Below are 56,998 nucleotides of genomic sequence, written 5' to 3' on the forward strand. Positions count from 1 at the left end.
CTGAAAGACAATAACGTCATCTCGACGTGGCGGCTCTGAATCGCAATATCGGTGGCTCTCAAAGAGTCAAATATTCATCGGCTCAGAGCTATCTCAGCGGACTAAAAAGAATATCCACGCGCTACTATCGAGCGCATTCGATACCGCAGTCCATGACGGCAAGATGACAAAGAACGTCGCAAAGGGCGTAGGCGACCTGGACAAGGGCGAAGCACGCGAAGCGGTGTATCTGTCGAAGGCAGACCTCGTTATCATCTAGGATGCGATGCCAGAGCGCTACAAGCTATTTATTCGCGTGCTTTCAAAGACCGGTCTTCGCTACAACGAGGCAACGGCGTTGCGTAAGCGTGATATTCGGATCGAAGGCAAGCGATGCATCATCATGATCAGCCGTGCCTGGAAGGCAACGGACGAAGGCGAAAAGATCGGCCCGCCAAAAACCGAAATGGCGAAACGAAACGTCACTTGCACCTTGGAACTATCCGCGGACTTGATAGAGCACATGAAGGACATGCGGCCGGGGCAATTCTTATTCACCCGGCCGGACGGTGAGTTTCTTCGAAATAGCCATTTCCACAAATACACTTGGCAGCCCGTGATCAATGAATTGGTCAAGAGTGGTGATCTGGACGAAAAACCGTGGATTCATGAAATCCGCAAGGCGCACACGACGCACCTTTTGCAAGCGGGTGTTGCGGTCAATGTGGTGCAAGCCCGCCTCGGCCACGAAGACCCGCAAACCACTTTGAAGATTTACGCCCGGCTAGCGACCGACGATGATCAGAAGGCGGCTGATGCCCTCGGCTAAAAGGTGCATGTCGGGCTAAGTTTATCGACATGGTTTCTTGTCGCTGAATCGTTATCTCTGTTTATTGCATGCACTGGATTATTCTGCGTAGACTTCTGTATGTTTGCATAAAATAACCTGCGCATTACCCGTGCGCCATTGACATAGGAGATTCTTTGACCTCTCAAGCCTTGCCCAAGACCAGTAGCGGCATGGGCGTTGCCTCGCTTGTACTTGGCATCGTCGCAGTAGTGTTCGCTCTAATCCCGTTCATCGGTATCGCAGCGTTCTTCATTGGTGGAATTGGCCTAATTCTGGGCGTCATCGTGCTATTCCAGAAGGCGCGCAAAAAGGGAACCGCAATTGCCGGTGTAATCCTTGCTGTTGCTTCGTTCATCATTGCCGGTGCTATCACAGGCGGCACAGCGGTTGCTGTCGATGAAGCACTGAAGGACGCGGAGGCTTCTATGGAAAGCTCCGCGCCAGCGGACTCGGCAGGTGAAGAACCCGCGTCGAGCAGCGGGGGCGAAGACAAAGCCGATTCGGATGCAAAGTCCGATGATATTCCCACCGAGCATAAGTCGGCTTTGAAGAGCGCAGAAAACTACGACAGCACGATGCACATGTCTAAGGACGCACTCTTTGATCAACTGACCAGTGAATTTGATCAGTTCACTAAGGAGGCCGCACAGTACGCGGTAGACAACGTGGACGCAGACTGGAATGCGAATGCGTTAGAATCGGCCAAAAATTACCAGGAGACAATGAGTATGTCGCCTGAGGCAATTCGCACTCAATTGACCAGTGAATTTGATCAGTTCACGAAGGAGCAAGCGGATTACGCGGTTTCGAACTTGAACTAACTCCTCAGAAGACCCTCATTCCCCGAATCTTACATTCTGAATTTGTCTCCGAAAGTTGGACTAGGTAATTAAAGTCTAGACGGGTCAAGTTGCCAGGGTATGGCACCGATATTCAATCGGTGCCATACCCTGCAGTCGTTCTTGGCCCCGGACGTTGTCGTACCAGTTCAATATACTCATTGATTTCCCTGGTCAGATCTGCAACGGTGGAGAAGTATTCACCGTGATACATATCCGATTTCAGGTGGTCAAAGAAATTTTCCATCACTGAGTTATCGAAACAATTGACCTTGCGAGACATTGATTGAACCGCACCGTGGTTCGTGAGCAGGCTGCGCCACGACGAATGCTGATTATGGATCCTTTGGTGCGTGTGCACCAGCAATCCAGATGCCGGCTTCTGCGATTCGAAGGCCTCGGTCAGGCTTGCACTGGTAAACGCCGTTGTCGGCGAAGTCGAGATCGTATGGCTGATGATGCAGTGATCAAACAAATCCATGATCGGTGACAGATACAGTTTTCTGCCAGCCACCCGGAACTCGGTCACGTCGCTGACCCACTTGGTGTTCGCCGTATTGGTTTGGAACTGGCGTTTGAGTAGGTTCTCCGCGGTATGGCTGGTTTTCCCCTTATAGGAGGAGTACTTGCGTCGTATCCGGACCTCGGATTTCAGGACCAGCTGATCCATCAGCTTCCAACCCAGCTTCTTAGCCACCTTCAGCAGCTCGACTCGCGCACGGTGGTACCCAAACCGACGTTTGCTTTCGGTGAAGATTGTTTGGATGTCTTCTTTGAGCTTTTGGTGCTGGTCAGGTTCGGTGAGTCGTTGCGCTTGGTAGAAATACGTTGATCTGGCCAGCCCTGCTGCTTTGAGCAGGTCAGCTAGATCGTGGTCGGACTTGATGGTTGCGATCGCCAGCGCTTTCAGGCGTGCCCCTGGTTCCTCAAGTCCCGCAATTTTTTTAGGTATGCGTTTTCCGCTTGAACACGCTTGAGTTCGCGACGTAGCTTGTCTTCTTCACTCAAGGCCGCTGGTTTTTCGGAGCCTTTGGGTCTGCCCTTAGGTTTCAGCATCAGCGCTTCATCGCCGCCCTCACAATGTTGCTTAGTCCATTTCCCAACTAGGTTGCGTGAGCTGAGATTAAACTCTTTAGCAAGATCCATCATCGTTTCTCCGGTCGCATGCCGGTCAACGATTTCCTTCTTGATCTCAAATGAATAGACGGCTTTCGTGCGTTTTTCCATAAGACATAGCCTGCCGTGAAGCTGCCAGCTTCGATGAAGAGTGCGAACAGGTTCTCGCTTCACTCGTAGTCCAGATGAGGCTGCCATATCGTGTGCCCCTTGCTCGAAGAGGTCGACTAGTTGCTCGCGTTGATACTCGGATAGTGTGCTTCGTGCACGCATGAAAATGCTCCCTCAAAAATGTCGACTTTTTACAGTCCAACTTTCGGGGAGCAGTCCATTTCTCAGTCCAACTTCTGAGGAGCAGTTCAATCCTAGTGATCCCGGGGCTTCTTTTTGCTCGACGCCCAAATCGGCTTGACCATTGGCCGCGCGACCATGGCTCAACACGATACGCGGCCGCTCGTTACCTTCCAATCGTTTCTTTCAATCAAGGTCCGAGGGATCCTCGCGGAAATTGGCAACGCTACTGCTGCTGTCCGGCGTTCTCGGGGTCATGCGACGCAGCTGAGGCGACGCGTATCCCACCCGGACATCACAGCCTCGGCGTAGGCATGCACGGCCTGAAGGTACACCCAGTAGGCGTCCTCGACGGTGATCACGAGTGAACTTGTCTCCGGCGATTCCCAGCTTGTGGTTCCGTGCTGCGGTGTCCAGCCTTAAAAGGCTGCGATGCTTCGAGCTACCCGACCATTGAGGTATTGGTTTATTTTCTCGTCGGCTGATTGCTGCGGGTTCTCCGGCGTGGTGAGCTCATTGGCATAGTAGCGCAGCTCGGTGGAACCGGTGTTGGCCTCAGTTCCCGCCTCAGAGGCGGGCGTCATCCGAGATCCCGGGGCACTTCATCGGAGGTACAGCCGGCAAGGGGCAGCGCAATTGCCTGGGGGTGCGGGGCTAATCTCGTCAGGAATCCTCCGTCAGGCATCGGCAGGAGTTGTATCGTTCGGGGTGGAGAAATATCGTCAGACGATGCAGAACCACGGCCACCCGCCTAGCGGTTTCGTGGGCAGATCCTTCGGCCGGCAATTTCTGCGAGCAATAATCCAGTGGATAGGACAGGTCCAGGCAGGGTGGTCGAGGGCGAAATCCTTGCGGTGGCCGCGGCAATGAATATTGATGGCGCAACGTTTGCAACTCGGCTAACTCCGGTCTCCAGCAGGCTTCGGACCACCGGTTCCGGGCCCTCCCAGCTGTGGATATGATAGGTAACAAGGAGCCTTGCGAGCGAGTCCATGTCGCGGGGCTGCCGTTTACCACCTAGACTTAAACAGAACGGCCAAGCCGATGGCCAGATCGCTGAAACGGAGTGAGATCGAAAACGATGGGTAAAAACGGTTCCCAGCGGGTATCACCGGCAATTTCGGCAATCTATGCTGTGATCGCATTCCTCCTCGAGGTTGGATTGCTTTTCGCCGCCGCGCTGGCCGCCATCGCCTTCATTCCCTGGCCGACGATTCCAGCGATCCTCGTGGTCGTGGTGCCTTTGCTGATCATCTGGGCGCTGTTCTTCTCGCCTAAGGCGAAGTTCCGGCTCCGCTTGCGCACACGCTTGATGCTCATTCATCTGATCTACCTGGTCGGTGCCTACGTGCTCTGGCTGAGCGTTGATCATTCATTCACCGATCAATCGCAAATCTGGGCGATCGCGATGCTTTCCTTGACTGGAATTAGCGCAATCTTGATTCTGGCTACCGGTGGATATGTGGTTCCACATGACCGCGAGAAGCGTGCACCGGTCGCGCCGCAACCTGCACAGGATGCCAAGCGCAGCCAAAATCGTGGACGCCGCGCGGCACGCTAAGTTTTCGCTGCAAGTAATGAGGGGCTCGGTCGGCTGACCGGGCCCTTGCTCATACCCGCCACGCAAGGTTTAGACGTTCAGCAACCAGCCCAGCAGCCCGGCGGTTCCGGCCAGTGACAGCGTGCCTAACAGGAACATGATGGCGCGGGCGCGGTTTACCTCGTAGAGCAGGTGGAAGCCGACGAAGAGGGTGCTTGCCGTCGTCAACGAACCGCAGAATCCGGTCGTCAGCAACCATAGCCGGTCCGCGGCAGATATGCTGCCGGCGAAATTATCCCGAGCGAGCTCTAGTCCGTGAGCGTGCGCATAGCCAAGGAAAAGGCCCAGCGCGAAGGTTCCAACGATGTTGGCGGCGAGGATTCCCAGCGGCCAGCCACGCCAGAGGCTGTGGGTATCGCCATGGGTGGCAGGAAGCGCTCTGTCAAGCAGATATCGTCCCACCGCGCCCAGCGCCCCAGCCAGCAGCAAGAGCCCGATCATGGGCGGCCCTCGGACGCTGGGACCAGACGCAGGATGACTCGGTGGGTGGTGAAGACCGCGGCCAGGCACAGGGCGACGGTCAGGGCCAAATAGCCCAGGTAGCCGGTGGCGCTCATCGCGGTGAAGAGCAGCAGCACGGTGGACAGGGTGGTGAATGCGCCACAGAAACCGGTACCGGCGGCCAGCTGGAGCAGCGGATTCAATGGCCTGCGGGCGCCGTAGGCGCTCAGCCCGGCCAGGGCGGTGCTGCCCAGCACATTGACCAGCAATGTCGACGCGGCCCACTCGTTGGCTGGCAGGAGCATGTCCACCCCGACCCGGGCGTAGGCTCCGAGTGCGCCGCCAATTGCTACCGCAAAGAGCCGGTAGACGGTCTCCCTGCGGATCACAGTTCGCGAACCCAGATCAGCGATGCCGAGATGTAATCCAAGCCGTGCGGAATCTCGATAACCGCTCCGGGGACGAGCCCCAGGTCCTTGGCGCGGCGCAGGAAATCCGGGTCCTCGTCGCTGACCCGGCAGATGACCGCGCGCGGTCCGTCGAAGCGGTCCAGCCGTTGCGCATCGCGTGCGGCCAGCACGCCGGCGGCCGAGGGGATTGCGTCTCCGTGCGGGTCTACCGCCGGGTGGCCCAGACGTGCATGCAGCGCGTCGATGAATCGGTCGGTGACGGTATGCTCGAGCTGTTCAGCCTCGTCGTGGACCTCGTCCCAGCCGTAGCCGAGCTCATCGCGCAGGAAGGTCTCCAGGATGCGGTGCCGGCGCACCATGCGCAGCGCTTCGCGCCGCCCGGTGGCGCGAAGCGAAATGGCCCCGCGCGGAATATGGTCCACCAGGTTCTTGGCCGCCAGCTTCTGCACCATCGCGGTGGCCGAGGCGGGGGACAGGCCCAGCTGGTCGGCCAGCGCACCGGTGCCGACCGGTGTCTCTTCCCACTCGGTGAGCAGGTACAGCGCCTTGAGGTAGTCTTCCTCGCTGGTGGTCAGCTTGCGCGGATCATATCCGGGCATGGCTAGCCGCGGTTCAGATAGGGCAGGATCGCGTCGTGCAGCTTCCCGTTACTGGCCAGCGCGTTGCCTTCGTGGCAGCCCTCCACGCCGGCGATGCTGGTGAAGCGGCCGCCGGCCTCACGCACCACGGGGACCAGCGCGGCCATGTCGTAGAGCTCCAGTTCCGGTTCGAAGGCGGCGTCCACCGCGCCCTCGGCGACCAGCGCGTAGGACAGGAAATCGCCATAGCCGCGGGTGCGCCAGGCCGTCCCAAGCAGTTCGAGCAGGCCATCGAGCTTGCCGCGCTCCTTCCAGCCGTTCAGCGACGCGTAGGACAGCGAGGCGTCGGGCAGTTCAGCCACCGCCGAGACCGCCAAGCGTCGTTGGCCTTCGCTGCCCGGCTCGGTGACGAACGCCCCCAACCCGGTGGCCGCATGCCAGCGGCGGGAAAGCGCCGGAGCGGAAACCACGCCGAGCACCGGCTCGTCGTCGATGAGCAGCGCGATCAGCGTCGCCCACACCGGCACGCGGCGCACGAAGTTCTTCGTCCCGTCGATCGGGTCGATGACCCAGCGCCGGGAACCGGTGCCGTGCACCCCGAATTCCTCGCCGAGCACCGAATCTTCGGGGCGGTGCGCGGCGAGCTCTGCGAGGATCAGTTCCTCGGCGCCGCGGTCGGCGTCGGAGACCGGGGTCATATCTGGTTTGGTTTCCACCCGCAGGTCGTTCGAACCGTAGCGGGCCAAGGTGAGCGCATCGACCTTATCGGCCATCGCCAAGGCGAACTCAAGGTCTTGCTGCAAGGTATATTCGGCCATGGTGTGGTGGCGCTAGAGCGCGCCCAGCTCCTTCTCGTGCGTGGTGTCCTCGGTGGTGATCAGTCGGCGGTAGGATGCCAGCCGGGAGGCGGCGGCCGGAGGCGTTGCCGGATCCTGCACCCAGGCTTCCAGCGCGCAGCCGGCGGCGTTGGCATGGTGGTTGCAGCCGCGCGGGCAGCCGGTGGCGATATCCGCCAGCTCCTCGAAGGCGCCCAGAATATTGTCCGGATCCACCAGGCCCAGCCCGAAGGACCGGATGCCGGGGGTGTCGATCAGCCAGCCGCCGGCGGCCTCGCCCAGGCGCAGCGCCAGGGCATTCGACGAGGTGTGCCGGCCGCGGCCGGTCACCGAGTTCACCTGCCCGGTGGCACGGGTGGACCCGGTCAGCGCGTTGACCAGCGTGGATTTGCCCACCCCGGAATGGCCGAGCACCACCGAGACGCAGCCGGAGAGCAGCTCTTCAAGTTCGTGCAGCGCGCCGACCGCGAGCCGGGCGCTGGATCCGTCGGCGCCGCGCGCATCCACCCCGGTGGCTTCATCCCCGGTGGTGCGCGAGATGACTACCGGCAGTGCCAGCCCCTCGTAGTGGCCCAGGAATTCGGCAGGGTCCTTCACATCGGCTTTGGTCACGCAGAGCACCGGCTGGATCCCGGCGTCATAGGCGGCCACCAGGGCGCGGTCCACGAAGCCGGTGCGCGGCTCGGGGTTGGCAGCGGCGACCACGATCACCAGCTTGTCGACATTCGCCACGACCACCCGCGCGGTCGCGTCGGTGTCATCGGCGCTGCGGCGCAGCAGCGTGGTGCGTTCCTCGATGCGCACCAGCCGTGCCAGGGTGTCGGGCTTGCCGCTGGTGTCGCCGACCAGCGCCACCAGATCCCCGGGCACCACCGCCTGGCGGCGCAGCTCGCGGGCGCGCGCGGCGACCACGATCCGCTCCTCGGGCGTGTCCTCGTCCAGAATCGCCGTGTAGCGCCCGCGGTCCACGGTGATGATGCGTCCGATGACCGCCTTCTCGTAGGCCGGGCGCTCCTTGGTGCGCGGGCGGGAGCCCTTCTTATTCGGCCGGACCCGCACGGTGAAATCGTCGTATTCGCTGTAGCTCATCAGCCAGCCTGACCCGGTGCGCCAGGCGCCGCGGTGCCGGCCATCTGCGCCCACAGCCGCGGGAAATCTGGCATGGTCTTGGCGGTGGTGGCGATGTTTTCCACGCGCACCCCGTCGATGGCCAGACCCAGCAGGGCGCCGGCGGTGGCCATCCGGTGGTCCTCATAGCTGTGCAGGTCCGCCGCCTGCAGCACCCCGGGTTCGATGCGCAGCCCATCCTCGGTGGCGCGCACTCGGGCGCCCACCTTGGCCAGCTCGGTTTCCAGCGCGGCGAGCCTGTCGGTTTCGTGGCCGCGCAGGTGCCCGATGCCGTGCAGCGTACTCGGCGCATCGGCCAGTACGCACAGCGCCGCCAGGGTGGGGGCCAGCTCGGAGGCGTCCGCGTAGTCGATCCCGTGGATGGTCCCGGAGCCGCGCACCGAGAGCACCCCGTCCGCGGAGCGCGCGACCTCGGCGCCCATGGCGCTAAGGATCTGCACCCACTTGCCGCCGACCTGGGTGGTGTTTTCGGGCCAGAAGGGCACCCGCACGGTGCCTGCGGTGGCCAGCGCCGCGGCCAGGAACGGTCCGGCGTTGGACAGGTCCGGTTCCACGGTGACGGTGAAGCCGGCGATGGCCCCGGGGGCGATCTGCCAGCCGCGCCCGTCGGCGTCCTCCGAGACCGCAACGCCTAGTTCGCGCAGCGTGGCCACGGTCATCAGGATGTGGTCGGGACTGGCGATCTGCCCTGCGGCGGCCCGCAGGTGCAGCCCGCCGGGCAGCGCATGCCCGATGAGCAGCATCGCGGAAATGAATTGGGAGCTGGCCGAAGCATCGATGGTGACCGATTCGCGCGCGGCCACCGCGGAGGCATCCATGGTGAAGGGCAGCATTGAGGGCTGTGCGTCGAAGTCGAATTTGACGCCGAGCGCGGCCAGCGCGTCAAGCACCGGGGCCATCGGGCGCACCCGGGCGGCGGGGTCCCCGTCGAAGTGGACCTTCGCCCCGGTGACGGCCGCCAATGCGGGGACAAAGCGCATCACGGTGCCGGCCAGTCCGCAGTCCACGCGCGGGGTTTCGGCGCCCGCGGGGCCACCGGGGGTGAGCACCACCGTGGTGGAGCCGTCCTCCTGCGCGGTTCGCTGAACGCGCACGCCGAACTGCTCCAGGGCGCGCAGCATCAGTTCCGTATCGCGGCTGATCAGCGTGTTGTGGATCGTGGAGGGTGAATCTGCCAGCGCGGCCAACACCAGATACCGGTTGGTCAAGGATTTCGACGCCGGAACGCTCACCGTCGCATCCAGCGCGCCGGAGGCAAAAGGTGCCTCCCACCAGTTCAGCTCGCTTCCATGAGTGCTCACAGAGATAATCGCACTTCCTTCAAATCAGCCGTTGGACTCTTGGCACAATTCTAGCCGAGAGCGTGGCGGGAATAACCGTACAGCTACCGCGGTTGAGATAAGTGTGACGACGATTGAAGACATTCAGACGCAGCAGACGGCTTGCCCCGGTGTGAGCCGCACCCTGTCCAGCCATCGGGCCAAGCGCGTAGACTCTGTGGTGATGACTGATAACACCGTGGACACGGACTTGCCCGATGTGAGCAAGGAGACCGATCAACAACGTCGCGAGCGCTTCGAACGCGATGCGCTCGGCTATGTCGACCAGCTGTACTCGGCGGCGCTGCGCATGGCGCGCAACCCGTCGGACGCCGAAGATTTGGTGCAGGAGGCCTTCACGAAGGCCTACTCGGCATTCCATCAGTACAAGCCCGGCACGAATCTGAAGGCCTGGCTGTACCGGATTCTGACGAACACCTACATCAACCTGTACCGCAAGCGGCAGCGCGAGCCGCAACGCACCTCCACCGACACGGTCGAGGACTGGCAGATGGCCGCCGCGATGGAGCATTCCTCCACCGGGTTGCGCTCCGCGGAGGCCGAGGCCTTGGACCACCTGCCGGACTCCGATGTGAAGGCTGCGCTGCAGTCCATCGGCGAGGATTTCAGGATGGCTGTCTACTTCGTGGACGTCGAGGGCTTCAGCTACAAGGAAGCGGCCGAAATCCTCGGGGTGCCGATCGGCACGGTGATGTCTCGGTTGCATCGCGGACGCAAGTCGTTGCGTGAACTACTCGCAGATTATGCAGCCGACCGCGGCATCAAGCCGGCGGAGAGCAAAACCAAGGCCACAGCGAAGAAAGCAGAGAAGTAGCGATGGACTGTAACTCATTGGGGGATTGCGCCGATGACCGCATGGTGCGCATCTATGAATACCTAGACGGTGCGTTGACGCTAAATGACCTCAAAGACGTCAAGGCACACCTGGACCACTGCCCGGAATGCACCGAGCAGTACGACCTGGAATGCATTATCCGTTCGGTGGTGCGCCGCAGCTGCCAGGAGCATGCCCCGCAGCAGCTGAAGGCGAATATCATCACGCGTATTTCGCAGATTCGGATCGAATCCGGACACTGATTTTCACGCTTTTGCCGCCGGTGCGAGGCGCAGGCGGCCAAAGGGCATAAGAAAAACCCCGTATCCTTCGAAAAAAACGTCGAATGCTACGGGGTTCTTTTTACTCGCATCGCTTAGCTGTTTGGGCGCTTGCCATGGTTGGCACCGCCACGCTTGCGATCTTTACGCTTACGCGAACGCTTCGACATGGTGACTCCTTTGCGCGATCAATATTTCTCTTCCCGATTTCTCGGGTCGGCTAGTAGTCTTTCACACCTTGATGTGATTTCCCTAACCAGAGGCCCGGGCCGCGATTCGCGGTCCGACGGCTTAGCTGGCGTCGGGTTCAGGCAGGTCCAGCCAGGAGTACCAACCGCGGTGCAGCACCAGCCACGCCATCAGCCCATAGCCGGCCTGTCCGGGCACTCCGCCGGAAGCCGTCAGGTCGCTGCGCCACTGCGAATGCGCCCGCAAGGGCGTGAAGGTGTCGATGTAGTGGTGGTTGCGGCGCAGGGCCACATCCGAATAGACCCGATTTAATTCCGCCACACGTTCGTTGCGCGCGTCGTCCAAGCCCGGGGCCGGACCGACGAGCAAGGCCTTGATGCTCATCTGCGAGGCCGAGTCGAGAATGTTTGCCAGGTTCAACCGGCTGCGCGCGGTGGTCAGCCCGAGGTCGACATCGCGATCGGAGAGCGCGATGACCAGACGGTTTTCCACCTGATCGCCGAAACGGCGGGAGGCTTCCCCCATCCAGCGTTCGGCCAAGGCCTCGGAACCTTCGGCGGGGCTGGCGAGCACGAAGGACTGCAAGCGCAATGCCGGGTCCTGGGTCCGAGCCAGCACGCGGCCGAACCAGCCCAGCGCACGCGGGTCGCCATGTCCTGCAAGTAGCTCATCGCCGATGGCGGTGATGCGGATGGTGCGAAACTCCAACTTGGCGACCTTTCGTTGGGAAATCTGAATCTTTGTCAACCTTAGCAGTGTTGACTTGCCGGATCGGGGAGGACAAGGCGGGTTAAATGCCACAGCCGGCGAACCCGGCTCCGTGTTGACGGGGTCGGGTTCGCCGGCTGTGCGCCGTTCAACCGAGCGTGTCGGCTAGCGGGCGAAGGCCTGCTTCAGCAGCACCGCGGCTTCGGCGTCGTGACGCTTGGCGGTACCGGCAGAGGTCGCGGCCGAGGCCGGACGCGAGACCAGGGTGACCTTCTTCTCCAGCTCCGGGGCGACGTACAGGCCGAAGAACGGCCATGGGCCCTGGTTGGCTGGTTCGTCCTGAACCCACGAAACCGTGGCGTTCGGGTACTTGGCCAGCTCGGCAGCGATCTGCTCGGCCGGAGCCGGGTAGAGCTGCTCGACGCGGACGATCGCGACCTTCTCGTCCTGCGCCTTGGTGCGCGCGGCGAGCAGTTCGTAGTACAGGCGACCGGAAACCAGCAGCACCTTCTCCACGGCATCCGCGTTGGCGATCGACTTGTCGCCGATGACCTCCTGGAAGCCGCCGGTGGTGAAGTCCTCCACCGAAGTGGCCGCGGCCTTCAAGCGAAGCAGCTGCTTCGGGGTGAAGACGATCAGCGGCTTGCGTGGCCGGGCGTAGGCCTGGCGGCGCAGCAGGTGGAAGTGGTTGGCACCGTTCGAAGGCTGGGCGACCACCATGTTGTTCTCCGCGCACATCTGCAAGAAGCGTTCGATGCGCGCCGAGGAGTGGTCCGGCCCCTGGCCTTCGTAGCCGTGCGGCAGCAGCATCACCAGGGAGGTGGACTGCGACCACTTCTGCTCGGCCGAGGAGATGAACTCGTCGATCACGGTCTGCGCGCCGTTGACGAAGTCACCGAACTGCGCTTCCCACATCACCAGCGCATCCGGGCGCTCCACCGAGTAGCCGTATTCGAAGCCGAGGGCCGCGTATTCCGAAAGCAGCGAGTCGTAGATCCACAGCGGTGCCTGGCCTTCGCTCAGGTGGTGCAGCGGGTACCACTCGTTGTCGTTCTCGCGGTCGTGGAAGACCGAGTGGCGCTGCACGAAGGTGCCGCGGCGCGAGTCCTGGCCTGCCAGACGAACCGGCACGCCTTCCATGGACAGCGAGCCGAGGGCCGCCAGCTCGGCGAAGCCCCAGTCGATGCCGCCTTCGCGGGACATCTTCTCGCGGCGTTCGAGCAATGCCTTGAGCTTGGTGTGCATGGTGAAGTCTTCGGGCACCGCCAGGTGGGCCGCGCCGATCTTCGCCAGCGTCTGCTCGCTGATCGCCGATCCGCGGGCGCCGTCGACGGTGTTCTCGTCGGCGGCCTGCGCGAAAGGCTTCTCCAGGTCGTTGATGGTCGAACCCGGGGTGATGATCGGGATCGGGGAGGTCTGGGCGGCATGCGTCTCGGAGAAGATGCGCTCCAGGTTCTCCTTGTATTCGGCCAGCACGTTCTCGGCTTCTTCCGCGGTGATGTCCCCGCGGCCGACGAGGGCCTCGGTGTACAGCTTGCGGGTGGAGCGCTTCGCCTCGATCAGGTTGTACATGATCGGCTGGGTCATCGAGGGGTCGTCGCCCTCGTTGTGGCCGCGGCGGCGGTAGCAGATGAGGTCGATGACCACGTCCTTGCCGAACTTCTGGCGGTACTCGAAGGCCATCTGGCCCACGTGCACCACTGCCTCCGGGTCATCCCCGTTGACGTGGAAGATCGGTGCCTGCACGGTGCGTGCCACGTCGGTGGCGTACACGGAAGAGCGCGAAGAACTCGGAGCGGTGGTGAAGCCGATCTGGTTGTTCACGATCACGTGCACGGTGCCGCCGGTCTTGTAGCCGGGCAGCTGGCTCATCGCGAGCACCTCGGAGACGACGCCCTGGCCGGCGAAGGCCGCATCGCCGTGCACCAGGATCGGCAGCACGTTGTTCTTCGAGCCCATGCGGTCCAGCTTCGCGCGGGTGATGCCCTCGAGCACCGGATCCACGGCTTCCAGATGCGACGGGTTGGCCGCCAGGTAGACCTTGGTGGCGTTGCCGGCGTCCGAGGTGTAGGAGCCCTCGGTGCCCAGGTGGTACTTCACATCGCCCGAACCCTGGACGGAGCCCGGGGTTGCGGTGCCTTCGAATTCGCGGAAGACCTGTGCGTAGGTCTTGCCGGCGATGTTTGTCAGCACGTTCAAGCGGCCGCGGTGCGCCATGCCGATGGCCACCTCGTCCAGCTGCTCGTCGGCGGCGTCGGAGATGATCGCGTCGAGCAATGGAATCAGCGACTCACCGCCCTCCAGGGAGAAGCGCTTCTGGCCGACGAACTTGGTCTGCAAGAAGGTTTCGAAGGCCTCGGCGGCGTTCAGCTTGCTCAGGATGCGCAGCTGCTCGTCGCGGGTCGGCTTCGCGTAGCCGGACTCCAGCTTCGCCTGGAACCACTCGCGCTCTTCCGGGTTCTGCAGGTGCATGTACTCGGTCCCGGTGGTGCGGCAGTAGGCGTCGCGCAGGATGCCCAGCACGTCGCGCAGCAGCGCGCGGTTCTTGCCGCCCAGCCCGCCGGCAACCCATTCGCGATCCAGATCCCACAGGGTCAGCCCATAGGTCTGGATGTCCAGGTCCGGGTGCTTGCGCTGGACGTATTCCAGCGGGTTGGTATCGGCCATCAGGTGGCCGCGCACGCGGTAGGAGTTGATCAAGTGCTGGATGCGCGCGACCTTGTTGACCGCCAGGTCGACGTCGACCTGGTTGTCGATGGCCCAGCGCACCGGCTCGTAAGGGATGCGCAGCTGCTCGAAGATCTCATCGTAGAAGCCCTGCTCGCCGAGCAGCAGCGCCTCGACCAGCTTCAGGAATTCGCCCGAACCGGCACCCTGGATGACGCGGTGGTCATAGGTGGAAGTCAGCGTGATGTGCTTGCCGATGCCGAGGGACGCGACGGTCTTCTCGGATGATCCGCGGTACTCGGCCGGGTATTCCAGCGCGCCGACACCGATGATCGCTGCCTGGCCCTTGGACAGGCGCGGCACCGAGTGCACGGTGCCGATGCCACCGGGGTTGGTCAGCGACACGGTGGTGCCGGAGTAATCGTCGGCGGTCAGCTTGTTGTTGCGGGCCCGCTTGATCAGGTCCTCGTAGGTGGCCCAGAACTCGTTGAAGCTCAGGGTCTCGGCGACCTTGATATTCGGGACCGCGAGCATGCGCGAGCCGTCCGGCTTTGGCATGTCGATGGCGATGCCGAAGTTCACGTGGGCCGGCTGGACGGCGGTCGGCTTCTTGTCGATCACATCGTAGGTGACGTTCATCGACGGGATCTGCTTCAGCGCGCGAATCACGGCGAAGCCGATCAGGTGGGTGAAGGAGATCTTGCCGCCGCGGGCGCGCTTGAGGTGGTTGTTGATGACGATGCGGTTATCGATCATCACCTTGGCCGGAACCGCGCGCACGGTGGTGGCGGTCGGCACGGTGAGGGAAGCATCCATATTGGTTGCGATGGCCTTCATTGGCCCGCGCAACGGGGTGCGCTTCTCCTCGCCGTACAGCCCGGTGGAAGGCGTTGCCTTCGGAGCCTGGGCCGGAATCGGAGCAGTCTTCGGCGCTGCTTCCTTTGCTGCTGGTTCGGCTTTGGCCGCGGCCGGCGCGGGAGCCGATTCGGTGCTGCGCGCCTCGGCCGCGGCGCGTGGTGCGCCCTGGCCGTTGGCTACAGGAGCAGGTTTCGCCGCCGCTGCCGCCGCCGCCGGCGGCGCGCTCGGCGCGGCCTTGGCCGCGGATGCTGCCGGTGCTGCCGGTGCGTTGTTTTCGGTGGTGAGGGACTCGAAAATGTCCCACCATTTCTTATCGACCGAGTTCTTATCGACGAGATACTGCTGGTACAGCTCGTCTACTAGCCACTCGTTTCCACCAAACTCTTCAGTAAGTCGGTGGTGTGCTTGCTCTGGCACGTGCAACGCCTCTTCCCTGATTTCTACGTTGTTCTAGCTTGAGCCGGTGGTAGCCCGAGGACGTGAATAATGGCCACCGATACTCACAAGATTTCTAGACCTGCGCCCCAGTCTAGTGACTTTTCCAAGGGATTTGCCACGAGTCGTCGGGAATCTCACGAAAGTGGCGCTTAACACTGCCCATTTAGCTTGTTTCCCGTACCGCTGATCGTGCGTGCGTGGCTATTGTGCGCGAAGCGGGTTCATTGGATAGAATGAATCGCACTATGGAATCTCATTCTCCTAGCCGGACCGCCGCCCGCGGGCGCAGTGCCGGCCACCTTTGCCATCGTCCGGACGGCTCCGCCTCCCAATTGGAGCCTTCTAGTTGCCGCTTACGGCAACATAGACGCAATCTAACCCATTCACCCCGGGGGCGTGGTTAGCCGCCCATGGAATGGATCTACATACTTTTCGGCCTGCTGCTGATTCTGGGCACCGGCTTCTTCGTGGCCGTGGAATTCTCCCTCGTTGCCCTCGACAAGAGCACCGTTCAACAGGCCATCGATCGCGGCGAACGCGGTTCCAAGGCGCTGTTGCAGTGCCTGACCTCGCTGTCCACCCAGCTTTCCAGCTGCCAGCTGGGCATCACCCTGACCACCTTGCTCACCGGCTATGTGCTCGAACCGGCGATGAGCAAGCTCCTGGCTCCGGTGCTCGAGAACATCGGCGTGGTGGGAGCCAGCTCCAAGGCCATCTCGGTGGTCATCTCCATGGTGATCGCCACGCTGCTCTCGATGCTGATCGGTGAACTGGTGCCCAAGAACCTGGCCATCGCGAAGGCCATGGCCGTGGGCAAGGCGCTGGCCCGCCCGCAGCTGATCTTCACCGCCATCTTCAAGCCCGCCATCGTGCTGCTCAACGGCTTCTCGAACTCGGTGCTGCGCAAATTCTTCGGGCTGGAGGCCAAGGAAGAAATTTCGGCCGCCCGCAGCGCCCAGGAGCTCGCCTCGCTGGTGCGCCGTTCGGCGGAACTCGGCACGCTGGACATCCAAACCGCGCGCTTCGTGGAATCGACCATCGAATTCTCCGAACGCACCGCGGCCGATGTGATGACCCCGCGCACCTCGATGTCCACCATCGAGTCCGAGGCGGCACTATCCGAACTGATCCTGATGAGCGCGGACACCGGGTTCTCCCGGTTCCCGGTCACCGAGGGATCGAGCGATGACATCCAGGGCATCTGCCATGTCAAGGCCGTGGTCTCGGTGCCGCGCGAACGCCGCGCGGCGCTGCAGGTCGGCGAATTTGCGCGCGATGCGCTCTACGTGCCGGAAACCATCCACCTAGACGTGCTGCTCGAGCAGCTGCGCGCCGCGGAATTCCAGGTGGCCATCGTGATGGACGAGTACGGCGGAACCGCCGGGCTGGTCACCCTGGAAGACCTGGTCGAAGAGATCGTCGGAGAGGTCTCCGATGAGCACGACGAGGACGAGGAAGAGGCGGTCACCCAGCCGGACGGCAAGTGGCTGTTCCCCGGCATGTACCGCCCGGACCAGGTCAACGAACACTTCGCGAGCGATATCATCGCCGACGATTCGGCCTACGACACCATCGGCGGGTTCATGCTTTCCGAGCTGGGGCGTTTGGCCGAACTGAACGATGCGGTGCAAACCGAGGCGGGAATTTTCACGGTCACCGAGCTCGATGGCCGCCGGATCGCCCAGGTGCGCTTCGAACCTGCCACGCACACCAAGGAGGAGTCCAATGAGTGATTTCATCGGGCTGGCCTGGCTGGTCGTGCTGCTGGCGGTCAATGCATTTTTCGTCGCCGGCGAATTTGCGGTGATGTCCGCGCGCCGCTCGCAGATCGAGCCGCTGGCCGACGAGGGAAACAAGCGGGCGAAGATCGCGCTGTATGCGATGGAGCACGTCTCCATCATGCTCGCGGTCTGCCAGCTGGGCATCACCGTCTGCTCGCTGCTGATCCTGAACATCTCCGAACCGGCGCTGCACCACCTGCTGGAGGTGCCGATGACGGCGTTGGGCATGCCGGAGCAGATCGCGGACACCGCCGCCTTCCTCATCGCGCTGGTGCTGGTGACCTTCCTGCACGTGACCTTCGGCGAAATGGTGCCGAAGAACATCTCGGTCTCCGTCGCCGACAAGGCGGTGCTGGTGCTGGCCATGCCGCTGGTGGGCGTGGCCAAGGTGCTCAAGCCGATCATCTCGATGCTCAACGGCGCGGCGAACCTGTTCCTGAAGCTCTTCGGCGTCGAGCCGCAGGACGAGGTGACCAGTTCCTACACCGCAGCGGAGGTCCGCTCGATCATCGACACCTCCTCCCAGGAGGGCACGCTGCGCAACGAGCATGCGCTGCGGCTGACCAAGGCGCTGGAATTCTCCACCGTCACGGCCGCCTCCTGCATGGTTCGGGTCGATGACCTGTTCACCCTGGAGTGGGGGCAGACCACCGCGCGCGAATTCGAGAAGAAGGTCGGCAAGACCGGCTACTCGCGCATGCTGATCACCCGCGACGAGGTGCCGGTGGGCTACTGGCATGTCAAGGACGTGATGCTGATCGACGACGCGCACTCCACCGCGCCGCTGCGCGACCTGCCGCTGCACCCGCTGGGCGTGGTCAAGCAGGACGCGGAAATCGAGGAGGCGCTGGAGAGCATGCGCCAGGAGGGCAACCACCTCTCGGCCGTGGTCGACGAGGCGGGGCACACCATCGGCGTGCTGTTCCTGGAGGACATCATCGAGGTGCTGGTCGGCGAGATCAGCGACTCGACGCAGAAGCGCCACGCTCCACCGAGCAAGGCGAACGGCAATTAGTCTCACAGCCAAACGCGTAATGCGAACCAGTCGCAACTGGTAGGATTGACTGCGGCACCGCTTCAGCGGTGCCGCAGTCTTCTTTAAGCGCGAAAGCCGGTTCATGAGCACATCCCCGATTGTCACCTTCGACGCCGCACGCCTGGCCTTCGGGTCCCGGGTGCTGTGGGAGGGGCTGGACTTGCAAGTGCAGCCCGGGGAGTTCTTGGCGGTGCTCGGGCCCAACGGCTCGGGCAAAACCAGCTTTATCAACACCATGCTCGGCACCACGGCCCTGAACGCCGGTACCGTGTCCATCGCCGGGGACCCGGTGCGCCGCGGCTCGGAGCTGGTGGGCCTGATCCCGCAGCAGCGCCCCTTCGGCGACAACGTGCCCCTGCGCGCCCGCGACCTGGTGGCCCTGGGCGTGGACGGCAACCGCCCCGGCATCCGGCTGGCCCGCCGAAAGGTTCACGCGAAGGTGGACGAACTGCTCGAATTGGTCGGCGCGCAGGACTACGCGCACCGCCCGGTCTCCGATCTTTCCGGCGGCGAACAGCAGCGGCTGCGCGCCGCGCAAGCGCTCGCGGGGGATCCGCGGGTGCTGCTCTGCGACGAGCCGCTGCTCTCCCTGGACCTGCACCACCAGCAGGCGATCAGCGAGGTGATCCACCGCCAGGCCGTGCAGCACGGGGCCGCGGTCATCTTCGTCACCCACGAGATCAACCCGATCCTGCCCTATGTGGACCGGGTGCTCTACCTGGCCGAGGGCAAATTCCACCTGGGCAGCGTCGACGAGGTGATGCGCTCCGAGGTGCTGAGCGCGCTCTACGGCGCCCCGGTGCAGGTATTGCGCGTCAACGGGCGGATCGTGGTGCTCAGCGGCGACGGGAACCGGCAGCTGCCGCCGGACGGGCATGAGCACCCCGAAGACCACGCACTAGAGACCGGAAGGTAGGCGCGCGATGAATTTCGCAGACTTCCTGGAGCGCACGCTGAATTTTGATGACTACGCGCAGCTGCTGCCGCTGGTGACCAACTCGCTGATCGCCGGGGCGGCGCTGGGCATCGTCGGCGGGCTGATCGGCATCTTCATCATGATGCGCGATATGGCCTTCGCGGTGCACGGCATCGCCGAGCTCTCCTTCGCCGGGGCGGCCTTTGCGCTGCTCATCGGCGTGGATGTGGTCACCGGCTCGGTGTTCGGCTCGCTGGTCGCGGCGCTGGTGCTCGGCGTGCTGGGCACCCGGGCCAAGGACCGCAACTCCATCACCGGGGTGCTGATGCCCTTCGGCCTGGGGCTCGGGATCCTGTTCCTCTCGCTCTACGAGGGGCGCAGCGCCAATAAGTTCGGCCTGCTCACCGGGCAGATCGTCGCGGTGGACGATGTGCAGCTTTCCGGCATGCTGGCCCTTTGCGCGGTGGTGGTGCTCGCGCTGCTCGTCGTCTGGCGGCCGCTGACCTTCGCCTCGGTGGACCCGGTGCTGGCCAACGCCCGCGGGGTGCGCACCGGCGGGCTGTCGATAATCTTCATGGTGATCCTCGCCCTGGCGGTGGCCGTCGCCATCCAGGTGGTCGGCGCGCTGCTGGTGCTGGCGCTGCTGATCACCCCGGCCGCCGCGGCCCTGCGGATCAGCTCCAACCCCGGGCTCACGGTGTTCCTGGCGATTCTCTTCGCCGAAATTTCGGTGCTCGGCGGGATCCTGCTGGCGCTGGCCGGCTCGCTGCCGATCAGCCCGTATGTGACCACCATATCCTTCGTGATCTACCTGGTCTGCCGGGGGATCGAGGCGCTGCGCTCCCCGCGCAAGCACCTGGTCTAGCCGAGCGGCCCACCGGCCCGCTCGGCGCAGCGCGAAGGCCGCCCACCGTAAATGGGGGCGGCCTTCGCCTTTGGGGTTCGATGGAGCCGTTCAGCTGGCCTTGCGGCGGCACTCTTCGCAGAGCCCGTAGATTTCCACGGTGTGCTCCGGGTCGGTGAAGCCGTTCTCCTGCGCGACGCGCGCGGCCCAGCGCTCCACCGCCGGGGCGAGCACCTCCACGGTCTTCGAGCACACCCGGCAGACCAGGTGGTGGTGGTGCACCTCGGTGAGGCACTGGCGGAAGCGCGCCTCGCCGTCGCCGCTGCGCAGCACGTCCACCAGCCCGTCGTCGGCCATGGACTGCAAGAGCCGGTAGACGGTGGCCAGCGAGACCTTCTTCTGCGTATCCACCAGCCAGCGGTGCAGTTCCTGGGCGGTCGCAAAATCATCGACCTCGCCCAAGGCCTCGGCCACCGCGAGCCGCTGCTTGGTCACGCGGGTTTCTGGCTGCACCATCGACTTGCACCATTCCTTCTGAAAAGCTGTTTCGGGCGAAACGTGTTCGGCCCCGTTCCACCCAATTTTAGCCAACTTTTCGGCCGAGTGCGTGTCAGTGGCTGGCCGAGGGCGCGCCGTCGGCCTAGGCTGAAGCTATGCGCATCACATTACGCGGGCATTCCTGCTTGGAAGCCACCACCATCGACGGTTCGCTGCTGCTGGATCCGGGCAGCTTTTCGCAGCTGGACGGGGCCTTCGCCGGCATCAGCGCCGTGCTGCTCACCCACCAGCACCCCGACCATGCGGACCAGCGCCAGATCCTCGCCGCGGTGCAGGACAGCTCGCTGCTGCGCGTGTATGCCCCCGATGCGCTGGCCCGGATCCTGCGCGAGCAGCTGCCGGCGCCCAAGCGGGCGCAGATCATCACCGTGGCGCCGGGGGAGGACTTCGTGGTCGGCGGCATCCGGGTGCGCACCTTCGGCGGAACCCACGCCACCATCCACGGTTCGATCGAGCTGGTGGCCAACGTCGGCTACCTGCTGGGCGACGAACAGCTCTTCCACCCGGGAGACAGCTACCAGGTGCCGATCGGCATCCGCCCGCAGGTACTGCTGCTGCCGCTGATGGCCCCGTGGGCGAGGATCGGGCAGACCATGGACTTCGCCACCGCGCTGAACGCGCCGGTCTGGGTGCCGATCCACGACGGGCTGCTCAACGAACGCGGGCTGAACCTCTTCGACACCATGCTCGGCGCGCGCGCCGAAGCCAATGGCAGCCTGCTGCGCCGGCTGGAGGCGGGCACCACCTACCTGCTCGACGAGCTGGCCGAAGGCAGCGGGCAGAATTCCGGAACACCGGCGGGAGAGAGAAAATGAACACGCTGATCAGCGCCGCGGAACTCGCCGCCAAGCTAGCCGATGAAAGCCTGGTGCTGCTCGATGTGCGCTGGGTGCTCGGCCGCGACGACGGGCAGGAGCACTACGCCGCCGGGCATATCCCCGGCGCGGTGTTCGTCGAGATGGAAACCGAGCTATCGGGGGCGACCGGAGCGCATACCGGACGCCACCCGCTGCCCGAACCGGCCGACTTCGAGGCCGCCGCGCGCCGCTGGGGGATCGGAGCGGATTCCTTCGTTGTCGCCTACGATGATTCCGGCGCGCTGGCCGCCGCCCGCGCCTGGTGGCTGCTGCGCCACGCCGGCTTTGAGAACGTGGCCGTGCTCGACGGGGGACTGGATGCGTGGAAGGAACGCGGCGGCCACCTGGCCACCGGGATCGAAACCAGGGAGCCGTCGGAGGTGGCGCTGAGCTGGGGCGGGATGCCGGTGCTCGAATACCAGGAGCTGGCCAGCTACTCCGGCACGCTCATCGACTCGCGCGCCACCGCCCGCTACCTGGGCATCCAGGAGCCGATCGACCCGGTAGCCGGGCATATCCCCGGGGCGCGCAACCGGCCGACCACCGACAACCTCGACGCGCAGGCCAAATTCTTTTCCGCCGAGCGGCTCGCGGCGGCCTTCGCCAAAATCGCGCCGGAAAACCTTCCGCTGGCGGCCTATTGCGGCTCCGGGATCACCGCCACCCACCAGGTGCTCGCCGCCGAGCACGCGGGCCGCACGGCCGCCCTCTACCCGGGCAGCTGGTCGCAATACTGCTCCTACCCGCAGTCTCCGATCGCCACGAGCGATGAACAACACCGACACTAACCGAGCCGAGAAAGGCCGCCATGAGCACGCTCTTCACCAAAATTATCGACGGCGAGATCCCCGGACGCTTCATCTGGTCCGATGAGAGCTGCGTCGCGTTCCTGTCCATCGGACCGCTGACCGACGGGCACACCCTGGTGGTCCCGCGCGCGGAGATCGACGAATTCACCGACGCCGACGAGGCGCTGCTCAGCCACCTGAACCTGGTGGCCGCGAAGATCGGCCGCGCGCAGAAACGCGCCTTCAACGCGCAGCGCGCCGGGCTGATGATCGCCGGTTTTGAGGTCCCGCACCTGCACGTGCATGTATGGCCGACGAACTCGCTGGCCGATTTCGACCTGTCCAACGCGATGCTGAACCCGGAGGCGGCACGCATGGACGCGAGCGCGGACAAGCTGCGCGCTGCCCTGCGCGAAGACGGGCACAGCGAATTTGTGCCCGCCGATTGAGCCTGCGCGGTTCATCCGCTACCAGTCGCTGGCGCCCAATCAACGCGGGGTGCACCCCGGCATTTTCGCGCTGGTCAACAAGCTGGGCGCGCAGGGGGAACTGAGCCCGGCCGAGCACGCGCGCTGGCGGGCCGGAAACGACTGGTACAACGCGGCCTACCCGAATCCGAGCCTCAGCGACCCGCAGGTCTACGACCGGGCGCTCAACCCGGGCGCGGCCGCCTGGTTCAAGCACGGCGCCGTGCACCTGCTGGCGCGCGTGGAGCCCTACCTGCTGCTGCTCGATGCGCACCAGATCCGTTGGGAACGGCTGGAAACTGCCGATCCGGGCCGCATCGTCTACGAGGACCCGGTGCAGGTGATCGCCGCCGGCGGGCCCCGCGGCTAGAGCGCCGCGAGCCCGTCCTTGATGGCCTTGCGGATGCGCTTCTCGCTGACCGAATAGGCGGTGCCCAGCTCCTGGGCGAACAGCGAGATGCGCATCTCCTCGAGCATCCACTTCACCTCGCGCAGCCCGGCCGGGGTGCGCGCGCCCTCCGGCACCCGCCCCAGCGCGCCGTCGTAGTCGTCCTCCAGCTTCTGGATCACCGTCAGCGACTGCCCGTCGCGGGTGACCGCCCCGGAATTGAGCTTCACCAACCGCGATTCGATGCCCGCCAGGTAGCGCGGCAGGCGCATCAGGTGCGCGGCCCCGGTGGCGGCGATGAACCCGGGGTAGATCAGCTGCTCCAGCTGCGAGCGGATGTCGCTGACCGCGGCGTACATCGCCAGCGACTTGGTGGACTTCAGCGCATTCGCCACCCGGGTCGCGGCGCCGAACACCTGGGAGATCACCGAGGTGATCGAGAAGACCGTGTCGATCTGCTCGGCGCGCACGGTTTCGAAGAGCTTCTCGTAGCCCGCCTCATCCATCGGTAGCGCCTCGGGCACCAGCTTGTCCACCGCGGCCATGGTGCAGTCGGCGATCAGCTCGTCGATCGACCCGTGCGGGTTCTGGCTGAAGGCCAGGCGCTCGGCATTGCTCAGGTGCCCGATGACGAACTTCGCCGCCGGGGGCAGGCGCAGCATCAGCAGCCGGATGATCCCGGCCCGGTGCGCGGCATCGCGTTCGGCCGCGGTGCGGTAGACGCTCAGCGCCGCATCCTTGCCGGCGTCGTGCAGCCCCGGATAGGCGGTGATCTCCTGGCCCATCACCGTGGTGGTGACCTGGGCCGGCAGCGCGTTCCCGGCCGTGTGCAGCTTCGGCCAGCCGGTCAGCCCGCGCTGGTCCCACTGCCCGGAGCCGGGCGCCGACTTCGGAGCCTTGGCCGCCGGGGTGCCCTTGGATCCCTTCGCGCCCTTGGCCTGCGCCGGGGCCGCGGCGCGCACGGTGGCGGGGGAGTTGACCTGGCTGGACAGCGCGGCCCGGTTCGCCGCGGCCAGCTTGTACTGCAGGGCGGAGAGGTCATCGCCGTGCCCCAGCAGCTTTCCGGCGGCGTCCACCACCTCGAAGCCGAAGCGCAGATGCGCCGGCAGCGTCGAGAAGTCGAAGATCGCCGGGTCCACCACGATGCCGCGCAGCCGGCGCAGCACCAGTGCCAGGGAGTCGGCGAGGTCGTCGCTGCCCGGATCGAAGTCCGCGTCGAGCATGGCCAGCGCCTGGCCTGCCACATCCGGGGCGGGCACGAAGTTCTTGCGGATCGCCTTGGGCATGGAGCGGATCAGCGCGGTGAGCAGCTCGTGGCGCAGCCCCGGGATCAGCCAGGCGAAGCGCGCCGGATCGAGCTGGTTGAGGAACACCACCGGCACCTGCAGGCTCACCCCGTCCCCTTCGGCGTCGGCGGCGGCCGGGTTGTACTCGTAGCTCAGCGGCAGCGCGATGGCCCCGTGGCTCCAGCTGCGCGGGAACGCGGTCTCATCGAGTTGCTGTGCGTCGCCGGCGAGCACCGCGGACGGATCGAAGTCCAGCAGGCCCGGATCCTTGGCCGCCGCGCGCTTGAACCAGCGGTCGAAGTGCCGCTCGGAGACCACCTCTTCGCCCAGCCGGGCATCGTAGAAGTCGAACAGGTCCTCGTCGGAGATGCGCAGATCGTGGCGGCGCATCCGGGTTTCGAGCTCCTCCACCTCGGCGAGCACCGCCCGGTTGCGCGCGAAGAACTTGTGGTGGGTGCGCCAGTCGCCCTCCACCAGCGCATGCCGGATGAACAGTTCGCGGGCCAGCGGCTTATCCACCCGCCAGTAGTGCATGCGGCGCTTGAGCACGATCGGCAGCCCGAAGAGCGTGACCTTCTCGTAGCCCATCACCGAGCCCATTTTCTTGGACCAGTGCGGCTCGGAGTAGCTGCGCTTGAGCAGATTCGGGGCGAGCTCCTCCACCCAGGCGGGGTCGATGACCGCCGCGGTGCGCGCCCAGAGCCGGGAGGTCTCCACCAGCTCGGCGGCCATCACCCAGGTCGGGGACTTCTTGAACAGCGCGGAGCCGGGGAAAATCGAAAAGCGCCCGCCGCGCGCGCCCTGGTAGTCGCGTTTGCGCTCGTCATAGAGCCCGATATGCCCCAGCAGCCCGGACAGCAGCGACTTGTGGACCTGATCCTCGTTGGCCGCCGGGTCCACCGGGGCCGCGGCGACGGTGATGTCCAGCGACTTGGACAGTTGGCGCAGCTGGGTGAACAGGTCCTGCCATTCGCGCACCCGCAGGTAGTTGATGTGCTCGGCCTTGCACAGCCGGCGGAAGGCCGAGGAGGACAGCTCCTTCTGCTGCTCCTGCAGGTAGGCCCACAAGTTCAGCAGCCCGATGAAGTCGGACTTCTCGTCGGCGAAGCGCTTATGCAGTTCGGCGGCGCGTTCGCGCTGCCCGGTGTCCTCGCTGGGCCGCTCGCGCGGATCCTGGATGCTCAGCGCGGCGGCGAGCACCATCAGCTCCTTCGCCACCCCGCGCTCCGCGGACTCCAGGATCATCCGGCCCAGGCGCACGTCCAGCGGCAGTTGGGCCAGCTTGCGGCCGATCTGCGTGACCTGCGCGCGCTTGTCTTCGCCCAGTGCGCCCAGTTCGCGCAGCAGATTCACCCCGTCGGAGATCGCCCGCGCGTCCGGCGGCTGCACAAAGCCGAAGTCGGCCACGTCGGCGGCGGTGGCCACCACGCCCATGGAGATCATCTGCAGGATCACGCTGGCCAGCGAGGTGCGCAGGATCTCGGGGTCGGTGAATTCCGGGCGCGCGGCGTAGTCCTCTTCGGAGTACAGCCGGATCGCGATGCCCTCCGAGACGCGCCCGCAGCGGCCCGAACGCTGATTCGCGCTGGCCTGCGAGACCCGCTCGATGGGCAGGCGCTGGACCTTGGTGCGGTGCGAATAGCGCGAAATGCGCGCGGTGCCGGTGTCGATCACATATTTGATGCCCGGCACGGTCAGCGAGGTTTCGGCCACGTTGGTGGCCAGGATCAGCCGCGGCGCGGACCCCGGGTGGAAGACCCGGTGCTGTTCGGCCAGCGAGAGCCGGGCGAACAGCGGCAGCACCTCGTAGCGCGGCAGCCGCTTGTTGCCGGCCACCATCGCGCGCAAGGCATCGGCTGCGTCGCGGATCTCGCGCTCCCCGGAGAAGAAGATCAGGATGTCTCCCGGTTCCTCGGCGGACAGCTCGCGCACCGCGTCGGTCACCGCATCCAGCGGGTCGCGGTCGTCTTCCAGTGCGTTCGCATCCGCCTCGTCCGGCTCTTCGCCGCCGGCCTCCAGCGGCCGGTAGCGGATTTCCACGGGGAAGGTGCGCCCGGAGACCTCGAGGATCGGCGCGGGCACCAGCGCACCTGCAGCATCGAGGGTGCCGAAGTGCGCGGCGAAGCGTTCGGGGTCGATGGTCGCGGAGGTGATGATGATCTTCAGCTCCGGGCGCTGGACCATGATCTGCTTGAGGTAGCCGAGCAGGAAGTCGATGTTCAGGCTGCGCTCGTGCGCCTCGTCGATGATGATCGCCGAGTACTTCTTCAGCAGCCGGTCGCGCTGGATCTCGGCGAGCAGGATGCCGTCGGTCATCACCTTCAGCTTCGTCTGGCGCGAAACCTCCCCGGTGAAGCGCACATGGAAGCCCACCTCGTCGCCGATGCTCGTGCCCAGCTCCTCGGCGATGCGCTCGGCCACGGTGCGCGCGGCCAGCCGGCGCGGCTGGGTGTGCCCGATCATGCCGTGCTTGGCCAACCCGAGCTCGAGCAGCATCTTGGGCAGCTGGGTGGTCTTGCCGGACCCCGTTTCGCCGGCGATGATCACCACCTGGTTCTGGCGCACCGCATCGAGGATGTCGGCGCGGCGGGCAGAAACGGGAAGGGCTTCGGGATAAGAAATGGTGAGGGCCATGATGTGCCCATTCTATTCCGGCCAGGCGGCTGCCGGCAGACACCGCGACTCAGCGCGCCCGCGGGGGCGCAAAACCGGCCGCGCGCCGGCAAAAACCCTTGATCTGCGTCACAGTGCGGCGAAGTCAATTTTTAAATCCGTCCACCGAAATGCCGGCAGCCTCGCTGGCCCGAATACGGATTCGCGCCCGAGAGCACGCCAAATGCCCAGTTGTGTCCGGCATTGGCCGAATCAAGGGGCAAACGTCTTTGGCATCACCGGGTTCATCGGCGAAGTGAGGTCTTTCACATGTAAGATCGTGGGTAATCACCTGCACGTGGTTCGGGCAGTTCCCGGTTCGCTTGTCTTCGCCGATGAGCTGGCTACCGGGCCAACGCGCACGGGGACATCACTCGCACAGGGAACATGTTGAAAGGATCACCATGAAGCGATTCACAGCTTTGAAACTAGCCGCAGTGGCTGCCACCGGCGCCTTGGCGCTCACCGCCTGCGGTTCGGACACCGGCAGCGAGGGTTCCGGCGACGGCGGAGCCGCCGCCGAGGGCCCGGTCAAGATCGGCATTTTCCAGTATGTCTCGCACCCATCCCTTGACGCCGTCACCAAGGGCTTCAAGCAGGGCATGGAAGACGCCGGCTACACCGGCGACAAGATTTCCTACGACGACAACAACGCGCAGGGCGACCAGGCCACCAACGCCTCGATCGCCGGCAAGCTCGCGGCCGACAGCGACATCGACCTGGTGCTGGCGATCGCCACCCCGTCGGCGCAGGCCGCGGCCCAGTCGATCACCAGCATTCCGGTGCTCTTCTCCGCGGTCACCGATCCGGTGGACGCGAAGCTGGTGGCCTCCAACGAGGCTCCGGGCGCCAACGTCACCGGCACCTCGGACAAGAACCCGGTCAAGGAGCAGCTGGAACTGCTCAAGACGCTCTCCCCGGATGCGAAGAAGGTCGGCATCGTCTACTCCTCGGGCGAGGCGAACTCCGCCATCCAGGTCCAGTGGGCCGAGGAAGCCGCCGGCGAGCTCGGACTGACCATCGAGAAGTCCGCCATCTCCGCGCCTTCCGAGGTGCAGCAGGCGGCCAACTCGCTGGACGTCGACGCCTACTACGTGCCCACCGACAACGCGGTAGTCTCCGCGCTGGAAGGCCTGCTGCAGACCGCGCAGGGCAAGAAGGTCCCGGTGATCGCTGCCGATGGTGACTCCGTAAAGCGTGGCGCCACCGCCACCTACGGCATCAACTACGAGAAGCTCGGCGAGCAGACCGCGATGATGGCGGACAAGCTGCTCAAGGGCGAGGCGGAACCGGCCACCATGCCGGTGGAAACCCTCACCGAGGTGGAGCTGTACCTGAACGAAACCGCCGCGAAGAAGATCGGCATCGAGTTCTCCGCGGAACTGAAGTCCGAGGCGGTCGAAACCTACTAGGGTCAAAGCACCACCCACCTGCGAGGAAGGCGAGGCGAGCACGTAGACGCCTCGCCTTCCTCGTGACCAAGAACTTTCCCACAACTCAAGGATCCAATTATGATCACAGCGGTTGAACTCGGGCTCATCTACGCCCTGATGGCGCTCGGGGTATATCTGACGTTCCGCATCCTGGATTTCCCGGACCTCACCGTCGACGGCAGCTTCACCACCGGTGCCGCCGTCGCCTCGGTGGGCATCGTGAACGGGGTAAACCCCTGGCTTGCCACGCTGCTCGCCTTCTTCGCCGGCATGGTCGCCGGCGCGATCACCGGCCTGCTGCATACCAAGGGCAAGATCGACGGCCTGCTCGCCGGTATTCTGACGATGATCGCCCTCTATTCGATCAACCTGCGCATCATGGGCAAGGCGAATACGCCGCTGCTGGGCGAGGACACGCTGATCAGCCCGTTGCGCACGGCGGGAATTCTCGGCTCCGCGGGCTCGGTCCTGATCCTCTTCGCCGTTGCACTGCTCTTCGTGGCCGCGATCGTCTGGTTCCTGCACACCGAAATGGGCATGGCGATGCGCGCCACCGGGGACAACCACGAGATGATCCGCTCCTTCGGAGTGAGCACCGATAGCCAGAAGATCCTGGGCCTGGCCCTGTCCAACGGCTTTGTCGCCCTCTCCGGCGCGGCGATCGCCCAGTACCAGGGCTTCGCCGATGTGGGCATGGGCATCGGCGTGATCCTGATCGGGCTGGCCTCGGTGATCGTCGGCCAGGCCATCTTCACCCAGCGCTACATCTGGCTGGCCGCCCTGGCCGTCGTCTTCGGCGCGGTCATCTACCGGCTGGTCATCCAGTTCGCGCTGGTCGCCGGGCTGGAGGTCAACGACATGAAGCTGATCTCCGCGGTGCTCGTGGTGGTGGCGCTGCTGCTGCCGAAATGGAAGGGCTTCCAGAAGATCGTGAAAACCTTCAAACGCAAGGATTCGGACGCCGCGCCGATCCAGGAAGAGGTGCGCAGCAATGCTTGAAATTTCCAACCTCTCACGGACCTTCTTCCCTGGAACGGTCAACGAGCGCAAGGCGCTGCGCAATATCAACCTGAACCTCGGCCCCGGCGAATTCGTCACCGTCATCGGCTCCAATGGCGCGGGCAAGTCCACGGTGCTGAACATGGTCGCCGGCAAGCTCTTCCCGGATACCGGGACGGTCACCGTCGACGGCAAGAACGTCACCAAGATGGCGGACTACACCCGCGCCAGGTACATCGGCCGGGTCTTCCAGGATCCGATGGCCGGCACCGCGCCGACGATGACCATCGAGGAGAATATGGCCCTGGCGCACGCCCGCGGCCGCTTCCGCGGTCTGGGCATGGGGGTGGGCGCCAAGCGCCGGAAGCTGTTCGTCGAGGAGCTCAAGTCCCTGGAGCTGGGGCTGGAAAAACGCTTGAAGACGAAGGTCGGGCTGCTCTCGGGCGGCCAGCGCCAGGCGCTCAGCCTGCTGATGGCCACCTTCTCCAAGCCGAAGATCCTGCTGCTCGATGAGCACACCGCCGCGCTGGATCCGCAGCGCGCGGCCCTGGTCTCGCGGCTGACCAACGAGATCGTGCAGCGCCATGCGCTCACCACGCTGATGGTCACCCACAATATGGAACAGGCGCTGGCCCTGGGCACCAGGCTGATCATGATGCATGACGGGCAGATCATCCTGGACCTGGACCAGGAAGCGAAGTCGAAGATGACGGTCAAGGGCCTGCTGGGCGAATTCGAGAAGATCAAGGGCGCGCAGCTCGACGATCGCACGATGCTGCAGTAGCTTTTTCTTGGCTTTTGCCTCCGCTGGCCGCCGGTGTTCCCTGTAGTTCAGGGTTCGCCGGCGGCCAGCGGTGCTTTAACCGGACAACGCGGCGGCGCGGGGCGTACTAGGGTTGGAGCGGTTGATGTTTCCCGCTCGCGGCTTCCGCAGCCCCGGCGAGCACCGCATGAAAGGTCCAGGTGGATAGATGGCACGCAGGCAGATTCCGGTGATCGCGCTGACCGGATACTTGGGGGCCGGCAAAACCACCGTGCTCAACCACCTGCTGCGCACCCCGGGGGCGCGCATCGGGGTGGTGGTCAACGATTTCGGGGCCATCAACGTCGACGCCGGGCTGATCACCGGGCAGGTGGACGCCGCGCAGTCCATCGCCGGCGGCTGCGTGTGCTGCCTGGACGATTCCGGGGGACTGGATGAGGCCCTGGCCAGACTCGCCGCGCCGCGGCTGCGGCTGGACGTGATCATCATCGAAGCCAGCGGGGTGGCCGAACCGCTGTCCCTGGCCCGGCTGATCCGCTTCAGCCAGGCGAAGAACATCCGGCCCGCCGGGCTGATCGAGGTGGTGGATGCGGCGAACTACTTCGAGACGGTGGACACCCATGCCGATCCGCCGGCGCGTTTCGAGGCCGCCTCGCTGGTGGTGCTGAACAAGCTCGACCAGCTGGAGCAGGAAGCCCACCCCGGCGCGGGCCAAGCCGACGTCCTTGAGCGCATCACCGAGCGCATCGCCCTGCGCAATCCGCGCGTGCCGCTGGTGCACGCGGTGCGCGGGGCCATCGACCCGGAGCTGGTATTCGACGTGGCGCTGGCCGAAGATCCCGAGGACCAGCTGCCGCTCGGCGCGCTCATGCGGGCCGAGCACGGCTCGCACACCCACCAGCATGCCGCCTCGGTGAGCGTGACCGCCTCCGCTCCCATCGCCGCCGGCGCGCTGCTGGACCTGCTCGAGCGTTCGCCGTCCGGGGTCTACCGGCTGAAGGGGATCGTCCAGGTGGCCACGGCCCGCGGCGCGAAATCCTGGGCGGTGAATCTGGTCGGACGCCATATCCATGTGGCCGCGCATCCTTCAAGCGATGCTGCGGGGCTGGTGGCCATTGGCGTCGGGATCGATGAGCATCTGGTGCGCGGGGCGCTAGCGCAAACGCTGCGGCCGGCACAGGGTCCGGACGCGGAAGGGATGCGCCGGCTGCAGCGCCATGCCCGGCTGAGCGCCTGAGCGCCAGCCTGCCGAGGCGGGGCAGCGATCGAGCGAGCGCGGGGAAAAGAAAAAGGCCCCGCAACTGCGGAACCTTTTTGCTGGTGCCCCTGAAAGGAATCGAACCTTCGGCCTTCTGCTCCGGAGGCAGACGCTCTATCCACTGAGCTACAGAGGCATGTTGCTGGGCAACAGGAAAAATACTATCAGGTGAAAGCGCCATCTGCGCAATTGGCCCGGCGGCGCGCCAACGCGGGTGATGCCTGCAGCATCACAGGGGGCAAAGTCATCAATGCCGAAGATGCCTGCGAAAAACCGCTATTCTTGAACGGTGACTCCTGAAGAACTCTCCGCTGCCATATCCGCATGCCTGACGCAGGCCGTAGCCGCCGGCGAAATCGCCGTCGAGGTACCCGACACCGTGCGCGTCGAACGACCCAAAAGCCGTGAGCACGGCGACTGGGCGACCAACATCGCGCTGCAACTGGGCAAGAAGGCCGGCATGGCCCCGCGCGACTTCGCGCAGATGCTGGTGCGCCGGCTTTCCGAAGTCCCGGGCGTCGGCGCGGTGGAGATCGCCGGACCCGGCTTCCTGAACATCACCGTGGACGCGGCGGCCGCCGGCGAGCTGGCCCGCTCCATCGTCGAGGCCGGGGCGGGCTTCGGGCACAACCAGGCGCTGGCCGGGCACGTGGTCAACATGGAATTCGTCTCCGCCAACCCCACCGGCCCGCTGCATATCGGCCACACCCGCTGGGCGGCGCTGGGAGACGCGATCGCCCGCGTGCTGCGCGCCTCGGGCGCCGAGGTGACCAGCGAGTACTACATCAACGACGCCGGCAACCAGATGAACGTGTTCGCCCGCTCGGTGTACAACCGCATGCATGGCCTGCCGGTCCCCGAGGGTGGCTACCCGGGGGAGTACATCAAGGAACTGGCCGACATCGTGCAGGCCGCCGCCCCGGAACTTGCCGAGCAGGACGAGGCCACCGCGCTGCCCAAGCTGCGCGAACTGGCCTACACCGCGCAGCTGGCGGACATCAAGTCCACGCTGGCTGACTTCGGCGTGCACTTCGACGTGTTCTACTCCGAATCCACCCTGCATGAGGGCGGTGCGGTGGCGGACGCCGTCGCCCGGCTGCGCGAACAGGGCCACATCTTCGATCTGGAGGGCGCGGTCTGGCTGCGCACCACCGACTTCGGCGACGACAAGGACCGGGTGCTGATCCGCGCCAACGGGGAACCGACCTACTTCGCCGCCGACGCCGCCTACTACCTGTCCAAGAAGGACCGCGGCTTCAGCGAGAAGATCTACCTGCTCGGAGCCGACCACCACGGCTACGTCAACCGGCTGAAGGCCATCGCCGCCTGCGCCGGGGACGACAAGGACAAAAACATCGAGGTGCTGATCGGCCAGCTGATTTCCGTCAACGGGGCCAAGCTCTCCAAGCGCGCGGGCAATATCATCGAGCTGCGCGATTTGATCAACTGGATCGGCGCCGACGCGCTGCGCTACTCGCTGGCCCGCTACCCGGCCGATTCGCCGATCGCGCTGGATCCGGAGCAGCTGAAGAAGAACACCAACGACAACCCGGTGTTCTACGTGCAGTACGCCCACGCGCGCTCCTTCGGCGCCTCGGCGAACGCGGTCGCCAAGGGCGTCACCCGTGAGAGCTTCGACGCGGCGCTGCTCACCGACCCGAGCGAGAACGAACTGCTGGCCGTGCTCGGCCAATTCCCCTCGGTGGTCGCCGGGGCCGCGCAGTCGCGCGAGCCGCATCGCATCGCCCGCTACCTGGAGCAGGTCGCCGGGGCCTACCACTCCTGGTATGCGGCCACCCGCGTCACCCCGCTGGGCGACGAGCCGGTGCAGGAAGTGCACCACACCCGGTTGTGGCTGAACGACGCCACCACCCAGGTGCTGGCCAACGGACTCGGACTGCTGGGCGTTTCGGCCCCGGAGAGGATGTAATTCTTATGACCGCTTCACCACTGGCTCCGGCCTGGCTCAGTTTCCCCGCCGACCCCAACGCGCTGCGCGAGGTGCAGTGGGCCTCCGGAGTTTCCCGCGATGCCCACGGCGAGCTGGCCGTGCAGGGCGTGGCGGTCTCGGAACTGGCCAGGGAATTCGGCACCCCGCTGTTCGTGCTGGACGAAAACGACTTCCGCGCCCGCGCCCGCGGGTTCAAAACCGCATTCGATGCCGCCTTCGCGCAGCTGTGCGGCGCGGTGGACGTGTACTACGCCGGCAAGGCGTTCTTGTGCACCGAGGTGGCCCGCTGGGTCACCGCCGAGGGATTGCGCCTGGACACCTGCTCCGGCGGCGAGCTCGCGGTGGCCCAGGCCGCCGGCGTGCCCGGGGCGAAGCTGTCGCTGCACGGGAACAACAAGTCCGTGCCGGAGATCGCCCGCGCCCTGCGCATGGGCGTGGGACGCATCGTCATCGACTCGCTGGACGAGCTGGAACGCGTGATCTTGGTCGCAGCCGCGGAGGGGATCCCGGCGCAGGTGATGCTGCGCCTGACCCCCGGGGTGCACGCCTCCACCCATGAGGCCATCGCCACCGCGCACGAGGACCAGAAGTTCGGGCTGTCCATCCAGCCCGGGCCCACCGGCACCTCCCCGGCGCTGGCGGCCATCGCCCGCGCCCTGGAGGCCCCGGGCATCAACCTGCTCGGCCTGCACGCGCATATCGGCTCGCAGATCTTCGACGCCGAGGGCTTCGCCATCGTCGCGCGCACGATGCTCGGCATCCTCGCCGAGGTGCGCGAACGCCACGGGGTCACGCTGCCCGAACTGGATCTGGGCGGCGGCTACGGCATCGCCTACACCGAGGCCGACCACCCCTCCACCCCGGCGAAGCTCGCCGGGCAGATGGCCGAGGTGGTCGCCGCGACCTGCGCGCAGCTGGGCATCGACTGCCCGCGCCTGTCCATCGAACCGGGCCGCGCCATCGCCGGGCCCTCGACCTTCACCCTCTACGAGGTGGGCGTGCGCAAGGACGTGTTCGTCGAGGACGGGGCCGGGGGCACCGCGCCGCGGCGCTACGTGTCGGTGGACGGCGGGATGAGCGACAATGCCCGGCCGGTGCTCTACGACGCGGATTACAGCGCCGTGCTGGCCAACCGTGTGACGCAAAGCGACGCGATTATTTCTCGCGTAGTTGGGAAACACTGCGAGTCGGGTGACATAGTCGTGAATGACGTTTACCTGCCCGAGGACGTAGCCGCCGCCGATTTGCTGGCGGTTCCGGGCACCGGCGCCTATTGCTGGGCGCTGTCGAGCAACTACAACTACCTGACCCGTCCGGCGGTGGTTGCGGTGCGCGACGGCCAAGCCCGTCTGATCGTGCGCAGGGAAACCGAATCCGATTTGTTGGCCCGTGACATGGGAGTTTAAGTGAGCGGTGAAAAAAGCCTGAAGGTCGCCCTGCTGGGTTGCGGCACGGTAGGTGCCCAGGTGGCACGAATCCTGATCGAGGACAGCGGCGCCCTGGCGGCCCGCTCCGGCGCGAGTTTGGAACTGACGGGGATTGCCGTGCGCAACCTGGAGTCCAAGCGCGATGTGCAGCTCGACCAGCAATTGTTCACCACCGATGCCAATGCGCTGATCGACGGCGCCGACGTGGTGATCGAGCTGCTCGGCGGCATGGAGCCGGCCGGGGAGTACATTTCCCGGGCGCTGGCCCGCGGGGCCAGCGTGATCACCGGGAACAAGGCGCTCATCGCCGCCCGGGGCGCCGAATTGAACGCGCTGGCCGCCGCCTCCGGCGCCCAGCTGCGCTACGAGGCCGCGGTGGCCGGGGCGATTCCGATCCTGCGCCCGATCGCCGATTCGCTGGCCGGGGACCACATCACCAAGGTGATGGGCATCGTCAACGGCACCACCAACTTCATCCTCGACGCGATGGACACCACCGGCGCCGCCTTCGACGACGTGCTCGCCGAAGCCCAGGCGCTGGGTTATGCCGAGGCCGATCCGACCGCCGACGTGGGCGGGCACGATGCCGCCGCGAAGGCCGCGATCCTCGCCTCGCTGGCCTTCCACACCACCGTCTCCTCGGACCAGGTGCACACCGAGGGCATCACCGAGGTGACCGCCGCCGACGTATCCGCCGCCGCCGCGGCCGGCTACGTGATCAAGCTGCTGGCCATCGCCGAGAAGTCCGAGCAGGGCATTTCGGTGCGCGTCTACCCGGCGCTGGTCAACCGCAACCACCCGCTGGCCACCGTGCACGGTGCGTTCAACGCGGTGTTCGTCCAGGCGCAGAACGCCGGGGACCTGATGTTCTACGGCGCAGGGGCCGGCGGCAACGCGACCGCATCGGCCGTGATGGGCGACGTAGTCGCCGTCACCCGCCAGCTGGCCGCCGGGGCCCCGCTGCCCAATGGCTCCGCGGATGCCGCCGCGAGCCTGATGGACTTCTCCGCGATCACCACGCGCTACTGGATCGGCTTGACCGTCTCCGACGAGCCCGGAGTGCTCGCGCGCATCGCGGCGATCTTCGGCGAGCATGGGGTCTCCATCGAATCCATGAACCAGCAGGCGGCGCAGCCGGATGCGGCAGCCCAGCTGCGCATCCTCACCCACCAGGGCACCGAGGCCGCGCTCAGCTCCACCGTGGCGGCGCTCACCGCGCTGGACGCGGTGGATTCAGTCCTATCCGTAATGCGAGTTGAAGGAAACTAAGTGGCGCATCAGTGGCGTGGAGTCATCCGCGAATATGCCGACCGGCTGCCGGTCGATGAGAACACCCAGGTCATCACGCTCGGCGAAGGCGGGACCCCGCTGGTCTTCGCCCCGGCGCTGAGCGAATTGACCGGATCGAGCGTCTATCTCAAGGTCGAGGGCATGAACCCGACCGGCTCCTTCAAGGACCGCGGCATGACCATGGCGATGACCGCCGCGGTGGCCGCCAGCGCCAAGGCCGTGGTCTGCGCCTCCACCGGCAACACCTCCGCCTCCGCCGCGGCCTACGCCACGCAGGCCGGGCTGAAGTGCGCGGTGCTCGTACCGGAGGGCAAGATCTCCATGGGCAAGATGTCCCAGGCGATCGCGCACGGCGCGGACATCATCCAGATCGACGGCAACTTCGACAACTGCCTGGACGTGGCCCGCAAGCTCAGCGAGAACTACCCGGTGTTCCTGGTGAACTCCGTGAATCCGGCGCGCATCGAAGGCCAGAAGACCGGCGCGTTCGAGGTCGTCGACTTCCTCGGCGACGCCCCGGACTACCATGTGCTTCCCGTCGGGAACGCGGGCAATATCACCGCCTACTGGAAGGGCTACAAGGAGTACGCGGCCGAGTACACCACCCAGGCCGGCGGCAAGCTGCCGGCGGTCTCCACGAAGACCCCGATCATGTGGGGCTTCCAGGCCGCGGGCGCCGCGCCGATCGTGCTGGGCCACCCGGTCACCGAACCGGACACCATCGCCACCGCGATCCGCATCGGCAACCCGGCCAGCTGGGAGCAGGCCGAGGCCGCGCGCGATGAATCCGGGGGACAGATCGATTCGGTGACCGACGAGGAAATCCTCGCCGCGCACCGCTGGCTCTCCTCCCGCGAGGGCGTGTTCGTGGAACCTGGTTCCGCCGCCGGGGTTGCCGGGCTGATCAAGCACCACGGCGCCGGCAACGTGCCCAAGGGCAAGAAGATCGTCATCACCGTCACCGGCCACGGCCTGAAGGACCCGAACTGGGCCCTGCAGAACCCGGACGGCACCACGGTGGAACCGACCAAGGTCGGCTTCGACGTGGTCGAAGTTGCCACCGCCCTGGGCCTGGCCTAAAAAATGCAGCATCGGCCCGCCGCATCATCCCTCGATGCGGCGGGCCGAGCACTATCCGAGCCAAGAATGATACGCCGATGAACCCCGAACTTCTCGAAGGAACCATGACGCAGCAGATCGCCCTGGGCCAGCACCTCATCGTGGCCCCTCCGGCCACCAGTGCAAACCTCGGCCCGGGCTTCGACTCGCTGGGCCTGGCGCTGGAATACCGCGACCGCCTCGAAATCCGCACGGTAGAGCAGAGCTCCGTGACGCTGACCGGGCAGGGCGCGGACACGCTGCCCACAGACGAGTCGCACCTGATCATCGCGCAGATGCACGGCTACTGGAAGGAGCGCGGTTTCGCTCCGGTGGGCATCGAGCTGAAGGCGGAGAACAATATCGAGCATGCCCGCGGCATGGGGTCTTCCGCCGCGGCCATCGTTGCCGCCTTCGCCGCCGCCGACGCCTTGCTCCCGGAAGATGCGCGCGGCGGCATCGACGCCATCTTCCAGGCCGCCGCCGCCTGGGAGGGGCACCCGGATAACGTGGCCCCGGCCGTGTACGGGGGATTGAGCATTTCCACCACCGATGCGGCAGGTAGCTTCACCACGGTGGCCGTGCCGCTGCACCCGGCGGTGCGCGCGGTGCTCGCCGTGCCCTCGAACGGGCTCTCCACCGAGGCCGCCCGCGGGGTGCTGCCGGCGCAGATCGACCACGCGCAGGCCTCGGCGAACTCCGCCAGCGCCGCGCTGCTCATCCACGCGCTGAGCAATGACCCAAGCCAGCTGCTCGGCGGCACCCGGGACTACCTGCACCAGGACTACCGGGCGGTGGCCATGCCCGAAAGCGCCGCGCTGCTGCGCGCCTTGCGCGGGAATTCGCTGGCCGCGGTGGTCTCCGGGGCCGGTCCCACGATCTTGACCTTGGTCTCCGATGAGGCCCAGCTGCAGGCCGCCCGCGCCGTAATCGAGTCATTCGCCACAGGATCTTCGGTGTCGTGGAGCATTAAAGTGCCCGAACTGGCCAAGAACGGTGTTACAGTAGAAGTGCTGTAACACTCACGGCAGACCGGATTGCTGAGCGCATTGCGCAGTAGTGAATCCACTTGGCCAGTGTTGATCGGGCGAAATCGGTTTACCGAACTTTCGTTCGTCCAGCCGTTCCGGATCTTTTCTGCAGTTCGCAGCACCTCTGATATCCCACGTTTGTGCACTCCTCGTGCCGTCGAGATATCAACCTTTTAAGTCCAGCGTTTGCCTTACACAATCTTTTAGCGTGAGCGGCCTGGATGGCGTGACGACCATCGAATCTCGGTCGTGACGCCTATACATACGGCACAGTGGGTTGCTTGAACCAGCCCATCCTACGAGTCAGAAGGAACTTTCGTGACCGAAACCACAAGCCTCAACGAAGGCGTGGACACTAAGACTTCCGAAACCAAGAGCGCCGGCCTGGCCTCTTTGAAGATGACCCAGCTCCAGCAGCTGGCCTCCCAACTAGGCATTACCGGCGGATCGCGCATGCGCAAGGCCGATCTGGTGAAATCCATTGGCGATCATCAGCGCGGTGGCTCCGTAGCCTCCAAGGAAACCGGCAAGGAATCCGCCAAGGCAGCCAAGGAGCAGAGCGAAACCGCCGAAAAGGCTCCTGCGAAGAAGGCGGCAGCCAAGGCCCCGCGCGGTCGTCGCGCACCTAAGGCCGAGGCCGAAGCGCCAGCTCAGGGCGAGGCTTCGACCCAGGCGGCAGCTCCGACAGCTGCGGCAGAGCCGAAGACCGAGCAGGCCGAAAAGCCAGTGCGGGCACGTCGCACCTCGCGTCGCGTCACCGACTCGGGCAAGGTCAGCGCTCCGGCAGCCGAAGGCGGCGAAACTCCGCAGCCAGCGGCCGAGCAGGCTCCGGCCGCGAAGGCCGAGCAGACGCAGGCTCCGCGCCAGCGTCGTAACTCGCGTGCGAAGGCCGAACCGGTCGCCGCGGAGAACACCGAAGCCGCTGCGGAAGCCAAAGCAGATGCTGGCGCATCGGCCCCGGCCGCCGAGGGCGAAAACCAGCCGGAGGCCCGCGAAGAGCGGCGCGAACGCGGCAACCGCCGGGAACGCAATTCCAATCGTCGCGAGCGCAACGCCGACCGTGGCGAGCGCACCGAGCGCAGCGAGGTCGACACCGACCGCAACGATCGCGATGAGCGCGGCGAACGCGGCAACAACCGCAACGAGCGTGAAGAGCGCGGCAACAACCGCAACGAGCGCGAAGAGCGTGGCGAGCGCGCCAACGACCGCAATGACCGGCGTGAGCGCAGCAACGACCGCAATAGCGACCGCAACAACGAGCGCAACGACGAGCAGGGCGCAAACGACTCCGAAGACCGCAATGAGCGTTCCAACGATCGCAATGACCGCAATGCCGAGCGCAGCGAACGCAACCGCAACCGCCGCGAACGCAACCGCGGGGACCGGAACGACCGCAGCGATCGTAACGACCGCAATGATCGTAACGATCGCAACGACCGGAACAACCGCAACCGCCGCAACCGCCGTGATGACCTGGACGAGCCACAGCTGAGCGAAGACGATGTCTTGCTGCCGGTGGCTGGCATCCTGGACGTGCTGGAGAACTACGCGTTCGTCCGCACCTCCGGTTACCTGCCAGGCCAGAACGACATCTACGTCACCCTGGGCCAGGTCAAGAAGTACAACCTGCGCAAGGGCGATGCGATCGTCGGTGCGGTCCGCGCTCCACGCGATGGCGAAACCCCGAATCCGCGCCAGAAGTTCAACGCCCTGGTGCAGCTGACTTCGGTGAACGGCAAGAAGCCCGAAGACAACAAGGAGCGCGTCGAGTTCAACAAGCTCGTCCCGCTGTACCCAACCGAGCGCCTGCGCCTGGAAACCGATCCGAAGCTGGTCGGCCCACGTGTGATCGACCTGGTCGCCCCGATCGGCAAGGGCCAGCGTGGCCTGATCGTTTCGCCTCCGAAGGCCGGCAAGACCCTGATCCTGCAGGCTATCGCGAACGCGATCACCATCAACAACCCAGAAGTGCACCTGATGATGGTGCTCGTTGATGAGCGTCCCGAAGAAGTCACCGACATGCAGCGCACCGTGAAGGGCGAGGTCATCGCCTCCACCTTCGACCGTCCGGCAGATGACCACACCACCGTCGCCGAGCTCGCCATCGAGCGCGCCAAGCGCCTGGTGGAAATGGGCATGGACGTCGTGGTCTTGCTTGACTCGATGACCCGCCTGGGCCGTGCGTACAACCTGGCCGCTCCTGCTTCCGGACGTATCCTGTCCGGCGGTGTGGATTCGGCCGCGCTGTACCCGCCGAAGCGCTTCTTCGGTGCCGCCCGCAATATCGAGAACGGCGGCTCGCTGACCATTCTGGCCACCGCGCTGGTGGAGACCGGGTCCAAGATGGACGAGGTCATCTTCGAGGAGTTCAAGGGCACCGGCAACATGGAGCTGCGCCTTTCGCGCAAGCTCGCCGACAAGCGCATCTTCCCGGCGGTCGACGTCAACGAGTCCTCGACTCGCCGCGAAGAGCAGCTGATGAGCGCCGAAGAGGTGCGCATCATGTGGCGCCTGCGCCGGATGCTCTCGGGCATCGATCCGCAGCAGGCCCTCGAGGTGCTCACCGGCAAGATTCGCGAAACCGAATCGAACGCCGAATTCTTGATGCTGGTCAACAAGACCACTCCCAACAAGGATTAGCACCCCTGACCGCCATGGCGTCCAGGCAGTCGGCATTTCACGCCGACCGCCTGGACGCCATCGGCGCGTCACACGACATAGACTTTGACTACAGCGCGCGACGCACGATCCGTGGGCCGGGCAACGCATAACAGGAAGAACAGCCAACATGTTTGAATCCGTCAAGACGCTACTTGAGGAGCACGCCGCGATTCAGGCGGAGCTTTCAGACCCCGCGGTCTACGCCGACCAGGCCAAGGCCCGCAAGCTCGGACGACGTTCGGCTCAGCTCAAGGGCATCGTCGACGCGTACAACAAGTGGAAGCAGGCCACCGAGGATCTGGAAGCCGCGCAGGAAATGGCCGATGAGGATCCGGAGTTCGCCGAAGAGGTTGAAACCCTCAAGGTGGCCCTGCCCGAGCTGGAGGAGAAGCTGCGCCGCCTGCTGATCCCGCGCGACCCGAACGACGCACGCGACGTGATCCTGGAGGTCAAGGGCGGCGAAGGCGGCGACGAGGCGGCCCTGTTCGCCGCGGACCTGCTGCGCATGTACACCCGCTTCGCCGAGCACAAGGGCTGGAAGGTGGAGATGATCTCCTTCAACGAGTCCGATCTGGGCGGCTACAAGGACGCCCAGGTGGCGATCAAGGGCAAGTCCAACGACCCGGCCGAAGGCGTCTACGCGCAGCTGAAGTTCGAGGGCGGGGTGCACCGCGTGCAGCGCGTCCCGCAGACCGAGTCCCAGGGCCGCATCCACACCTCGGCCGCCGGCGTGCTGGTGCTGCCCGAGGTGGACGAGCCCGAAGAGGTGGACATCCACGCGAACGACCTGAAGGTCGACGTGTACCGTTCCTCCGGCCCCGGCGGGCAGTCCGTGAACACCACCGACTCCGCGGTGCGCCTGACCCACATCCCCACCGGCATCGTGGTCGCCATGCAGAACGAGAAGTCGCAGATCCAGAACCGCGAAGCCGCGATGCGCGTGCTGCGCTCGCGCCTGCTGGCCCACCAACAGCAGATCATCGACGAAGAGAACTCCGCCGTGCGCGCCAGCCAGATCCGCACCATGGACCGTTCCGAACGCATCCGCACCTACAACTACCCGGAAAACCGCGTCGCGGATCACCGCACCGGCTACAAGGCGTACAACCTGGATGCGGTGATGGACGGCGAGTTGGCTCCGGTGATCGAATCCTGCATCCAGCTCGATGAGGAAGAGCGCCTGGCGGCGCTGGGCGAACGCTAAGCGGCAAAGAGCCATAGCGTGGAGCAGCTGAATACCGCGCGGCGGGCCGCCGCCGCGGTTCTCTCCGACGCCGGGGTGCCAAGCCCCGGCGTCGATGCCGACCTCTTGCTGTGCTTCGTCACAGGGGACAGCCGTGCCGAGCTCAAATTGCGCGAGCTGCGCGGGGAAAACCTCGACGAGGCACAGTACGCACAATATCTGGACCTTGTAGGCCGACGGGCGCGGCGCATCCCGCTGCAGCACCTGACCGGCGAGGGCCATTTCCGCTACCTGACCCTGCAGGTCGGGCCCGGGGTGTTCTCGCCGCGCCCGGAAACCGAGTCGGTGGTGCAGGTAGGCCTGGACTTCATCGGCTCGCTACAAGGTTCACGTTGTGTAGACCTGTGCTCCGGGTCCGGGGCGATCGCCGCCGCGCTGGCCACCGAACTGAGCGCATCCACCGTGTGGGCGGTGGAACTCTCCGCCGAGGCGATCGGCTATACCCGGGCGAACTGCGAACCGCTGGGCGTGAGAGTCCTGCACCAGGACGCGGCGCAGCTGCCCGTTGCCCTGCACCGAACCATGGACCTGGTGATTTCGAACCCGCCGTACATCCCGCCCAACGCGATCCCGCGCGAGGTCGAGGTGCGCGAGCACGACCCGCAGATGGCGCTGTACGGGCTGGGCAGCGACGGGCTGCGGATCCCGCGGGAGGTTTCCGCCGAAGCCCTGCGGCTGCTGCGCCCGGGCGGCATGTACGTGATGGAACACGCGGAGGTGCAAGCCGCCAGCGCCGCCGCGATGCTGGCCGAACTGGGTTTCGAGGCGGTCACCGGGCACCAAGACCTCACCGGACGGGCGCGAGCCACCAGCGGCCTTGCCCCGTTATCCTCCGACCGCATGAAAGAATAAACCCGTGAGCACAACATTTGATGTCAGCAACGCAGAGCAGCGCGCCGCAGCGATCACCGCAGCCAAGGAAACCCTCGGCGAGAAGCGCTGCATCGTCCTACCCACCGACACCGTCTACGGGATCGGCGCCGACGCATTCAGCCCGCAGGGCGTCGCCATGCTGATGGCCTCCAAGGGCCGCTCACGCAATATGCCGCCTCCCGTGCTGATCGCCCAGGTCGCCACCATGGACGGGCTCGCCCGGGACATCCCCGATGAAGCCCGCAAGCTCGCCGAGGCCTTCTGGCCCGGCGCACTGACCCTCATCCTGCAGGCACAGCCCTCGCTGACCTGGGATCTGGGGGAGACCCGCGGCACCGTCGCGCTGCGCGTGCCCAACGACGACACCGCGCTGGAACTGCTCGGCGCCACCGGACCGCTGGCCGTCTCCTCGGCCAACCGCACCGGCCAGCCGGCGGCGACCACCGTGGACGAGGCGATCGCGCAGCTCGGCGAGAGCGTGGACGTGTACCTCGACGGCGGCGCGCGCGGCAGCTCCGATGGCGGCGCCACCCTGCCTTCGACCATCGTCGACGCCACCGGCGAGACCCTCCGCGTGGTCCGCGCCGGCGCCATCGACATCGGCGAACTGCGCGTCGTGGTCCCGAACATTGCGGATGTGGAGCCCCAGGCTCCGAGCCAGGACGCATGAGAAGCTACGTCCTGCTGATCGCGTTCAGCTTCGCCACCTCCTTTTTGCTGACCCCGATCATCCGTTCGATCGGCCACCGCTTCACCCGCAGCCAAATGGTGCGCGAACGCGACCAGCACAACGCGCCGATCGTGAAATTCGGCGGGTTGGCGATCATGATCGCCTTCGGCGCCGGGCTCTGGCTGGCCAGCCACTTCAGCTTCTTCGCCGGGGTCTTCGAAAACGGGCTGACCATCCGCGGCATCGCCATCGCACTGGTGATGATCGCGCTGCTCGGGCTGTGGGATGACGTCGGCGACCTGCGCTGGTACTACAAGGCGGCAGGCCAGGTGGCCATCGGCGCGGTGATCGCCGGACACGGCATCCTGATCCGCTCGCTGCCGGTTGGCACCTGGCGGATCGAGGAGCCCTGGGCACAGGGAGCCCTGACGGTGTTTCTGGTCGTGCTGACCATGAACGCCATCAACTTCTCCGACGGGCTCGACGGGCTCGCCGCGGGCCTGGCCGCTATCGGCGCGGCCACCTTCTTCCTCTACTCCTACATCCTGGCCACCCATGTGAGTGCCGATGACTACGCGAATGTCGGAGCGCTGCTTTGCGCTTTGTTACTCGGTGCGTGTGTGGGATTCCTGCCACATAATTTCAACCCCGCGAACATCTTCATGGGGGAGACCGGGGTGCTGACCATCGGGCTGATCCTGTCGGTTTCGGCCATCGCGGTCACCGGCGACGTGCAGGGGCTCGATGCCCATCGTTTCCGCAATGTGCCGGCCTACATGCCGATGGTGCTGCCGATGGTGATCGTCTTCCTGCCGGTGCTCGATCTGAGCCTCTCGGTGGTGCGCCGCCTGCTCAACAAGCGCTCGCCCTTCTCCCCGGATTCCAAGCACATCCACCACCGCATGCTCTCCCAGGGCCACTCGGTGCGCAAAAGTGTGGTGTTGCTCTACATCTGGGCGGCATTGGTGGCCGCTACGGTCGTATCGATCGCCTTCATACCGCTGGTCATCTTGATCCCGGTCATCGTGATTCTGGTTATCGGAGCCGCCTTGCTCACCTGGTGGCCGCTGGTCTCGGTGCGTTACACCAACCTTCGGGCCAAGCTCGGGAAGTAACCAGAACCCAAGCAGTTTCTATCTCGTGTAGAATTCATGGTGGATCATCTCCCGCGAGGGTAATAACCGTGCGGGGGAAATGAGTATCATCAGCATCATCCGGTGCCCGATGGATCGTCGAAAGTGAACAGAGGAGGATGCGGAGATGAATTCACGTTCTGACCGCATAACCGCCTCTGCCGCTCCGAAGTCCATCTGGCTGCCAATTCTTGGTATCTCCGTGCTGTACTCGTTGATCGCAACGGCCGCATTTTTCCTGATTTCGTGGCTGCTTGCAGATTTGCGATACGCACTTTCCGGGGCGTTTGCCGCCGGCTTAGTGATCGGCTTCTTCGCCGTCAGCATCTTGATTGCTGAGGCCGCCGGACGAATCCGCAGCACGTGGGCGATGCCCGCGTTTCTGGGAACATTCGTCATCAAGGTATTTGGCATTGCCTTCGTGCTGTTGAACCTGGGGTTGCCCGAATGGGTCAACCGTCAGGGATTCGTGCTCGCAGCTGCGGTCTCACTCGTTGCCTGGCAGGTCGGCGAGGTTCGCGCCTTCATGAAGACGCGCCTTGCCATCTACAACGAGTCATAGACATTTAGCCCGCGACGTTTATGTCATGGGTGAGCTGTGAGTTTGATAGGCTTACTACGGGTCATTTTCGGCAATTCGTTTAAATACGAGGGGCCGTCTCCGAAAGGCATTCTCAGGGGAACCTGAGGGTGGCACTTCATCAACGTCGATGTGCTATGCAAAAGCGTTGATGGAACCCGTTTGATTTTTTCTTCACAAGGTGAGAGGCAGTTACCGCCAGTCACCGCCTTTTGCCCGTGACCGTTACTGCAGAGAGGACAGCGCGTTGTTCGCGTTTGCGCTCCCAATGGCCTCAGAAGAAGGCGGATTCATTCCGCCATCCGTATCCGATACTCACCTCCCAGATATTTTCCCTTGGATGGTTGAGTACGGCACCGGTTTCGGCAAGCAGATGCTCATGATCGTGCTTTCGATCGTGCTCATTACTTGGTTCTTCACCGCGGCCATCAAGAACCCGAAGCTGGTTCCAAGCAAGACGCAGTACCTCGCCGAGTCCGGCTACGCCTTCGTGCGTAACGGAATTGGCCGCGACATCATTGGTGAGAAGAACTTCCGTCCTTGGATTCCTCTGCTGTTCGCGACCTTCTTCTTCGTCCTGCTGAACAACCTCTTCGGAGCAATTCCGTTCCTGCAGATTCCATCGTTCTCACACGCTGGTTCTGCATACGCGATGGCCATCATCATCTACGGCACCTGGATTGCCGTGGGTTTGAAGAATCATGGTATTCGCTACTTCAAGTTGGCCGTCGTTCCATCCGGTGTTCCGGGCTGGATCATGCCACTGATGATTCCACTGGAAATCATCTCTAACTTCATCGTTCGCCCACTGACGCACTCGCTGCGTTTGATGGCAACGATGCTGGCCGGTCACATGATCGTGATGCTGGCAGCTGCCGGCGCACGTCACCTGATCGTTGTTCAGGATTCCTTGGCTATGAATGGTCTTGGCATCTTGGTCATCCTCGGATCGGTCGCAATGTACTTCCTGGAACTGCTGATCATGGTGCTGCAGGCGTTCGTTTTCGCCTTGCTTACCGCGATCTACCTCCAGGGTGCAATTGAAGCCGACGCCCACTAAGGCCAACACTTCTTCTAACCACTAAAGATCTTCCTTGAGTCGCTCAAGGAATACCTCACAACCTACCGGCAAAAGTTCGGTATCTTGAAAGGAACATAATCACATGTTGCATGGCTCCCTGAATATGATCGGCTACGGCCTGGCTGCAATCGGTTCGGCAATTGGCGTGGGCTTGATCTTCGCTGCTTACATCAATGGTGTTGCACGTCAGCCAGAAGCTCAGCGCATCCTGCAGCCAATCGCAATGCTTGGCTTCGCACTTGCCGAAGCACTTGCAATTTTGGGCCTGGTTTTCGCTTTCGTTATCGGCGCCTAGTCTTTTCGCGACTGTAGTAGTGGCCTCGCCACTGTTGCGAGGCGTACACACATGCGGAAACTAGTAGATAGGAATAGTGAGAATGAACAGCACTGAATTCATCCTCGCTGCGGGCGAATCGGTTAACCCGCTGTTGCCGAACCCGTGGGAGATTCTCGTCACGGGCGTTGGCTTCGCGGTATTGCTCTTCATCGTCATCAAGGTGATTGCTCCGAAGTTTGAGCAGTCCTATGAAGATCGCGTCACCGCGATCGAAGGTGGACTTGAGAAGGCTGAGGCCGCTCAGAAAGAAGCAGAGGAGACCTTGGCTCAGTACAAGGCCCAGCTTCTGGAAGCGCGCACCGAAGCTAACCGCATCCGTGAGGAAGCACGTAGTGAAGGTGCACAGATCCTTGCCGATCTGAAGACCAAAGCAACCGATGAGGCTACTCGTATCACCGAGCAGGCTCAGCGTCAGATCGAAGCAGAGCGCACCAGCGCCCTTGCTTCGCTTCGCAGCGATGTTGGCTCTTTGGCCACCGAGCTTGCAAGCAAGATTGTTGACGAAGCTCTGCAGGACGATACCCGTGCACAGCGCGTGGTTAATTCGTTCCTGACCGATTTGGAAGCTCAGCAGAATGCAGGTGCATCGAACTAATGGCAAGTGTATCGAGCGAGTCATTGGCAAAGGCCTTGGAGTTCTTGGAACCGAAGCTGGCGCAGGCATCTGTTGATCTGCCGAAGGATCTGTTCGCGGTCCTGGAAGTACTGGATGCAAATGCCGGTCTTCGCCGCGCATTGACTGATCCAGCACGTGAAGCTGCCGCTAAGGCAGGCCTTCTGGCCCAGCTGTTGCGCGGAAAGGTTTCGGCTGACGCCGAAGCAATCGTCGCAGAGTTGGCTTCGTACCGCTGGAGCTCGGAACGCGACATTAGCGATGCGCTCGAAACGCTGGCAGTCACCGCGGTCACCGCGGTGGCAGAGCAGCAGGACGGCGCTTCGGGGCTGGCCAAGCTGGAGCAGGATCTGTTCTCCTTCATCGAGGTAGTTCGTTCTAACCATGAACTACAGCGTGCGTTGGATGAGGCGCAGGCCCCAGCCGAAGCAAAGAGCGCCCTGGCGCTCAAGCTCGTGCCTAACGCGTCGCGAACCTCGAAGGTATTGATCCAGCAAGCGGTGGCAGCTCCTCGTGGGCTCAAGCCAATGGCCTTGGTGGAACGTTTCGTTGAGTTGGTGGCCAAGCGCCAGCAGCGCTGGATCGCTACGGTGACCAGCTCTGTCCAGCTTTCCGAGACTCAGCTTCAGCGACTTCAGCAGGGCTTGAACAAGTTCTACGCTCGCGAGCTGAACCTCAACACCTCCATCGACCCAAAGTTGGTCGGCGGATTGGTGGTCAAGGTTGGCGACGAAGTTGTCGACGCTTCCGTGGCATCACGCGTGGCCGATTTGCGCCGCGCACTGGCTAGCTAGGAATTTTCGGTGGGGGAGCGATCCCCGCATCGAAGTCCTAGCTAACCAGGACCACAACAGACTTCATTCATATTCGATTCGTAATCTTTTTCTACGGATCACAATTTAGGAGAGCAGGGACTGCAGATGGCCGATTTGACCATCAATGCCGACGACGTCCGTAATGCCCTAAACGAGTTCGCTACTTCCTACGAACCGGGTAAGGCAGAGCGTACCGAGGTGGGACGCGTCGTCAGCGCGAGCGACGGCATCGCCAAGGTGGAGGGTCTTCCTTCCGTCATGGCCAACGAGTTGCTCAAGTTCGAAGACGGAACTCTGGGCCTGGCCCAGAACCTTGACACCCGCGAAATCGGTGTTGTCGTGCTTGGTGACTTCACCGGCATCGAAGAGGGCCAGAAGGTTGAGCGCACCGGCGAGATCCTTTCGGTTCCAGTAGGCGACGCCTTCCTGGGCCGCGTGGTTGACCCATTGGGTGAGCCAATGGATAACCTGGGCCCAATCGAGGCCGAGAGCCGCCGTGCACTGGAACTCCAGGCACCAGGCGTCACCCAGCGCAAGAGCGTGCACGAGCCAATGCAGACCGGTCTGAAGGCTATCGACGCCATGATCCCGATCGGCCGTGGCCAGCGTCAGCTGATCATTGGTGACCGCCAGACCGGTAAGACCGCTATCGCGGTTGACACCATCTTGAACCAGCGCGCCAACTGGGCCTCCGGCGACGAGACCAAGCAGGTTCGCTGCATCTACGTAGCGGTTGGACAGAAGGCATCGACCATCGCTGCCGTACGTCAGACCCTCGAAGAGCAGGGCGCTTTGGAGTACACCACCATCGTGGCCTCCCCGGCATCCGACCCAGCTGGCTTCAAGTACCTCGCCCCTTACGCAGGCTCGGCCATCGGCCAGCACTGGATGTACGGTGGCAAGCACGTGCTGGTCGTCTTTGACGATCTGTCCAAGCAGGCTGAAGCATACCGCGCCGTGTCGCTGTTGCTGCGCCGTCCACCAGGACGCGAAGCCTACCCAGGCGACGTGTTCTACCTACACTCCCGCCTGCTTGAGCGTTGTGCCAAGCTCTCCGACGAACTCGGTGCAGGTTCGATGACCGGTCTGCCGATCATCGAGACTAAGGCAAACGACGTGGGCGCGTTCATCCCGACCAACGTGATCTCGATCACCGACGGTCAGATCTTCTTGCAGTCGGACCTGTTCAACGCCAACCAGCGTCCAGCCGTCGACGTGGGTATCTCCGTATCCCGCGTGGGTGGTTCGGCACAGGTCAAGGCCATGAAGAAGGTCTCCGGTACGCTGAAGCTCGAATTGGCCCAGTACCGCGACATGGCGGCCTTCGCCATGTTCGCTTCGGACCTGGACGCCGCTTCCAAGCAGCAGCTCACCCGTGGTGCACGTCTGATGGAACTGCTCAAGCAGGGCCAGTACCAGCCGTACGCCGTGGAAGATCAGGTTGTATCGGTTTGGGCCGGCACCAACGGCTACCTGGACGATGTTCCAGTGGAAGACGTCCGCCGCTTCGAAACCGAGTTCATCGATTACCTGCGTCACCGCACTCAGGTTCTGACCGTTATCGGCCAGACTGGCAAGCTGGAGAACGAGACCGTGGAAGCCATGAAGGCTGCCGTCGTCGACTTCAAGGCTGGCTTCTTCGGTGAAGGCGATGACCAGCTGGTTGCAGCCGGCCACGAAGAGCATGACGCTCTGAACGCCGAGTCCGTCGACCAGGAAAAGATCGTCAAGCAGAAGCGCTGACATTTTCTTTACGCAGGGGTGGGGCGCTGCTAGCGGCGCCACGCCCCGATCGTAAGGATTAAGGAAAGGACACACATGGGAGCCCAGATTCGGGTCTACCGCCAGAAGATCGGTTCGACTTCGTCGATGCGCAAGATCTTCAAGGCGATGGAACTGATCGCTGCATCCCGCATCGGCAAGGCACGTGCGCGTGTTTCGGCTTCATTGCCGTATGCCAATGCGATTACCCGTGCAGTAACCGCCGTCGCGTCCCAGGCCGATGTCGATCACCCATTGACCACCGAGCCGGCGCAGGTTCGCCGCGCCGCGGTCTTGGTTATGACGTCGGACCGAGGCCTCGCCGGGTCCTACTCCGCCAGCGTTCTGAAGCAGGCAGAGCATCTCGTGGAACTCCTGCGTGAGGAAGGCAAGGAAGTCAAGACCTATTTGGTCGGCCGCAAGGCTCAGGCTTACTTCGATTTCCGTTCGCGCGAGTACGCCCGAGTGTGGACCGGGGACACCGATTCCCCGCGTTTCGAAACCGCACGCGAGCTGCGCGAAATCCTCCTAGAGGACTTCGCTACCGATTACGAGCAGGGCGGTGTGGAGGAGATCCACGTCGTATACACCCAGTTCAAGTCGATGGTCACGCAGGAACCGACGGTCATCCGTCTGTTGCCGTTGGAGGTAGTCGAGGATGAGACCGAGACGCCAACCGACGAGTTGTTGCCACTGTACGAATTTGAGCCATCGCCGGAGGAAGTGCTTGACGCGCTGCTTCCGCGGTACATCGATTCGCGATTGTTCAACGCCCAGCTGCAGTCCGCAGCCTCGGAGCTCGCTGCTCGTCAGCGTGCGATGAAGGCTGCTGGCGACAACGCTGGCGAACTAATCAAGAAGTACAAGCGATTGCTCAACAATGCCCGTCAGGCTGAAATCACCCAGGAGCTTTCGGAAATTATTGCCGGCGCAGACGCGCTGAACAGCTAAATTTCGAAACTCCGACCAGACAAGAAGTGAGAAAGATGACTGCCCAACTCAACGAGCAGGTTACCGCAGGGGCCACCGGTCGTATTGCCCGCGTGATTGGCCCGGTCGTGGACGTCGAGTTCCCTGCCGATGCACTGCCTTCAATCTACAACGCCCTCACCGCCGAGCTAACCCTCGCCGGTGTAACCAAGACCATTACCTTCGAGACCAGCCAGCACCTCGGTGACAACATGGTCCGCGCGGTATCCCTCCAGGCCACTGACGGCCTGGTACGCGGTACCCAGGTAATCGACACCGGCGCTTCGATTTCCGTCCCTGTTGGCGACGGCGTCAAGGGCCACATCTTCAACGTTTTGGGCGAAGCCCTGGACGTTGACAACTCGGAGATCCAGGTCACCGAGCGCTGGCCAATCCACCGCCAGCCACCTAAGTTCGCAGACCTTGAGGGCTCGACCGAGATGCTGGAAACCGGCATCAAGTCGATCGACCTTCTCACCCCGTACATCAAGGGTGGCAAGATTGGTCTGTTCGGTGGCGCAGGTGTGGGTAAGACCGTGCTGATCCAGGAAATGATCACCCGTGTGGCACGTAACTTCGGCGGTACCTCGGTATTCGCCGGTGTGGGCGAGCGCACCCGTGAAGGCAACGACCTCTGGGTCGAAATGGAAGAAGCCAACGTTCTGAAGGACACCGCCCTGGTGTTCGGCCAGATGGATGAGCCACCTGGAACTCGCTTGCGCGTGGCACTGTCGGCACTGACCATGGCGGAGTACTTCCGCGATGTGCAGAACCAGGACGTGCTGCTGTTCATCGACAACATCTTCCGCTTCACCCAGGCCGGTTCCGAGGTGTCGACCCTGTTGGGCCGCATGCCTTCGGCCGTGGGTTACCAGCCGAACTTGGCCGATGAGATGGGCCTGCTGCAGGAACGCATCACCTCGACGAAGGGCCGCTCGATCACCTCGATGCAGGCCGTCTACGTCCCGGCCGATGACTACACCGACCCGGCTCCAGCGGCAACCTTCGCTCACTTGGATGCAACCACCGAACTGTCGCGTGAAATCGCGTCGCGTGGTCTGTACCCGGCGATCGATCCGCTGACCTCGACCTCGCGAATCCTGGATCCGCAGTACATCGGTCAGGCGCACTACGACACTGCCATCCGCGTGAAGGCTATTCTGCAGAAGAACAAGGAACTGCAGGACATCATCGCGATCCTCGGCATTGACGAACTGGGCGAAGAGGACAAGATCGTCGTGTCGCGTGCACGCCGCATCCAGCAGTTCCTGTCGCAGAACACCTACACCGCAAAGCAGTTCACCGGTGTTGAGGGTTCGACCGTTGAAATCAAGGACACCATCGAAGGCTTCACGGCCATTTGCGATGGCGACTTGGACCACATCGCAGAGCAGGCGTTCTTCAACATCGGCGGTCTTGATGACGTCGAGCGCCAGTGGGCCGAAATCCAGAAGGCCAGCTAACCATGGCCGAACTTCAGGTCGAAATCGTTGCGGCGGACCACTTCGTGTGGTCCGGCGCTGCGAAGCTGGTCAAGGCACGTTCGGTTGACGGCGAGATCGGCGTTCTGCCCGGTCACGTTCCGATGCTGTCGGTGCTTGCCGCTGGGGATCTGGAAATCGATCCAGTTTCCGAAGCGCGCTTCTCGGTGCAGATCGACGGTGGCTTCTGCTCCGTCGATTCGGATCGCGTAGTGATCGTCGCCGATAACGCTGTGATTGGTACCGCAGCGTAGGCATTGAATTGATCGAGATAACCGCACCAGTTCTGATAGCGCTGCTGGTATTAACCTGCATCGTGTTGTTCTTCGGTGCCATGGGTGTGCGCCGCATTCAATTGCGGCGCACCCTGGGCACCTTCGACGCCTCCATCCGCACGCCCAAGGGCCGCTGGATGATGGCGATCGGCCGCTACGGCGGGGGACATCTGGACCTGTTGCGGTTTTTCTCTGTCTCCCCGGTGCCCAGCTACGTGCTGCAGCGCCGCGGACTAGAGATGAACGGTTGGCGTCGGCCCAGCGAGGATGAAGCGATGCAGATTCCTCCGGGGTTCGTCATCGTGCAGCTCACCCAATCGGGCGAAGAGCAGCTGCTGGCGATGGACTACCGCGACTACACGGGTTTCTCCGCCTGGCTTGAAGCCGGGCCGATCGCCGGCAGCTGGCAAATCTGAGCCAGCGCCGCAAAAAACGCATCCCGCCGCTTCCACCCATTGGGTGGACACGGCGGGATGCGCTGTTTAAACCGGATGCGGGCTAGAGGACCTGCCCGTTGCGGATCACCTGCTGCAGCTGCAGCTTCGCGTCAAGCATCACCACGTCGGCGCAGAAGCCATAGTGCAGGCTGCCGACCTCGTCGGCCAGGCCGATCAGCGCGGCGGGGATGGAGGTGGCGGACTCGATGGCCCGGGTCAGCGGGATGCCCGCGTCGACCGTGCAGCGCAGCACCTCAAGCAGGGTGCTGGTGCCGCCGGCCAGCGAACCGTCGGCCAGGCGGGCCTGCGAATCCTTGACCTCAACCTGCGCCGGGCCCAGCGAGTAGTGCCCGTCGCTCAGCCCCGTGGCGGCCATCGAATCGCTGACCAGCACCACATGGCGCCCGCCGATCAGGTTGAACACCAGGCGGACCGTATCGGGGGACAGGTGCACATCATCGGCGATGAGTTCCACGAAGGCGTTGCCGCGCGAGGCCTCCTCCAGACAGGCGGCCACCGGACCGGGCTCACGGTGATGCAGCGGAGGCATGCCGTTGAACAGGTGGGTGACGGTGGGCTTCTCGGTGAAGCCGTCCACCCCGGCGTTGCTCAGCTGGTCGCGGGCGTAGCGCAGGGATGCGGCGGTGACCTCGGCGCTCGCGTTCGTGTGGCCCAGGGAGGGCACGACGCCGAGGATCACCAGCTGTTCGATCAGCTCCTCGCAGCCGGCCAGCTCCGGGGCGTAGGTCATGGTGCGCAGCTGGCCGCGGCTGGCGGCCACGAGCTCTTCGACAAATTCGGGGTCCGGGTCGGTGAGGTAGCGCGGATCTTGCGCCCCGCAGCGCGCCGCTGAAAGGAAGGGGCCTTCGGCGTGGATGCCGGCGATCTGGCCCGCCTCGGCGAATTCGGCCAGAATTTCGGCCGCCCGGGTCATCTCGCCCTGCTCGGCGGTGACCAGCGAGGCGAGCAGGGTGGTGGTGCCGGCGCGGTGCAGGTACTCCAGGGCGTCGGTGACCGGCCCGTGCTCCGGGGCGGCGAAATCGGCGCCGAGGGCCCCGTGGCAGTGCAGGTCGATCAGCCCGGGAATGAGGATGGTGCCTTCGGGCACCGGATAGTCGGTGAATTCTTCCGCCTCGGGCAGGGCGAGCCAGTCGTCGCGGTTGCCCGCGAAACGGATTCGATCGTCCTCGATGGCCAGCACGCCATCGCTGACTTCCTGTCCATCGGAGACGAGAGTGGCGAAAATGGCGTAACGCGAAGCGGTATTCATGTACCTAGCTTAGAAGAGTCTGCCCGCAGAGTCATCGACTCCGCGCATCGCATCGTAATCCAGGGTCAGGCAGCGGATCCCGCGGTCCTCGGCCAGGGTGCGTGCCTGCGGCTTGATCTGCTGTGCGGCGAACACTCCGGTGACCGGTTTGAGCAGCGGATCGCGGTTGAGCAGCTCCAGGTAGCGGGTGAGCTGCTCGACACCGTCGATGTCTCCGCGGCGTTTGAGTTCCACCGCCACCGCGGCGCCGGAGGCATCGCGCGCCAGGATGTCCACCGGGCCGATGGCGGTCATGTACTCGCGGCGCACCAGCCGGTGACCGTCGCCGAGCAGCCCGATCTGCTCCGCCAGCAGGCGCTGCAGATCGGCCTCCACGCCGTCCTTGATCAGCCCCGGGTCCACGCCGAGCTCATGAGCCGAATCATGCTCGATCGAATGGAAGCTGATGGTCAACTTGTCATCGGTCTTCGCGCTGGTCACATGCCAGACGCTGAGCGCGCCGAGGGCGGCGGCGTCCTCATCGGGACTCGCCTCACGTAATACCAGCGGCGGATTCATCCAGTTCAACGGCTTGTAACTGCCGCCGTCGGAATGGATCAGCACCGAACCATCGGCCTTGACCATGATCAGCCGGGTAGCTAGGGGGAGGTGGGCTCGAAGACGGCCCTCGTAATCTACTGAACACTTTGCAACCACTAAACGCACCCGACCTACTTTACCGGTTCGTGCCGCCGGTGCGCGATACGGCATGATTAAAGGCATGCCACGTTCGAACCGCCCGCGCCGCAAACCAGGATCCGCACCGAATGCTCGTTCGCGGTCCAGCGCGCCGCAGGGCAATGACGAAGATTGGATGCAGCGCGCCCGCTATGGGGTGGTGCGCCTGCAGGATGCCCCGGACGGGCAATGGCATGTGCGCAAGGTGTCCCCGCTGAACGCGGTGAAAACCTACACCTGCCCGGGCTGCCATCGAATGATCACCCCGGGCGTGGCGCACCTGGTGACCTGGCGGGCCGATCATTGGTCCGGGGACGATGCGGCCGCGGCGAATCGCCGGCACTGGCATCCGAACTGCTGGGAATCGCGCTCCTACCGCTACTAGAGCCGGTCCTGGCGGGCGATGAACACCTCGCGCAGCAGGATCATCGCCGAGGCGGCGACCGGGATGGCCATCAGCGCCCCGGTGATCCCCACCAGCGTGCCGCCGGCGATCACCGAGATCACCGCGACGGCCCCGGGCACCGCGACGGCCTTGTTCATTATGCGCGGGGAGACGAAGTAGGCCTCCATCTGCAGGTAGCCGAAGTAGCAGACCGCGTAGATCAGCGCCGTCTGCCAGCCCAGGGTGAGGGTGACCAGGGTGACCAGCACCCCGGCGATCACCGCGCCGACCAGCGGAATGAAGGCCAGCATCGCGACCAGCAAGGTCAGCAACGCCGCGAAGGGGACCTCCAGCAGGGTCATCAGCGCCAGCGCGACGAGCGCGTTGAGCACCGCCACCGAGGCCTGGCCCATGACGTAGTTGCCCACCGAGCGGGTGATGCGGGTAGCGATTTCGCTGGCGCGCGTCCGCTTGGAGCGCGGGACCAAGCGCATCGAAAACGACATCATGCCCGGCAGCGAGGCGAGGAAGTAGATCGCCAGGACCAGCACGATCAGTACGCCGAACATCGACTGGGCCACCGTCTGGGAGACGCCCAGCACGCCGCCGAACACGTTGGTGACCGCGCCGGAATCGCCGAAGAAGCGCTGCACCTCGGTATTAACGCGCGCCGAGAGCGCATACTGCGCATCGATCTGCCTGACCCACTGGCTGTTGAGGAAGTTGTCGGTGATTTCCGGGGCGCGGGAGATGAATTGGGTGATCTGCGTGACCAGCGTCGGGATGATCAGCGCCATGAACCCCGCGAAGATTGCCAGCAACCCGACCATTGTGGAGGTGACCGCCAGCGGCCGGTTCAACCCGCGGCGCATCAGGAACCGCACCACCGGGTCCAGTCCCAGGGCGATGAACAGGGCGATCGCAATCCAGGTGATCAGCGAGCCGACATTGGTCAGCAGGTAGTAGCCGGCCAGCGCCATTCCCACGCCGATGGTGCCCAAGAAGCCCATGGAGATCGGGTGCAGGGCGGGGATCGGCTCGGGGGTCCCCTGATCGGTGGCCTCCGGGAGCTCACCGAACGAGTTGGGGCGGCGCGGGGATTTCAGCAGTGCGTTCACCTTGGCGGAAAGCCGGCGTGCCCACTGCGCGGTGGGGGATTCGGGCTCGGCGGAACCCTGCTCGGGCTGCCCGGCGGACGGCTCGGTGGCGGAGGGGTGCGCGGGGTTGGTTGCCGGGTCCGGAAGTTCATTGGGCGGCTGATTACTCTCCATGGCACCGAGCATACCGCCGGAATGGGTTCTGAAAGTGCTCTATGACACTCCGACATGGTCATTTGAGCCACTTCACAGGTAGATCGCGGAACCATTGGGGCGATGGACTCGTTAGACTTGTGAAAGAACAGCTGTGACCGTTGGCGAATAGGTGAAGTCGTGCGAAAAGTTATCTCCGTGATCGCGATCCTGCTTGGGGCCGTTGCCCTGGTGGTAGGGATCGGACAGAAGACCTTTTGG

57 protein-coding genes and 1 tRNA gene (1 of these 58 cut by a window edge) are annotated in these 56,998 nt (G+C 64.3%); 39 read left to right on the forward strand and 19 right to left on the reverse strand.

What is annotated here, in order from left to right:
• Positions 1-265: 265 nt before the first annotated feature.
• Entirely contained in the window at positions 266-808 is a 543-nt protein-coding gene (locus CQ015_RS17195) for a site-specific integrase (protein ID WP_105650719.1), read from the forward strand.
• Positions 809-963: 155 nt separating this feature from the next.
• Positions 964-1,650 carry an Ltp family lipoprotein gene (locus tag CQ015_RS17200; protein ID WP_219844328.1) on the forward strand — a complete coding sequence of 229 codons (687 nt, stop codon included), beginning with the start codon at positions 964-966 and terminating at the stop codon, positions 1,648-1,650.
• An 84-nt stretch (positions 1,651-1,734) separates the two neighbouring features.
• On the opposite strand, the gene CQ015_RS19640 is transcribed toward CQ015_RS17200, so the two are convergent.
• From CQ015_RS19640 to CQ015_RS19080, 4 genes are all read right to left on the reverse strand, one after another.
• A complete protein-coding gene (locus tag CQ015_RS19640; protein ID WP_374955700.1) occupies positions 1,735-1,785 on the reverse strand; it encodes a hypothetical protein in 51 nt (16 codons plus the stop codon).
• Complete coding sequence (locus CQ015_RS19155; protein WP_219844330.1) at positions 1,763-2,620, reverse strand: IS3 family transposase; 858 nt, start codon at positions 2,618-2,620, stop codon at positions 1,763-1,765. Before CQ015_RS19155 ends, CQ015_RS19640 begins: the two co-directional genes overlap by 23 nt.
• Positions 2,575-2,895: a helix-turn-helix domain-containing protein gene (locus CQ015_RS19160; protein ID WP_219844329.1), complete on the reverse strand. Its 321-nt coding sequence runs from the start codon at positions 2,893-2,895 to the stop codon at positions 2,575-2,577. The genes CQ015_RS19155 and CQ015_RS19160 overlap by 46 nt, the downstream gene beginning before the upstream one ends.
• A 599-nt stretch (positions 2,896-3,494) precedes the next feature.
• A complete protein-coding gene (locus tag CQ015_RS19080; protein ID WP_181150453.1) occupies positions 3,495-3,659 on the reverse strand; it encodes a hypothetical protein in 165 nt (54 codons plus the stop codon).
• 551 nt (positions 3,660-4,210) lie between these two features.
• Here CQ015_RS19080 and CQ015_RS17210 point away from each other — a divergent pair.
• Positions 4,211-4,636: a DUF2568 domain-containing protein gene (locus CQ015_RS17210; RefSeq protein ID WP_181150454.1), complete on the forward strand. Its 426-nt coding sequence runs from the start codon at positions 4,211-4,213 to the stop codon at positions 4,634-4,636.
• Between the two features lie 69 nt (positions 4,637-4,705).
• Here CQ015_RS17210 and CQ015_RS17215 read toward each other — a convergent pair whose 3' ends face one another.
• From CQ015_RS17215 to aroA, 6 genes are read right to left on the reverse strand one after another with little or no spacing between them, the layout of a single operon-like run.
• Positions 4,706-5,116: a CrcB family protein gene (locus CQ015_RS17215; protein WP_105650720.1), complete on the reverse strand. Its 411-nt coding sequence runs from the start codon at positions 5,114-5,116 to the stop codon at positions 4,706-4,708.
• Positions 5,113-5,505 (reverse strand): CrcB family protein, encoded by a 393-nt coding sequence (locus CQ015_RS17220; protein ID WP_181150455.1) that lies wholly within the window; start codon positions 5,503-5,505, stop codon positions 5,113-5,115. Before CQ015_RS17220 ends, CQ015_RS17215 begins: the two co-directional genes overlap by 4 nt.
• Positions 5,502-6,125, reverse strand: a complete 624-nt coding sequence (locus CQ015_RS17225; RefSeq protein ID WP_105554295.1) for a metal-dependent transcriptional regulator — start codon at positions 6,123-6,125, stop codon at positions 5,502-5,504. The genes CQ015_RS17220 and CQ015_RS17225 overlap by 4 nt, the downstream gene beginning before the upstream one ends.
• A 2-nt stretch (positions 6,126-6,127) precedes the next feature.
• Complete coding sequence (locus CQ015_RS17230; protein WP_105554294.1) at positions 6,128-6,922, reverse strand: inositol monophosphatase family protein; 795 nt, start codon at positions 6,920-6,922, stop codon at positions 6,128-6,130.
• Positions 6,923-6,934: 12 nt separating this feature from the next.
• Positions 6,935-8,029: a ribosome small subunit-dependent GTPase A gene (locus CQ015_RS17235; RefSeq protein ID WP_105650738.1), complete on the reverse strand. Its 1,095-nt coding sequence runs from the start codon at positions 8,027-8,029 to the stop codon at positions 6,935-6,937.
• A complete protein-coding gene (gene aroA / locus CQ015_RS17240) occupies positions 8,029-9,369 on the reverse strand; it encodes a 3-phosphoshikimate 1-carboxyvinyltransferase (protein ID WP_258138800.1) in 1,341 nt (446 codons plus the stop codon). The genes CQ015_RS17235 and aroA overlap by 1 nt, the downstream gene beginning before the upstream one ends.
• A gap of 202 nt (positions 9,370-9,571) precedes the next feature.
• Between aroA and CQ015_RS17245 the strand changes: the two genes are divergently transcribed.
• Together CQ015_RS17245 and rsrA are read left to right on the forward strand one after the other, a co-directional pair.
• On the forward strand, positions 9,572-10,222 hold the full coding sequence (locus CQ015_RS17245) for a sigma-70 family RNA polymerase sigma factor (protein WP_096284260.1): 651 nt from the start codon (positions 9,572-9,574) through the stop codon (positions 10,220-10,222).
• 2 nt (positions 10,223-10,224) lie between these two features.
• Complete coding sequence (gene rsrA, locus CQ015_RS17250) at positions 10,225-10,485, forward strand: mycothiol system anti-sigma-R factor (protein WP_096283949.1); 261 nt, start codon at positions 10,225-10,227, stop codon at positions 10,483-10,485.
• 113 nt (positions 10,486-10,598) lie between these two features.
• On the opposite strand, the gene CQ015_RS19645 is transcribed toward rsrA, so the two are convergent.
• The 3 genes from CQ015_RS19645 to CQ015_RS17260 all read right to left on the reverse strand — a co-directional run bounded on the left by CQ015_RS19645 (position 10,599) and on the right by CQ015_RS17260 (position 15,342).
• Positions 10,599-10,673: a 50S ribosomal protein bL37 gene (locus tag CQ015_RS19645; RefSeq protein ID WP_374954809.1), complete on the reverse strand. Its 75-nt coding sequence runs from the start codon at positions 10,671-10,673 to the stop codon at positions 10,599-10,601.
• A 121-nt stretch (positions 10,674-10,794) separates the two neighbouring features.
• Positions 10,795-11,400 carry a GDSL-type esterase/lipase family protein gene (locus CQ015_RS17255; RefSeq protein ID WP_105554291.1) on the reverse strand — a complete coding sequence of 202 codons (606 nt, stop codon included), beginning with the start codon at positions 11,398-11,400 and terminating at the stop codon, positions 10,795-10,797.
• Positions 11,401-11,565: 165 nt separating this feature from the next.
• Positions 11,566-15,342, reverse strand: coding sequence for a multifunctional oxoglutarate decarboxylase/oxoglutarate dehydrogenase thiamine pyrophosphate-binding subunit/dihydrolipoyllysine-residue succinyltransferase subunit (locus tag CQ015_RS17260; RefSeq protein ID WP_105650723.1), 3,777 nt, complete (start codon positions 15,340-15,342; stop codon positions 11,566-11,568).
• A 431-nt stretch (positions 15,343-15,773) separates the two neighbouring features.
• Here CQ015_RS17260 and CQ015_RS17265 point away from each other — a divergent pair, with 431 nt between their 5' ends.
• The 4 genes from CQ015_RS17265 (at position 15,774) to CQ015_RS17280 (ending at position 19,961) form a co-directional block, all read left to right on the forward strand.
• Positions 15,774-17,096, forward strand: a complete 1,323-nt coding sequence (locus CQ015_RS17265) for a hemolysin family protein (protein WP_105554289.1) — start codon at positions 15,774-15,776, stop codon at positions 17,094-17,096.
• Entirely contained in the window at positions 17,089-18,159 is a 1,071-nt protein-coding gene (locus CQ015_RS17270) for a hemolysin family protein (RefSeq protein ID WP_105554288.1), read from the forward strand. The genes CQ015_RS17265 and CQ015_RS17270 overlap by 8 nt, the downstream gene beginning before the upstream one ends.
• A gap of 103 nt (positions 18,160-18,262) precedes the next feature.
• Positions 18,263-19,096, forward strand: coding sequence for a metal ABC transporter ATP-binding protein (locus CQ015_RS17275; protein ID WP_105554287.1), 834 nt, complete (start codon positions 18,263-18,265; stop codon positions 19,094-19,096).
• A gap of 7 nt (positions 19,097-19,103) precedes the next feature.
• Positions 19,104-19,961, forward strand: coding sequence for a metal ABC transporter permease (locus tag CQ015_RS17280; protein ID WP_105554286.1), 858 nt, complete (start codon positions 19,104-19,106; stop codon positions 19,959-19,961).
• A gap of 90 nt (positions 19,962-20,051) precedes the next feature.
• Here the strand turns inward: CQ015_RS17280 and CQ015_RS17285 are convergent, their stop codons facing one another.
• The gene (locus CQ015_RS17285; protein WP_096283935.1) at positions 20,052-20,456 is read right to left on the reverse strand and encodes a Fur family transcriptional regulator; all 405 of its coding nucleotides are present in this window, start codon (positions 20,454-20,456) and stop codon (positions 20,052-20,054) included.
• Between the two features lie 137 nt (positions 20,457-20,593).
• Here CQ015_RS17285 and CQ015_RS17290 point away from each other — a divergent pair, with 137 nt between their 5' ends.
• From CQ015_RS17290 to CQ015_RS17305, 4 genes are read left to right on the forward strand one after another with little or no spacing between them, the layout of a single operon-like run.
• A complete protein-coding gene (locus tag CQ015_RS17290) occupies positions 20,594-21,313 on the forward strand; it encodes an MBL fold metallo-hydrolase (protein WP_105650724.1) in 720 nt (239 codons plus the stop codon).
• Positions 21,310-22,143 carry a sulfurtransferase gene (locus CQ015_RS17295; protein WP_105650725.1) on the forward strand — a complete coding sequence of 278 codons (834 nt, stop codon included), beginning with the start codon at positions 21,310-21,312 and terminating at the stop codon, positions 22,141-22,143. Before CQ015_RS17290 ends, CQ015_RS17295 begins: the two co-directional genes overlap by 4 nt.
• 20 nt (positions 22,144-22,163) lie before the next feature.
• On the forward strand, positions 22,164-22,592 hold the full coding sequence (locus CQ015_RS17300; protein ID WP_105650726.1) for an HIT family protein: 429 nt from the start codon (positions 22,164-22,166) through the stop codon (positions 22,590-22,592).
• A 49-nt stretch (positions 22,593-22,641) separates the two neighbouring features.
• On the forward strand, positions 22,642-22,980 hold the full coding sequence (locus tag CQ015_RS17305; protein WP_258141584.1) for a hypothetical protein: 339 nt from the start codon (positions 22,642-22,644) through the stop codon (positions 22,978-22,980).
• Here CQ015_RS17305 and hrpA read toward each other — a convergent pair.
• A complete protein-coding gene (hrpA, locus tag CQ015_RS17310) occupies positions 22,977-26,918 on the reverse strand; it encodes an ATP-dependent RNA helicase HrpA (RefSeq protein ID WP_105650727.1) in 3,942 nt (1,313 codons plus the stop codon). The two genes, CQ015_RS17305 and hrpA, sit on opposite strands and share 4 nt — an antisense overlap.
• A gap of 422 nt (positions 26,919-27,340) precedes the next feature.
• Here hrpA and CQ015_RS17315 point away from each other — a divergent pair, with 422 nt between their 5' ends.
• The 4 genes from CQ015_RS17315 (at position 27,341) to CQ015_RS17330 (ending at position 31,368) form a co-directional block, all read left to right on the forward strand.
• Positions 27,341-28,348 carry an ABC transporter substrate-binding protein gene (locus CQ015_RS17315; protein ID WP_105554281.1) on the forward strand — a complete coding sequence of 336 codons (1,008 nt, stop codon included), beginning with the start codon at positions 27,341-27,343 and terminating at the stop codon, positions 28,346-28,348.
• Between the two features lie 99 nt (positions 28,349-28,447).
• A complete protein-coding gene (locus CQ015_RS17320) occupies positions 28,448-29,368 on the forward strand; it encodes an ABC transporter permease (protein WP_105554280.1) in 921 nt (306 codons plus the stop codon).
• Positions 29,361-30,152 (forward strand): ABC transporter ATP-binding protein, encoded by a 792-nt coding sequence (locus CQ015_RS17325; RefSeq protein ID WP_105554279.1) that lies wholly within the window; start codon positions 29,361-29,363, stop codon positions 30,150-30,152. Before CQ015_RS17320 ends, CQ015_RS17325 begins: the two co-directional genes overlap by 8 nt.
• 187 nt (positions 30,153-30,339) lie before the next feature.
• The gene (locus tag CQ015_RS17330; protein WP_105650728.1) at positions 30,340-31,368 is read left to right on the forward strand and encodes a GTP-binding protein; all 1,029 of its coding nucleotides are present in this window, start codon (positions 30,340-30,342) and stop codon (positions 31,366-31,368) included.
• 81 nt (positions 31,369-31,449) lie between these two features.
• Here the strand turns inward: CQ015_RS17330 and CQ015_RS17335 are convergent.
• A tRNA-Arg gene (locus CQ015_RS17335) sits at positions 31,450-31,525 on the reverse strand.
• Between the two features lie 153 nt (positions 31,526-31,678).
• Between CQ015_RS17335 and argS the strand changes: the two genes are divergently transcribed.
• The 20 genes from argS to CQ015_RS17435 all read left to right on the forward strand — a co-directional run bounded on the left by argS (position 31,679) and on the right by CQ015_RS17435 (position 53,094).
• Positions 31,679-33,319 carry an arginine--tRNA ligase gene (gene argS / locus CQ015_RS17340; RefSeq protein WP_105554277.1) on the forward strand — a complete coding sequence of 547 codons (1,641 nt, stop codon included), beginning with the start codon at positions 31,679-31,681 and terminating at the stop codon, positions 33,317-33,319.
• A 5-nt stretch (positions 33,320-33,324) separates the two neighbouring features.
• Positions 33,325-34,746, forward strand: coding sequence for a diaminopimelate decarboxylase (gene lysA, locus CQ015_RS17345; RefSeq protein WP_105650729.1), 1,422 nt, complete (start codon positions 33,325-33,327; stop codon positions 34,744-34,746).
• Positions 34,747-36,036: a homoserine dehydrogenase gene (locus CQ015_RS17350; RefSeq protein WP_105554275.1), complete on the forward strand. Its 1,290-nt coding sequence runs from the start codon at positions 34,747-34,749 to the stop codon at positions 36,034-36,036.
• A complete protein-coding gene (gene thrC / locus CQ015_RS17355; protein WP_105650730.1) occupies positions 36,037-37,137 on the forward strand; it encodes a threonine synthase in 1,101 nt (366 codons plus the stop codon).
• A 77-nt stretch (positions 37,138-37,214) separates the two neighbouring features.
• Positions 37,215-38,174, forward strand: coding sequence for a homoserine kinase (thrB, locus tag CQ015_RS17360; RefSeq protein ID WP_258138806.1), 960 nt, complete (start codon positions 37,215-37,217; stop codon positions 38,172-38,174).
• 330 nt (positions 38,175-38,504) lie between these two features.
• Positions 38,505-40,826, forward strand: a complete 2,322-nt coding sequence (rho, locus tag CQ015_RS17365) for a transcription termination factor Rho (protein ID WP_105650731.1) — start codon at positions 38,505-38,507, stop codon at positions 40,824-40,826.
• 148 nt (positions 40,827-40,974) lie between these two features.
• Complete coding sequence (prfA, locus tag CQ015_RS17370) at positions 40,975-42,051, forward strand: peptide chain release factor 1 (protein ID WP_105554272.1); 1,077 nt, start codon at positions 40,975-40,977, stop codon at positions 42,049-42,051.
• 18 nt (positions 42,052-42,069) lie between these two features.
• On the forward strand, positions 42,070-42,942 hold the full coding sequence (prmC, locus tag CQ015_RS17375; RefSeq protein ID WP_105650732.1) for a peptide chain release factor N(5)-glutamine methyltransferase: 873 nt from the start codon (positions 42,070-42,072) through the stop codon (positions 42,940-42,942).
• A gap of 4 nt (positions 42,943-42,946) precedes the next feature.
• A complete protein-coding gene (locus tag CQ015_RS17380; protein WP_105554270.1) occupies positions 42,947-43,633 on the forward strand; it encodes an L-threonylcarbamoyladenylate synthase in 687 nt (228 codons plus the stop codon).
• Positions 43,630-44,748, forward strand: coding sequence for an MraY family glycosyltransferase (locus CQ015_RS17385; RefSeq protein ID WP_105554269.1), 1,119 nt, complete (start codon positions 43,630-43,632; stop codon positions 44,746-44,748). The genes CQ015_RS17380 and CQ015_RS17385 overlap by 4 nt, the downstream gene beginning before the upstream one ends.
• A 145-nt stretch (positions 44,749-44,893) precedes the next feature.
• On the forward strand, positions 44,894-45,328 hold the full coding sequence (locus CQ015_RS17390; RefSeq protein WP_105554268.1) for a hypothetical protein: 435 nt from the start codon (positions 44,894-44,896) through the stop codon (positions 45,326-45,328).
• Positions 45,329-45,614: 286 nt separating this feature from the next.
• Positions 45,615-46,406 carry a F0F1 ATP synthase subunit A gene (gene atpB / locus CQ015_RS17395; protein ID WP_105554267.1) on the forward strand — a complete coding sequence of 264 codons (792 nt, stop codon included), beginning with the start codon at positions 45,615-45,617 and terminating at the stop codon, positions 46,404-46,406.
• A 103-nt stretch (positions 46,407-46,509) separates the two neighbouring features.
• Positions 46,510-46,722 (forward strand): ATP synthase subunit C, encoded by a 213-nt coding sequence (locus tag CQ015_RS17400; RefSeq protein WP_013348621.1) that lies wholly within the window; start codon positions 46,510-46,512, stop codon positions 46,720-46,722.
• Between the two features lie 82 nt (positions 46,723-46,804).
• A complete protein-coding gene (locus CQ015_RS17405) occupies positions 46,805-47,359 on the forward strand; it encodes a F0F1 ATP synthase subunit B (RefSeq protein ID WP_096283894.1) in 555 nt (184 codons plus the stop codon).
• Positions 47,359-48,171 carry a F0F1 ATP synthase subunit delta gene (locus CQ015_RS17410; protein ID WP_105554266.1) on the forward strand — a complete coding sequence of 271 codons (813 nt, stop codon included), beginning with the start codon at positions 47,359-47,361 and terminating at the stop codon, positions 48,169-48,171. Before CQ015_RS17405 ends, CQ015_RS17410 begins: the two co-directional genes overlap by 1 nt.
• 126 nt (positions 48,172-48,297) lie before the next feature.
• Positions 48,298-49,935: a F0F1 ATP synthase subunit alpha gene (gene atpA / locus CQ015_RS17415; RefSeq protein ID WP_105554265.1), complete on the forward strand. Its 1,638-nt coding sequence runs from the start codon at positions 48,298-48,300 to the stop codon at positions 49,933-49,935.
• Positions 49,936-50,010: 75 nt separating this feature from the next.
• Entirely contained in the window at positions 50,011-50,904 is an 894-nt protein-coding gene (locus tag CQ015_RS17420; RefSeq protein WP_096283888.1) for a F0F1 ATP synthase subunit gamma, read from the forward strand.
• A gap of 35 nt (positions 50,905-50,939) precedes the next feature.
• Positions 50,940-52,385, forward strand: coding sequence for a F0F1 ATP synthase subunit beta (atpD, locus tag CQ015_RS17425; protein WP_096283886.1), 1,446 nt, complete (start codon positions 50,940-50,942; stop codon positions 52,383-52,385).
• Positions 52,386-52,387: 2 nt separating this feature from the next.
• A complete protein-coding gene (locus CQ015_RS17430; protein WP_096283884.1) occupies positions 52,388-52,657 on the forward strand; it encodes a F0F1 ATP synthase subunit epsilon in 270 nt (89 codons plus the stop codon).
• An 8-nt stretch (positions 52,658-52,665) separates the two neighbouring features.
• The gene (locus tag CQ015_RS17435; RefSeq protein ID WP_105554264.1) at positions 52,666-53,094 is read left to right on the forward strand and encodes a DUF2550 domain-containing protein; all 429 of its coding nucleotides are present in this window, start codon (positions 52,666-52,668) and stop codon (positions 53,092-53,094) included.
• Between the two features lie 82 nt (positions 53,095-53,176).
• Here CQ015_RS17435 and CQ015_RS17440 read toward each other — a convergent pair whose 3' ends face one another.
• On the reverse strand, positions 53,177-54,385 hold the full coding sequence (locus CQ015_RS17440; protein WP_105554263.1) for an N-acetylglucosamine-6-phosphate deacetylase: 1,209 nt from the start codon (positions 54,383-54,385) through the stop codon (positions 53,177-53,179).
• Positions 54,386-54,394: 9 nt separating this feature from the next.
• Positions 54,395-55,090 (reverse strand): endonuclease NucS, encoded by a 696-nt coding sequence (gene nucS / locus CQ015_RS17445; protein ID WP_096284256.1) that lies wholly within the window; start codon positions 55,088-55,090, stop codon positions 54,395-54,397.
• Between the two features lie 55 nt (positions 55,091-55,145).
• On the opposite strand from nucS, the gene CQ015_RS17450 reads away from it, so the two are divergent.
• The gene (locus CQ015_RS17450) at positions 55,146-55,487 is read left to right on the forward strand and encodes an ATP/GTP-binding protein (protein ID WP_105554261.1); all 342 of its coding nucleotides are present in this window, start codon (positions 55,146-55,148) and stop codon (positions 55,485-55,487) included.
• On the opposite strand, the gene CQ015_RS17455 is transcribed toward CQ015_RS17450, so the two are convergent.
• Positions 55,484-56,758: an AI-2E family transporter gene (locus tag CQ015_RS17455; RefSeq protein ID WP_258138810.1), complete on the reverse strand. Its 1,275-nt coding sequence runs from the start codon at positions 56,756-56,758 to the stop codon at positions 55,484-55,486. The two genes, CQ015_RS17450 and CQ015_RS17455, sit on opposite strands and share 4 nt — an antisense overlap.
• A gap of 159 nt (positions 56,759-56,917) precedes the next feature.
• Between CQ015_RS17455 and CQ015_RS17460 the strand changes: the two genes are divergently transcribed.
• Positions 56,918-56,998, forward strand: the start of a protein-coding gene (locus tag CQ015_RS17460; protein WP_105650734.1) for a hypothetical protein. The gene runs 1,686 nt beyond the window's last position; the window shows 81 of its 1,767 coding nt (coding positions 1-81); the start codon lies at positions 56,918-56,920; the stop codon falls past the right edge of the window.

Source organism: Arthrobacter sp. MYb221 (assembly GCF_002979835.1).
GTDB lineage: Bacteria > Actinomycetota > Actinomycetes > Actinomycetales > Micrococcaceae > Glutamicibacter.

Coding starts and splice junctions, on each gene's coding strand:
- CQ015_RS17195 (WP_105650719.1), top strand. CDS start 266: ATGCCAGAGCGCTACAAGCTATTTATTCGCGTGCTTTCAAAGACCGGT.
- CQ015_RS19160 (WP_219844329.1), bottom strand. CDS start 2,895: ATGGAAAAACGCACGAAAGCCGTCTATTCATTTGAGATCAAGAAGGAA.
- CQ015_RS19080 (WP_181150453.1), bottom strand. CDS start 3,659: ATGACGCCCGCCTCTGAGGCGGGAACTGAGGCCAACACCGGTTCCACC.
- CQ015_RS17215 (WP_105650720.1), bottom strand. CDS start 5,116: ATGATCGGGCTCTTGCTGCTGGCTGGGGCGCTGGGCGCGGTGGGACGA.
- CQ015_RS17225 (WP_105554295.1), bottom strand. CDS start 6,125: ATGCCCGGATATGATCCGCGCAAGCTGACCACCAGCGAGGAAGACTAC.
- CQ015_RS17230 (WP_105554294.1), bottom strand. CDS start 6,922: ATGGCCGAATATACCTTGCAGCAAGACCTTGAGTTCGCCTTGGCGATG.
- CQ015_RS17235 (WP_105650738.1), bottom strand. CDS start 8,029: ATGAGCTACAGCGAATACGACGATTTCACCGTGCGGGTCCGGCCGAAT.
- CQ015_RS17245 (WP_096284260.1), top strand. CDS start 9,572: ATGACTGATAACACCGTGGACACGGACTTGCCCGATGTGAGCAAGGAG.
- rsrA (WP_096283949.1), top strand. CDS start 10,225: ATGGACTGTAACTCATTGGGGGATTGCGCCGATGACCGCATGGTGCGC.
- CQ015_RS17265 (WP_105554289.1), top strand. CDS start 15,774: ATGGAATGGATCTACATACTTTTCGGCCTGCTGCTGATTCTGGGCACC.
- CQ015_RS17270 (WP_105554288.1), top strand. CDS start 17,089: ATGAGTGATTTCATCGGGCTGGCCTGGCTGGTCGTGCTGCTGGCGGTC.
- CQ015_RS17275 (WP_105554287.1), top strand. CDS start 18,263: ATGAGCACATCCCCGATTGTCACCTTCGACGCCGCACGCCTGGCCTTC.
- CQ015_RS17280 (WP_105554286.1), top strand. CDS start 19,104: ATGAATTTCGCAGACTTCCTGGAGCGCACGCTGAATTTTGATGACTAC.
- CQ015_RS17285 (WP_096283935.1), bottom strand. CDS start 20,456: ATGGTGCAGCCAGAAACCCGCGTGACCAAGCAGCGGCTCGCGGTGGCC.
- CQ015_RS17290 (WP_105650724.1), top strand. CDS start 20,594: ATGCGCATCACATTACGCGGGCATTCCTGCTTGGAAGCCACCACCATC.
- CQ015_RS17295 (WP_105650725.1), top strand. CDS start 21,310: ATGAACACGCTGATCAGCGCCGCGGAACTCGCCGCCAAGCTAGCCGAT.
- CQ015_RS17300 (WP_105650726.1), top strand. CDS start 22,164: ATGAGCACGCTCTTCACCAAAATTATCGACGGCGAGATCCCCGGACGC.
- hrpA (WP_105650727.1), bottom strand. CDS start 26,918: ATGGCCCTCACCATTTCTTATCCCGAAGCCCTTCCCGTTTCTGCCCGC.
- CQ015_RS17315 (WP_105554281.1), top strand. CDS start 27,341: ATGAAGCGATTCACAGCTTTGAAACTAGCCGCAGTGGCTGCCACCGGC.
- CQ015_RS17320 (WP_105554280.1), top strand. CDS start 28,448: ATGATCACAGCGGTTGAACTCGGGCTCATCTACGCCCTGATGGCGCTC.
- CQ015_RS17325 (WP_105554279.1), top strand. CDS start 29,361: ATGCTTGAAATTTCCAACCTCTCACGGACCTTCTTCCCTGGAACGGTC.
- CQ015_RS17330 (WP_105650728.1), top strand. CDS start 30,340: ATGGCACGCAGGCAGATTCCGGTGATCGCGCTGACCGGATACTTGGGG.
- lysA (WP_105650729.1), top strand. CDS start 33,325: ATGACCGCTTCACCACTGGCTCCGGCCTGGCTCAGTTTCCCCGCCGAC.
- thrB (WP_258138806.1), top strand. CDS start 37,215: ATGAACCCCGAACTTCTCGAAGGAACCATGACGCAGCAGATCGCCCTG.
- prfA (WP_105554272.1), top strand. CDS start 40,975: ATGTTTGAATCCGTCAAGACGCTACTTGAGGAGCACGCCGCGATTCAG.
- CQ015_RS17385 (WP_105554269.1), top strand. CDS start 43,630: ATGAGAAGCTACGTCCTGCTGATCGCGTTCAGCTTCGCCACCTCCTTT.
- CQ015_RS17390 (WP_105554268.1), top strand. CDS start 44,894: ATGAATTCACGTTCTGACCGCATAACCGCCTCTGCCGCTCCGAAGTCC.
- atpB (WP_105554267.1), top strand. CDS start 45,615: ATGGCCTCAGAAGAAGGCGGATTCATTCCGCCATCCGTATCCGATACT.
- CQ015_RS17400 (WP_013348621.1), top strand. CDS start 46,510: ATGTTGCATGGCTCCCTGAATATGATCGGCTACGGCCTGGCTGCAATC.
- CQ015_RS17405 (WP_096283894.1), top strand. CDS start 46,805: ATGAACAGCACTGAATTCATCCTCGCTGCGGGCGAATCGGTTAACCCG.
- CQ015_RS17410 (WP_105554266.1), top strand. CDS start 47,359: ATGGCAAGTGTATCGAGCGAGTCATTGGCAAAGGCCTTGGAGTTCTTG.
- atpA (WP_105554265.1), top strand. CDS start 48,298: ATGGCCGATTTGACCATCAATGCCGACGACGTCCGTAATGCCCTAAAC.
- CQ015_RS17420 (WP_096283888.1), top strand. CDS start 50,011: ATGGGAGCCCAGATTCGGGTCTACCGCCAGAAGATCGGTTCGACTTCG.
- atpD (WP_096283886.1), top strand. CDS start 50,940: ATGACTGCCCAACTCAACGAGCAGGTTACCGCAGGGGCCACCGGTCGT.
- CQ015_RS17430 (WP_096283884.1), top strand. CDS start 52,388: ATGGCCGAACTTCAGGTCGAAATCGTTGCGGCGGACCACTTCGTGTGG.
- CQ015_RS17440 (WP_105554263.1), bottom strand. CDS start 54,385: ATGAATACCGCTTCGCGTTACGCCATTTTCGCCACTCTCGTCTCCGAT.
- CQ015_RS17450 (WP_105554261.1), top strand. CDS start 55,146: ATGCCACGTTCGAACCGCCCGCGCCGCAAACCAGGATCCGCACCGAAT.
- CQ015_RS17455 (WP_258138810.1), bottom strand. CDS start 56,758: ATGGAGAGTAATCAGCCGCCCAATGAACTTCCGGACCCGGCAACCAAC.